Raw genomic sequence first — 51,233 nt, 5'->3', positions numbered from 1 at the left:
GTCCTTGGTGACCGTCATCGTCGCCAACACGCCGGCGGCCGTGGCTGTGAGCGCTCCGCCCCACATCTTCTTGCTGGTCAGGCGGCTCATTCGGCGTCCTCCGAGAGTGGTTTCTGGGCGACCAGGCGCGCGCCGCCGGCGGCGACCGTCACGAAGAGCGCAAGAGCCGCGAAGGCGCCGCGCGGGATGGGCGGGTCGCTGGCGAAGACGCCGATCGCGACCTCAGCGCCGGAGAGGACCGTCGCGAGAGCGGACAGCCGGAGGCTCCAGGCGTGGCGCACGAGCGCCCGCCAGTCGTGTCTGAGTTTCATGGTGCGGGGTGCTCCAGACATAAAAAAAGCCCGCGCGAGGCGGGCTATGGTGCAAAGCGTCAGATCGTCAGACGATCTCGGTGGTGACCCCCAAGTAGAGGTCGGCGCCGTTACGCGCGGGCGAAGTATTGTCGTAGACATAGATGAGGAGCTGAGTGTCGCCGCCTCCCCCAAATGCCTGGAGCATCTCGCCGCCGCCCGCGGCGTTGTCACGGCCCCAGCCGACGCAGAACCCCGCAATCACGACGCCAGGCGGGAGTGCGACGCGGAGTGGTCCGTCGGCGGTACCGACGCCGTTCGCTGGGATGCGGATATTCAGCGAAATGTGGAGCCGCTTGCCCTCGATGACGTACCGGGCGCTCGACGTGTAGGCGTCCAAGGCTCCGACCGCGGCCGTCACGACGGGCGTGTAGGCCGTCCACGGGGCGGTGGAGACCACGCCATTCGCGGGTCTGAACGTGATCCCCGACTGGCCGATGATGAACGGCGGGTCGAACCAGGCCTGGAACACGGCGCCGACCTGACTGCCGCCGGCCACGACGACCTGGGTGCCGTTGACCGCGTCGCGCGCGCCGTTGAAGTCGAGGCACCGCGTCCAGGGACCGGATGACGGATCGTACAACCCATTCTCGACCGGGTTCGTCTGGTCCTTGACCAGCGTCCGTCCCTTCGGACCCTCGACCTGTTGGAAGCCGTCGACCATCTGCAGGCCCGAGAGGACCAGCGGGCCCGTCGAGGCGCACATCGCGGGGGCTTTGTGGCCGAGCCCGTCGGAGACGCCGGCCAAACGATCGATGAGAGTGGACACAGGCGGCCTCCAAAACGGAAAAGGCCGCCCTTGCGGGGCGGCCTCGTAGCGAGTGATCGGGGTCGGGAGGGGTGCGAAAGTTTCGCTACCCAATGGGTGGCAAGGTCCGGAAAATTTCCGGCCCTTCTCGAATTGGTGCCGGGCACGGCAACCGTTCTCAGGGCAGCACTCTACGATCGGCCGGCCCGGCTTCTCCACGGCCTGCGCCGCAGAGATCTCGAATCTGAATGTCGGGGGCCGCCAGCCATTGCCGGCAGGCTACGGTTCTACGGTGGAACGCCCGTCGGCTCAACAGGGCGACGCGCGCCTCCAAGCCGACCAGAGGTCCCGAAGAAACCTCTTCTCCAGGTAGCGCTGTGCCCGGTTGTGGGCATGGGCCTTCGTCTCGACGCGGTCGGCCTCGTAGAGCTTCCGGGCATCGTAGACCGCCTTGAGAGGCCCGCCGGCCTTCACGATGCACGCGCCGAGGTTCCACATCACGCAGCGCCGCGCCGGGCTGTACCCATGATCCAGCGCCTCGACGCCGCCGACGCGTCGCTGCCGGCCGCCGTCGGGCATTACGGCCAGGCCCATTCGCTTCCACAGCTTTGCAGGGTTCGCGTAGGCGGACAGGTCGCCTGCCTCGCCGACGATCGCTGCCAGAGAGAGCAGGCCAACGCCGCGGGTCTCTTCGACCCACGGGGCCACCGGGAGCACCTTGGCGAGCTTCACCAAGCGCTTCTCCACGGTCGCCCGGTGCTTTGCGATGCCGTCGCGAGCCTCCGTGAGCGGGAAGATCGCGGCGAGTGCCACGTCCGCCATCTGGTGCGAGCCGGTGCCGAGCGCGGCTTTGTAGATGCGATCGGCCTCGGCTTTGTCGCCGCCCTCTGCGAGGCGGCGGCATAGGGCCTTAGCCTGCAGCGTCAGGGCCTTTTCTGCGCGGTGCCAAGCCTGCCGGCGACGCCATTGCTCGCGCAGCTCGGCGATCGGGGCGGCGAGAGCGGCACTCGTAGCATGGATACCAGGCTGTGCGTGGCCGCTCTCGCCATCGGCGCGGACGCCGATCTCTGAATTCTCAGCCAACACGGGCCGCCTCCTGCAGCTCGCGAAGGCGACCGTCGGTCAGCACGTCGCCGGCCGTCGCGGTCGTGGGCATGGACTGGGCGACGAGCCGCAGCCAGCGAGCCTTCGTGCCCATGTCCTCGGCTTGGCTTTCGTAGAAGCTCGCCGCGGCGCTGATCTCCTCGCGGGTCGCGTCGCCGAGCTTCTTGCCGCCGGGCAACGGGAACATCAGCAGCGTCCCAGCCGCGAGCTGCGTCACCCGGTAGGCTCCGGACACCTTCGAGGGCGTGAACTTCTCCGTGCGAGCCGGAGGGTTCCAGACTGCCTTGCGCGCGCCCTGGACCTGCCGACGGACCGCTTCGTAGCAGGCGTTCGAGATCAGCGGATCGGTCAGGGCTTCCCGCAAGCCGTACTCGGCGCGCACCCGCGCTTCGAGCTTCGCGGTCGCAGCGCGCACGTCACCGCCAGCCTCCTCGAAGGCTTGCTTCGCAGCGTCGGCGACGAGGTCGCGCGGGCTCGGCGCCTTGAAGTGGAGCGCCGCCATCAGGACCGAGCCCCCATCGCGATCAGGTCGGCGACGATGCTCTCGACGAGGTCTTCGTCTTCGTGGACGGTCAACCGTGCCTTGCAGATCAGTCCATCGAGCGTGGTGGCCTGCAGCTTCGCCAGGGAGCGGCAGGCTGTGAGGAGCCGGCGGTCTGATTCGAAGTAGGCGATAGCTGCAGCCTGGTTGGCCGCGAGAGTGTCAGGCGTCCGGTCCTGGAAGTAGGCGTTTTCTGCCTTGCAGTGTTCACGGACTAGCAGATCGGTCTCAGACCAGATCGCCTCGATGATCGGCTCCATCGCGAGGAGCGCGCCGTCAGGGTGTGCCCCTGACGCGGCCGTCGGGACGGTGAGTAGTGGAGCAACGGCGAGGCCAGAGAGTAGCGCTCGCCGAGACGTGCTAGTGGCACGGTCAGCCATTGTCGATCTCCCGCGGATCGGTGGTGGTTAGGCCGACCGGGGTGTTACCAGCACCTCGTTCGGCCGCTTGCGTTTGCAGCTACGATATGACTACAGTTGACTTCTAATGTCAACTACGTTTGTAGTCGCTTTGCAGCCATGGCAAAAACAACTCCACTCGGGATCAGGCTTGAGCCGGACATCCGCGCCGCACTCACAAAGGCGGCTGCGGATGATGCACGATCCATCTCGTCCCTTGTGGCGAAGATCCTGTCCGACTGGCTGAAAGCGAAGGGGTATCTCAAGTGAACCAGCGCCGCTCGCCCGAGGAAACGCTCGAAGCCATCGCGGCCCGCCTGGACGAGGTCGCCGGCCAGACCGCCGCGCTCATCGCCTACGTCGCCCATCTGCCGGGCGCCGACGTGGTGCAGCCCCGCGACCTCCGCTCAACGCTTGCCTCGATGGCCCCGCCGCGTCTCTCGCGCGAGGCACCCGAGAGCCCTTTCGACGTAGCCACTAGGACGGCGAACCAAATCGCCGAAATGGCACGCCAATTTGCAGCGCTCCGCTCTAGCAGCGGACGCTGATCACGGTTGCGGCTTCGGCCGCAGGACGGGCCGGCCTGTTGTAGGCTGTCACCCATACCAGCTCTGCTGGCCCGTCCATCCATCCCCGCGAGGGGACGCGGGAGCGGCTCGGCTACAGCGGGCCCGAAGCGATGGTTGCCTGATGAAGCTGGACGACTGGCGGTCCCCGATTTCAGGCCACCTGGATACCCGCCCGAGATAGCCACCCACGGGGAAGCCTACCCCTATCTGCCAGCATCTGTGCCGAGGATGTCGGCCGCCAACCGGCAGCTGCCTTTTCCGCCTGTCACAGACAGCTTCCAGAGCACACCAAGGATATAGATGCGTGCTCGCTCAAGCTGAGAGAAGCGCCCGAAGGCATCTTGCTCAAATAACTGTGGGGGCGTTAGGTGCTTGAAATTTCTGTCACCAACCGGTTGCTGACAATGCCAGTTCACGAACCAGGTAGCTGCACTTTGCAAGGCTACCTCTTTATCTGAACTGGATAGCGCTGTGTAAGTCGGGTCGTTTCTAACGCTAGAAAGAAACTCTTCCGCGCCAGGTCCCTCCAGTTCCACAGGTGACGCCCACACAAACGCCGGCATTAAAAACGGCAGAGCGATACCGAAAAGGGCTCTTTGCAACGCCATCACTCCCACGGCCTTTTCTGGTCGTTCGGCGGCAGGATGGCATAGTTCAGAAGCTGCTTCATCCCAGGGTACGTGCCGAACGGGATCAGGTTCTTGCCGGCGGTCTTCTGCGCGTCCGTCACCTTGCCGTCGCGAGCCCAGCTCTCCGGTATCGTCATTACCGTCGCGGCGTCCTCGATCATGCCGACGGTGGGGCCGGCCAGAGCGCCGGCCTTGCCCCGGGAGGAGTAGCGGTTCGCCCCCTCGGCACCCGAAACGCCGGGGAACAGCACCTCGCCGAGGTCGACGCCCGCCTTCTTGATTCCGTAGAGCCCAAGCTTCTCCGCCGTGTTCGAGATCTCGAAGGGCAAGCCGAGGATTCCGGAGCGGTCCAGGCCCTCTCCGATCCAGAAGCCGGGATTGTCCGAGAGCTTGTTCTGCCGGTTCCCCTCGTAGGCCTTCAGGAATGCGATGAAGGCGCCAATGCTGCTCATGGCCATGACGCCGCCCCAGAACCGCGTCTGGTCCTCCTGGAGACCGCGAAGGAGGATGCGCTGGTTAGCGGCCAGCGTGAAGCTCTTGAACTGCAACGCGGCCTTGCCGAGCGGGGTATGAACGAACAACGGCAGATCGCCGACCGACGGCTGGATGATGATGCTGTCGACGTCCTTGTTGATCGCGCCGTAGAAGGTCCGTCGGGCACCCTCGTCCCCCCAATCCCCCGACCCTGCGACCCGCACCCCCTCGACTTCCTCGCCGTGCTCGGCGGCCTGCTTCGCGATGCGCTCGGCCATGTCCCGGTCGATGCCGAGGAATGCGAGGTAGGCCCTCTCCCGCTCGGGCAGCGAGCCGTAGCTCTCGGCTCCGCGCAGGACGCGGTTCTGCGTCACCGTCGAGGCCCATCCCTTCATGGTGTCGGTCCACCACCGGATGCCGTTCCAGGTGGACGCCTTCTCCGTCATCCGGCGCAGGAAGAGGTCGAGGGCCGTTTCTGTCCGATAGGGGTCCGTCACGTCGACGAGCGAGGCGAGACGCGAGGCCTGCACCCGCTCCAGCACGTTGCCGGCGAGCTGCGCCTCCTTGATCGACAGGCCGATCGCCTCCTTTTTGAGGTTGGAGCCGAGCAGGCGGGCGAGTGGGCCGGTTCCGAAGGCTTCGAGCCCGTGGACCATCGCGGGGCGCGCGATGTCGTTCAGGCTCGCCGTGATGACCCCGCCCATGAGGCGGATGTAGTTCAGAGCGTTGGCCGAGCGCACGACCTTGTCGAAGGTCTGCGAGGCGTAGTCCGGCCGGTACTGCCCACGCAGCATGTCGCGGAGGGCTCCGATGTCCTTGAGGTCGGCCTGCTCGCGTTTGTCGAGCGCCCGACGGCCAGCCTCGTCGGCTGGGTCCAGGCGATCGCGCAGCCGCCGGTAGCCCTCCCGGATGCGCGTGAAGGCCTCCGCCATGTCCGGGGTGCCGAACTGGCGGGCGAGCTCCACGTCTGCGCCCATCAGTCGGGCGTAGCGCTTGCCGACGGTCGACACGTCGTGATCGAGGAAGTCCTCGATCAGCGCATCGGGCACGTTGAAGGTGCGCTCCTTCAGCGGACCGACGGCCTTCGCCGTGATCCTAAGCCCGTCGGGCGCCACGTCGAGGTTGCGGCCCGTGAGCTTGTCGAAGACCTCGTCGGCGATCGCGCGTGCGGCCTCCCGGAAGTCGGCGCGGCCGCCCCCGATCGACACGTTCTCGCCGGCACGCTCCACCTCCCAGGCATCGTAGAAGGCCCGCTCGATGCTGGCCCGACGCGTTGCGAGCTTGACGATCGTGTCGTCGGCCGGGCCCGCTGCTGCGCGAGCTGCGGCGATCTCCGCGTCGATCTCGGCGAGGTCCCCTGCCACCTTCGCCCGCGCCGCGGCGTACTCGCCACCGAGCGTTCGGGCGTAGTGCTCCGTCACGATCTCCTTGAACTGCGGCTCCTGCGCGATGAGCTTCTCGCGTTTCCAGGCTCGCGAGAAGTAGGAGACAGCCGTCTCGGGCTGCACGTCTTCGGGCAGGAGCCTCTGCCCGATGGCCTGATCCTTCAAGGGATCGAACAGCGTCGAGCGCCACGCCTTCGCCGCCGCCGAGACGGGGCCGGCCGCCGCCTGCCTCCGGGCGGCATAGGCCGCCTCATCCTCGCCGGACCGGCGTGGCATCGAGGCCCAGGCGCCGTCATCGGCTGGGTCGGCCACGTCGCCTCGGCGCATTGCACGCCCGACGGTTTCCCGGAACTCCTGTTCCGTCATCCCGATCGTCTTGCGGCTCTCCGCCCAGATCTCGCCCATGCTCTGGAGCGCGCGAGCGTTGCGCCCGGTGTGCTCGATCATGGCCGTCTCGGCGGCGACGCCGAGCGTCCGGCCCTCCTCGTGCATCGAGAGGTACGTCGAGTTCTTGAGCAATCGCTCACCAATTTCGCGTGTCTCCGCGATGGGGGACGAGGCGAGGCGGTTCGCGGGATTGAGCCATGCCGTCGCCTGCCCGACCTGCCGAGCTGCGGCTCCGCTGAGGTCCAGGTCCTCCAGGCTGCGCCGTGGCGCGGCGGCGGCGCCGACCGAGCCGGCCTCAGCGCGAATGCCCTCGGCAACCCCGGCCTCGAACTCGGAGAGGCGCGCGGCCGCGTCGGGCGCATCGGCCAAGCTGCGATCGATGGCTGCCGAGGCCTTGCCCCAATCCGCTCCCCGGAAGATGTACCCGCCGGCGCCGCCGACCAGGCCGCCGAGCAGGAACGACCCGCCGACAGCAAGGGCGGTCTCCTCCCCTGTTCTCAGCTGCTGCGTGGCTTGGAGCGCCCCCTCTTGAACGGCGGCCTGCGCTGCAGCGGACGCACCGACAGCAAGGGCCGAACGCGCGACGGTCGCCCCTGCCCGGGCCCCCTTCGCGACGGCGGCACCGGGAATCAGGATGGTCGGGTCGGCGATGCTCGCACCGATCTCCAGCAGCGTGCCGGCGATCGGCGATTGCGCGAGCCGACGACGATCCTCGTCCTCGCGATCGATGTCGCGCGCGATGGCCTGTGCCCGGGGCAGGTTGAACGCACCCGTGAAGTTCTGCCAACGCGCCTCGTAGGGCGTGCCCTTCACGAAGGCCCAGGCGTCGAACGACGGATCGATGTCGTCGCCGACGCTCAGGGCCTCGGCAGACAGAGCCGAGGCAATCATGTTGCTCTGCCGGAACGCGGCGCCGACGAGCGAAGGGCCGTTCGGATCGGGCTTGGGCGGCGCGGCCGCCGGCGCGTCCAGGGCGTCCTGCCCCAGCGGCCGGAAGGCGTCAGCCTGCAGCTCGACGGGAGTCTCGCTGCGCATGTCGAGGAAGGGCATGATCAGGGTCCGAACGGCTCGGGCACCGCGGTCGCCGCGGCTCGGTTTCGTGCCTGCTCCGCACTGAAGCGCTCGCCCAGCGCCCGACGGGCGCGATCCGGATCGGCCACGAAGCCGACGGACCCGTTCATCGGCAAGGCCTGGAGCACGCCCTTCTCATCCTTGAACCCCAGCACGTAGGGGACGGGACGCCCGGCGTTGAACGCCCGCGCCATCTGCTGCTCGGCCGCCGCGTTCGTCGGCACCACGACGATATCGGAGCGCTTGATCTCCCGGCCGGTCAGGGCCTTCACGTCCTCGATGTACTGGTCGGCGACATAGTCCTTCGAACCGCCGACGGGCGGATAGCCCGGGGCGGCCTCGGGCGCGTACTTCATGATGGTGGGCGTGCCGGTGATGTTCGTCGCGGCATAGATGCCCCGGCGGCCTGTGCTCGGGTCGCCGACGAGACGGTCCATGGCGAGCCTCGTCGCGGAATCCTTGTTGCCGGTGCGCTGGTACTCCAGCAGAGCCTCACGCTGAAAGTCGCTGTTGATCCGAGCCATCTGCCGGTCGTCGAACGCGAGGTCGGGCCGCCCAAAGCCAAGGATGCCGGTCGCGAGACGCTTCCTGGCCTCGTTGATCGTGTTCTCGTCCTTGAGCTCCTTCATGAACTCCGCCGCGGCCTCGTTCGAGCGCATGCCCGGCAGCTTGGCTTTCCAGGCTGGGTCATTGCGCTCCGCGATGATCGCCGCGGCCTCCTGCGCGGAGCGGCCGATGCCGAGGTGGTAATCGAACTCGGCCGCGGCCTGCTCGATCTGCTCCCGGCCCGGGACCGTCGCGAAAGCATGCTGGTTCGCCGCCATCAGGCGAGATGCGACCAGGAGGCCGCGCTCGACGCGCACCGGGTCTGTCGCCACCAGGGTTCCGCGCACCAGGTTGCTGACAGCCTCGGGGACCACGCCGGTACGCTTGGCGACCTCGACCGTGACGACGCGGGCGCGCTCGGCGGCTTCGTCGGACTGCAGGAGGACGGAGGGGCTCGGAACGACCTGAGCGTAGGCCAATCCAATCTGCTTGCGCTTGTCCGCGTTGAAGGGGTCGCCATCGAGCGCGCCCGAGTTGAAGGCCTCGACGGCCGCGGCCCGCTCGCGCAGCCCGGTCGTGGTGCTGTCGTACTGGCGCAGAAGCGTGTTCCGGCGGGGCTCGTCAAGCGTCGGGTCGGACTCGATGCTCGACCGGCTGATCATGGGCCGGAGGCCGGCATTAGCGTCCAGGATGCTGCGCTCGAACGTCTCGGCCTGAGCCGACGCTTCCTGGATGCGCGTCGCCTGGGCCTTGCGGTCCTGGTCGATCACCTGGTCCTGAGTGTTCTTCGCCAGCAGCTCCCGCTGCTCCCGGTTGAGGAAGCCCGCAAGAGGGTCCCCTGGCCCGGCGTTGGCGGCCATGCGAGCATAATCGAGAACGCCGCTCCCGTTCGCGTCCTTGGCATTCTCGCCACGCCGGAGCGCACCCTCGGCGCCGCCGACGCCGCCCAGATGCATCATCGAGTACAGACCCTCGCGCGTGATGGGCACGCCCTGGACCGTCTTACCGATGAACTGGCCAAGCCCCCGCTTCTCGATCTCGCCATCGTAGAACGTCTGCGAGGCCTGGAACGCCGCGCGTTGCGCCTCTGGGCTCTCGCGGAAGTCGGCAAGGGTACGGACACCGGGAAATCCCGGAATGGCGAAGGTGCCCGACCACTTGCCCGGTGCGTCCTTCGGGCTCTTCGACCAGCCTTTTAGATCCTCGTTTTGACCAGGCGTGTAGAGACCGAGGGTCTGCAGGAGCGGGGCGCCGAACTGGTACAGCCCGGCGTATCCAAGCGAGTTCACGACACGCGGGTTGCCCGAGGACTCCCTACGGATCAAGGCGCCTTCCCAACCTCCGCGCGATGCCGCAATGATCTCGACGGGCGGGAGCTTCTTAAGGGAGTCGAACGCGTAACCGGTCGCCCACTCCTGGCGCTGCCTGGCCGCCAAAGCCCTGTCGATATATCCGCCGTTCTCCAGGCCATCGATCACCCCATGGCCAGCCCGAATGATCTCGGTCTTCATGTTCGGATCGCCGTCATCCGGGGTGTCCCTGAGGTTCTGCAGCGTCTGCACAGCCGCCGCCTTCTCGGCATCAGTCCGGAGCGAGAAGGCCCTGCTCTGCGCTGCGATGCCGGTTTCGTTCACGGTTGGCCGGTATTGCTCCTGCAGCAGCGCCCGACGGCGCGGGTCGGTGACCCCAGCCAATCGCTGCTCAAGGGCGGCGGCCGCGCGCTCACGAACCGACTGCTCCAGACCCTCATCGGTGGTGGCCTGGGGCAGCTCTGCTCGCAGGGTCGCCATGTCCATGACGATCCCGGCTCGGGCCTGTGCTTCCTCCAGCGTCTCCGCTTGGCGCTCCTCTTTGCGCATGGCCTGGACGCCGGCGCCGATCGCGGCATTGCCGAGGTCTTGCGCGCCCCTGCCAACCGCCTCGGCTCCCTTGGCGACGGCGGAGACGTCGTAGGTCGCGATCGGGCGACCGGAGACGAGCGAGCCCGGGCCGCCGAGGTCTTCACCCGTGGGGAGACGAGCCATGGATCACCTGAAGCGAAGATTGGGAAGACCGGAGTCGTAGTCGCTGCCGCCGGTTGCTGTGCCGGAGGGCGCACCAAACCGCGAGAACATCGAGCCGGCGCCGGAGAGAATGGTCCCGAAGGCCTGCGACCGGGCGCCCTCGGCCGCGGCCCGGCCGGACATCTCCGTGCCCTCGGCCTGCAGCTCCAGCCCGCGCGCCCGGTTCTCGCCCCGGTACATCTCGGCCAGCGCGTTGTACTCGCCTTGCCCCGCGATGCTCTCGCCCAGCGCGATCACGCCGGGATCGGTGGCGGACCCGCCGTCGGCCGCCGAGCGTGCCTGCAGGGTCGACTGGGCGAGCGCCGTCTTGCGGCGGACGTCGAGCGAGGCGCGCTGCGAGGCCGCACGCGATTCCTGAGCGGCCTGGCGCTCCTGCCGCGCCCGGAACTCCGCCTGGTCCTGCGCGGCGTTGCCGGCCGCGATCGTGCTGGACGCGGAGGCCAGCGTGCCGAGGCCGCTGACCACCGCCCCGATGATTGCTAGCTCGGCCACCTATGCCTCCCAAACGTACACGTTGGCGCTGACTTCACGGAAGCCGAGGCGCTGAAGCCAGCGCGGCGCGGCCTCGACACCCTCGTCGGCGATCGTGACGATGCGGCGGACACCGCGGCGGGCAGCGTCGGCGAGGCCCTGGCGCACGGCCTTGTGGACCGCGACCGGGTAGCGCTTCACGGCGGCGTACCCTTCGAGGAAGGCGACGACGGTGCCGTCGGGCAGGTAGGACAGCCCGCCGATCGCGACCGGCGCACCATCGATCCGTGCCGTCATCGCCCGGATGCGCCAGGCCGGCGGCTCGGCGAGGAAGACCTCGACGTCCTCGGCCGTCGTCGGGCCGATGCTAACCATTGGTCTCGACTTCGATCACGGCCGCCATGACAGTCACCGGGCGCGGAGCCGAGGCTGTGAGGCAGAGCCGGCTGTCGGTGTCCCAGGTGCCGGGGACCGAGATCATCGGTTCGTCGTAGGCGTTGCGGACCGCGTCCGGCTCGACGTCGGCGCCATTCTCGACGAGGGGGAGGTCGTCCATGACCTCGAAATCCTGGCCGTACTGCAGGCCCTGGGCATGGACGTCCGCCATGATCAGGCCGACGCTGACCACGCGCTTGACCTGGTTCAGCGCGGTTCCGCCTTGCGCGGCATAGGCGAGCTTCGAGGATTTGAACCAGGCCTGGTACGGGAGGCCGATGCAGGCCGCCGAGACCGGATCGGGAAGGGTGACCTGGCCGCCGATGACGTCGAAGGTGCCGAGATCCCGCCCATCGCCCCAGGCGATAACGCTGCAGCCCTCCAGGTGGCCGAGCCCGTCGATCGTCCTCTTGGGCGAGCCCTGGTAGATGATGTGGCAGTCGGCCATGCGGTTGAGCGCACCGCCGCGACACTGATCGAGACGCGCGAACCGCTCGCGGTAGCGCACCTGCTCCCCGCCGATCGTCCGGCGCACGGTGTAGTAGACCATGTCCTCTACCGCGTCGGGCAGGACGCAGAGGTCCTCGACGACGCCATCGGTCTCGACCCGCCACCAGGCCTCGACCTGGTCCTGCGGCTCGAAGGTGAGGACCGCGACGGTGCCGTCGGCGCGCAGGCAGTGGATGCGCGTGTCGGGCTGGCGCTGCACGGCCAGGCGCACGATCGGGTTGTTCAGGAAGAGGTCGGGGTGGAGCCGGTTCAGGTTGCCGGCCTCGTAGTCCTGCGAGTTCACGTCATACGCCAACTGGTAGAGCCGCTGGCCGGAGCGCTGGACGAAGAGCCCGCGCTTGTCGCACTTCACGGCCGCGACCCGGGCTGATCCCTGCGTGGAGCAATCCTTGATCGTGATGCCGCCGGCGGGCGTGATCGGCGCATCGAGCGCCGAGGAGCGGATCGAGATTTCGGAGCCCTCGGCGCCGGCGATCAGCCGCGTCAAGGGCAAGAGCCAGTTGATGATGGCGACGGGCCCGTAGCCGATCGAGCGCGAGATCGCGGACGAGTCCCCGACGTTCGAGCCGTCGATGGTGTCGGCGAATGAGCCGTAGGCATCTGAGACCGATGCCCAGAACTTGTCCCGGCCAGCAAAGCAGAGGCGGCCGTCGTGAAGGGCTACGGTCGAGGGATACCCGACCACGTCGGACCAGTCGCCGAAACGCCAGTCCTCCGTGAGAAAGTCCGACGAGACGGCCTGGAGGACGCTCACCCTCACCTCGGTCGACGAGATGAACTCCTGGATCCGAGCAATGCCGGTGCGCCCGCCGCCGCCGTGGAAGAGCTGCGCGACGAGCATTCCCGAGGTGTAGCTCCTCAGGCCGATCCGGTACCAGACGATCGAGTTGTCGAAGCCGTCCGTGATCTTGCCGGTGAGAACGCCGCTGCCTTCCTGGACCTTGGTGTAGCCGCTGAACTCGCCGGTGAAGGATCGCTGGACCTCCCACTCTCCGACGAAGGTGCCGCCGAGGGTGTACGAAACCGCGCGGTCCTCGCCGACGCCTGCGACGCGGATCGGCGGCGTGAAGCTCTGCGCCGCGCCGATCCGGAAGGCGTGGTTGTACTGCGGGGTGAAGGCGCGGATCAGCGAGCCGACTTGCTGCGGACGGAACAGCGGGCGGGTCGCGGTCACCGTGCCGAAGCCCAGTCCGACCGAGAACTTGAGCTTGAGGTCCTTGGTCGGAAACCCCTGGAATGGGCCGTCGTCGACAACGAGGTCGATGAGGGACCATGACCGTCGGCTCCGGCGCTCGATACGGCGCTGCTTAAAGCCAAGGCAAGCCACAAAGACGACGTCGCCGCTTTGCTCGTAGCGCAGCAGCGGCAGCGCGGCTTCCGGCCAGGGGGTCGGCAGCTCGAGCGGGCCGGCGGGCTCGATTGCCACGGTGCCCACGGTGAAGGTCTGGTAGCTCGTATTCTCGAACTGGACGAAGACGGTGGGCTCCGTCGTCGTGAAGGTCAGGGAGTGCACGCCCGTTCCGAGCGAGGCCTCGCGGACCAGGTCGTCGCCGCCGCCCTGTGTGCCCACACGCAGGGTGACGGGGCCAGCCAGGATGTTGATCCGGAGCGCGTGCTCCACGCCCGGGGAGGCCATCGCGAACGACGCCGTCGCGGAGACACCGCCGCCGATCGACTGGCCGCGCAGCAGCATCGCGCCGTCACCGATCTCGGCGTTGCCGCCGCCGTTGGACGCGATCGACCAGGCGGCCGGGTTCGTCATCGCGCCGGCCGGGAAGGTCGAGGCGACCACCGGCCGGGTCACGACCTGATCGTTGATCACGACCCGCATCACACCGGCCGTCATCTCCAGGATGGCGCGCTCGGTGACCGAGAACACGAAGGGGATGTCGTAGGAGCGCAGGTTGCCGCGGATCGGCGTCGCGAAGGCAAGGCCCGGGCGCAGGCTCATCGGCCCGACGGTGTGCGGGACCCAGTTGCGCATCTCCTCGGCCGACAGGCGGAGGCGGTCGACGTCGACGCGGCCGAGAGCGAGCTTGCCGATCTCTCCACGGTTGAACGCCTGGAGCGGCGCGTTCTGGCGGCCCATCAGCTACTCCGGCGCAGACATGAAAAAGGCCGCCGAAGCGACCAGGTCGGGCAGCAGATCGAGGTCACGAGGGCGGTCAGAGGGACTCGTAGGTACCGCCGACGATGTACTGACCGTTCGCCGCCAATGGCGAGCCGCCGTTGATCGTGTTGGCCGCCGTCGTGAAGGCCATCTCGACGCCGCCCTCGAGGGCGACCGCGTGAAGGCCGTAGCCGGTCTGCGCGAACTCCTTGCCGGTCGCCTCGGCGTACCCCCGAACCGGGGCCGGAATGCTCGCGACGAACTCGCCCGTGCCGGTCCCTAACCCGGCAAGGTTGGCGCGGACGCGCCACTGGATCGTCTTGCCGACCCGGCGCCAGAAGCCGAGGACCAACGCCGGTGCGACAAGCGTACCGGCACCCGCCCGCACGGTGGCGGCATAGGGGCTCCAGCCGGACAGGAACTCGTCGATGGCGACGACATCGATGACCGTTGCGCCGCCGCTCGGTGTGACCAAGTTGCGCCAGCCCCGTCCCGACAGGCGCGTCAGGGCCTGCAGGTTCACGAAGCCGGGCGCCGAGCCGAAGGGCGAGAAGTCTCGGGTTTCGACCTCCTCGCAGTTCACGAACTGGGCGAAGTCGCCGGCGGGCAGACCGTCCCGGGCCACGGGGAAGCGGTTGATGTTCTCGGCGACGATCTTGCCGACCGTGGCCTTGAGCGAACCGCTGACGTAGAGCGCGCGGCAGTTCGCGTTGCGGATATGGGCACCCTTGATAGTGAGGTTGCCCGCGGCGCCCTTCCCCACGTGGTTGCCGTCGGGCTTTAGGGGATCGAAGCAAATCGCGGCGATGGCCGGCCGCACGGGATCGCGCGACATGCCGATGTTGAACCCGTCGACCTCGCCGAGCACGACGTCCTCATAGACGGCGTATTCCAGCCCGAAGAACGATCCGCCGACCACCGCCTCGTAGAGGGTGTTGGAGACGCAGATGTCGCCGATGTTGACTTGCGTCATGCTGCTGCGGATGCCCGCCGCGCGGGTGCGGCCGCACCGGAAGCCGCTCTTGATCTGACAACCGATGCTGCCCTCGCGCACCAGCAGGTACCAGGGCGTCGCCGTGAAGGCGGGAAGTGGCGCCTGGGTGGTGAAGGTGTAGGTGCCGGCACCCGGGTTCGCGACGGGGTTGAGCGCCTGGGTGAAGACGATCCGGCTGTAGTTCGCGTTGACGATCTCGATCAGCTCGCCGTGCCGGGGGAGTGCCTCGAATGGAGCGAGATACTGTACGGTGAGCTGGTTGGGGCCGTCGCGCGAGATGACCGGCGCGATGTAGCCGGCCAGGTTGACCGCGTCGTCGCCGGTGTCGAAGACCTGGCCTCCAATCACCGAGCCCGCACAGTTGATGAGGTGCGGTCCGTCCGACGAGATCCCCATCTGGCGCTTGATGCCGTTGTGAAACCCAGCCTCGATCGTCATGTCCGACAGGATGCGGGCACGGACGCCGTAGATGCCTGAGCCCAGGCAGGAATGGAGCGTCACGGTCGAGGGGATGACGATGGTCTCGCAGTCGCGCGCGATGATGCAGTCGCGGCCGTACTGCCGGTGCTGGATCGTGATGCGCTGCCCGACGAGCGAGGGGATGCCGGAGAAGGCCTCGTTGAGGACCGCGGTGCCCGCCAGGTTGGTCGGGATGCGATAGCGGCCCGGCGTGCCGGCGACCGGCTGCAGTGGGGTATTCTCCCGCACGAAGACGAGGCCCTGGACGCCTTCAAGGAGGTTCCAGAGCGAGACGACGTTGAGGGAGGTCCAGGTCGGCACCCAGTCGAGCTGCACCTCGAGGTACTGCCCCGGCACCACGGCGACGATGCCGCCCTGATTGACCGGCGGGTTGAGCTGCTCGATCGTGAGCTCGCCCTCGAAGCCGCAGCGACCCTTGCAGCGGTCGAACCAGATCAGGCCGCAGTAATCGACCAGGCCGCCCTGGTCGTTCGACGTCGACCCGGTCAGCCAGATCGTCGTGGAGTTGAACTGCAGGATCAGGTCTTTCCCTTGCGTCATCACAAGGGCCGCGCCGTTGCCGCCGAGCGTGCCGCCGAGAACGAGGTCGCCGGCTGGGAAGATGACCTTCTGCAGCTTGAAGAAGACGGCCACCGCGATGGCGCGCTGAACGGCGCGGGTGCTCTCGACGATCTGGGCGTCGGTCGCGTTCTTGCCGATGGTCACCGTGCCGTAGTTTCGGACGTCGACCTGTCGGCTCAGGACCTCCTTGACCGTAATGGTGCGGTCGGCGAGCTCCGGCGTGACCTTGTCGGCCGTAAGCGAATACTCGACGAAGGTGCCGTCATCCGTGCCGATGCAGCGGACCATGTCCGCATAGTTCACGAACGGCTCGCCGTCATCGAGGACGCGGGAGCCGTTCATCCCAGGCCGGTAGCCTGGCGTGCGCGACCGGCGTTCCTTGACGCGATCGACCTTGACCGAGACGTTTGCCATCGATCAGCCCTCCAGGCCGCCGTCTACGGTGACGGTGATGAAGTCGGTGGGGAGCTGGGGGTCCGACGTGGTCGTGAGGCCGGCGCTGCCGCTGCTCTCACCCTCGCTGCTCATGCGTCCGGTGCGGGCGCGGACCCACGATCCGGGCGGCGGGAACACGGGCGGGGTGTTGTTCGCGTCGTTCGACTTGGCGCGCTTGCGAGCCACGTCTTCGAGCTTCACCAGGTCGCCCATCAGGCTCGTCGAGCCTGTGATCCGCTGGCACGTCTTCTGCGCCAGGCGGAGCGCCAGGTACTCGCCGAAGGTCGGCGACCAGCGCGACAGGTCGAGGCCATAGGCCGGGTCCGTCGACACGTACCGCACGAAGAGCGGATCGGTGTCGGTCCACCAGAAGCCGCTCTCGTCAGTGTAGCGGACGAGCGGGTGCGTGAACCGCTCGTCGGTCGCGACCGCCGTCGTCTTCAGCCAGTCGTTGGGCTTCTGGTAGGCGAGGCCGTACCCGAACCCAGGGGCGATACTCGGTACGGGCGCGAGCTGCACGGAGCGGATCGCGAACGACCACTTCGCCTGCTCGAGCGTGTAGAGGACGGCCGCGGCCCAAGCCTGATCCAGGGCACGGCGCGGCTCGCGGTTCTCAGCGAGAGAGGCGAGCCTGCGCTCGCCCAGGTGCCCCAGCGCCTCGTTGTAGAGGGCGAGCTTGTCCGCGGCCATGACGCGCGATCAGCCGATGGTCTTGCGGTGGTTGGTCAGCCACTTCTTGGCGGCCGCCTCGCTCGGGAGATCCGCGGTCAGGACCTCGCCGTCGGAGATGCGCACCACGCGCCACTTGTCCTGGACGTTGAACTCGGTGCGGAAATCCTCCGCCGGCGCCTCGGGGCGCTCGAGCTCGTCGTCGAAGAAGGCGCCCGACACGATGCCGGTCTTGATCGCGGTCCGATCCGCCGCGCGGACCAGGAGGACGATCATGCCGGAGAGGTCTTCCCTGACGCACTCGATGATGTCGCCGGGCTTCACCCCTGAAATGTTCATGAAGAACATCGGGTGGAGCACCTCCTCGACGGACGTGCCGATCTCGAGGACGCAGCGGTAGTGGTTCCGCTTGTGCTCGGCGTGGCCCATGCGGGGGTTCGTCATCTGGCGGGCCATGCGGCACCTCTTGGAGGGAAGCGGAAACGAGAAAGGGCGGCCCCGAAGGACCGCCCCTGTTTGGCGTCAGGCCGTGAGGCCCGGGCTTAGGTCGCGTTGGCGGCCGGCTGCGCCGCGCCGTCGGTGAGGTCGGCCGCGCCGGCGGCGGTGATCGACGCCACGTAGAACAGGTGCAGGACCGGAGGCGTGCTGTTCTGGCGGTAGCGCACGACGTCGCCGGCCTTCATGCCGAGGTCGCGGGCGTTGGAGATGTAGCCGGTGACGGCCACGACGGACGGGGCGTCGGAGCCGTCGAGGGCCCACTCGGCCGGGCCGCGATTGCCGATGTCCTGGTGACGCTGGGTCGGCGGGTTTGCAAGGCTGTAGGGCATCGATGTGCCTCCTGGATGTCGGATGGTCAGGAGGACCGGAGCGTTGCCGCCCCGGTCCTGATTAGGTCCAGTGGCAGGCGGCCTTAGCCGACGGCGGAGCCGTCGTGCGGCACGACGAGGATGCCCTTATTCTGAAGCACCTGCGAGCCCATGAAGATGGACGAGCGGGCCCAGGAGTAGTCATCCTCGTCGTTGTAGCCGGCGGCGATGGACGCCTCCGTCATGTTGGCGGCGTGACCGATGGCGGCCTGATGGAACAGGAAGCCTTTCTCGTTGGCGGTACCGACGCCGGGCAGGCGGTTCGAGAAGGCCCAGTTCACGCCCGCCCAGCGCTTGTAGCGCTGCACGGGACCGTTCAGCGGCTTGGTCTCGACCCAGTCCGCGGAGTTGAACTCCTTGATCTGGTAGAGCTCGGCGCGGAACGAGAGCGAGGCGAGCCAGAAGATGTGCTCCTCGTCCTCGACCTCGACGTCCTGACGACCCAGCTTCGCCAGAGCGTTCTGGACGAGGGCCAGCGTCGCAGCGCCGCCGGTGATCGTGTTCGTCGCGGTGTTGAGGGCCGCGATGATGTCGTCGTCGATCTTCCGGTTCATCACCTTGCGGGTCGACATCTGCATCTTGGCGCGGCCGTCGCCCTGCGACGCGAAGATGTTGAACGAGGTCTTGCGCGGCTTGTCGTGCCACTCGCGCAGAGTCAGCGTGACCTGGGTATCGTTGTCTGCGCGGGCCGGGATGGTCCCGTTGACGCCACGGGTGACCGCCGCTGCACCGCCGCTGTCGACGATGTCGAAGACGGCCTGGTTGCCCTTGGTCTGCGCGTCCACGGTGACGGCGGAGCGGAGCACGGACCAGCCCTGCTCGAAGCCCTCGATGAACTCGTCCTTGTACTGAACCGAATATGCGGTGTCGGCCATGACTGGCTCCTGGTGATGTGAGGAGAGCCGTGGGCGTCGGGTGGCCGGACGTGAGCGCACAGGTCGGGGTGGCCGCGCCGGAGCGCGGGGCCGGGTGCGGTCGTCAGGGGCTTCGCCTGTGGCGGGGATTTCCCGGCGGTGGCCGGAAACGAAAACACCGCCCGGGTGAGGGGCGGCGAATGAGGGGAGCTCTCGCCTCTACGGAGGGGAACTCGGGGATGTCAGGTGTTGGTGCGGGCGGGGCCTGCCAGGGAACCCCGCAATGCGATCCGCTCCGGAGAGCGTCCTACGGCCGGCAGACTTCCACCGTGTCACCGCACCAACAAAGACGGGCGGGGTGAGCTCTCGCTCGAACCGCCGCCCGCCATAGCGATCTGACACAGAACGCCCGTCGGCTCAACCGCGCTTGGCGGCCTGCCGTTGAGCACCGATCAGCTCGCGGTACCGGGCCTGGTTCTTCACGCTGTCCGGACCCTTCCAGTAGGCGGAACGCTGATCGGCCATCATCTTCTTCAGCTCGCCGAGCTCGTCGGCGACGGCCTTGCCTTGGTCGGTGACGCCGGCCGGCACAACGGTCGCCAGCGGGTTGAGCTCGCGGGCGGTACGGGCGAGCCACTGCAGCATGGCGGGATCGTCGCCGGCGCGGCGCCCGTCGGCCAGGCGACCGCCGAGGAGCCGATCGGCGAGGCCGTCGGGCGCGGTCGCGAGGAAGTTCTGCACCGTGGACAGGTTGCGGCGATAGTCCGGGCCCCAGTCGGCCCGGAGCTGGTCGTCGGCCTCCTGCTTGAAACCGGCATCCTGCTCGGCCTGGGCAGCGACCATCCGCTCCTGCTCTTGGGCGTACCAGTCGGCCGCCACGTTGAACTGCTCGGGGGTCCAGTTGTGGGCGTGCGCGTGCGCCTTGAAGCTGTCGAGTGCGGGCTTGTCGGCCTCACCGAAGACGTAGCCGTTCGAGGGCTTGGGCTCGTAGCCTTCCGGCTTCTCCGGGATCCCATTCTCCTTGCGGAACGCCTCGAGCTGCTCGGGCGTCGCGTCCTTCGGCAGGGGCGCCTTGGCCTCGCCGGCGCGGATCCGGAGCTGCGCCTCGTGCCCGGCCTTCGCGAAGTTGGCGGGCGAGGTGTAGCGCTTGAGCTGCTTGAGCAGCGCCTCGTCGCCGTTAGCCAGCGTCTCGCGCCAGTCGTCGGGCCACTTGGCGTCGCCGGCCTTGGCCGGATCGTCAGCGGTACCGCCGTCGGCCGCGAGCGTCTTGCCCGGGTCCTTGGGCGCGGCCGGGGTCGAACCCGTCTCAGCGGCTCCAGGAGCGGCCGCCGGCGGGGTTCCGGCCGGAGGCGTGACCTCCGAAACGACAACGGGCGCCTCAGGGGCGCCCGCGGGGGGAGTGACGATCTCTTCGGCCGGCGCGCCGGCGGGGGCTTCCGTGGTCATGTGCTCTCACTCTGCGGGAGACGGTCGACGTCGAAATTCAGGAGCCGCACGATCTGCTGCCCGACGAACTGCTTGCCGGACGCGAAGGCGGTGGCGCGGTCGCCCTCGGACCCGCCCGGCCGGAACGGCAGGTCATAGGTCGCGGCGATTTGGGTGATGATCAGCGCGAGCGCGCGCTTCTGCTGGCCCTCGCTGGCCTTGCCCTCCTGGAGGGCCTTGAGCGCGAAGACGTCGAAGCGATCGGGCGTGATCGGCGTCCAGGGCTGGACCGCCGGCGCGGGGACGGGCTTGCGGCTCACGGGTTCCTCGCGGAGGCGGTGAAGAGGACGGTGTCGGCGTCCTGCATCGTGACGGTCAGGACGACGTCGCGCGCGGGGCTCGGGAGCTTGTCCAGCGTCGCCGCGCGGATCTCGGCCGGGAGCTTGTCGAACCAGTCGGCCGGCCCCCTGGCCTGAGCGACCTCAACCCACATCGGATCGATGTCGGCGACGGCGCGCGTGGTGCTGAAGGCGATGCTCACACCGGAGCTCCTGCGACCTGGGCGAGCTGCGCCGCCTGCGGGACGAGGCCGGCCTCCTGGAGGCGCAGCGCGGCATCACCGACCGTCGTTGCGACCTGCGCGGCTCCACCGACCTCCTGCGCGGCCTGCGCCGCCTGCTGCTGCTGCTGCAGGCTGGCCCGGACCTGCTGCGCCTGGTCGTCGGGCGTGATCCACTTCGCCGGGACCTGGGCGCCCTCCAGCGCGTCGCGGAAGGCGGTGCGGACGTCCATCTCCACGAAGGCCTGCGGATCGATCTGTGTCGCCGCGGCGAGGAGCTGGCCGGCCTCAAGGAAGGCGGTGGCCTTGTCCCGGGTCTTGGCCTGCTCGAGCGGGCTCTCGAAGGTGAACTTGATCTCCTGTCCGCGGAGGCCCTGCGGCATGTCCATCAGGTTGCCGAAGGCGCCGTTCTCCAGGGCGAGGTTGAAGGTCTCCTCGGCCAGCGCGCCGTTGTATTCGATCTCCATGGGCTCGAAGAGCGGGAGCGCGGCGCGGATGAACTCCTCGACCCGGGTGCGGACCTCGGTCGCCGTCATGGCGCCGCCGGCGGGCGGCAGGTTGATCCGGTCCAGGTAGAAGGCCCGCTTGATCAGGCTCTCGTAGCGGTCGGCCATGTCGGCGCCGAAGGCGAGCTGGCCCTTGCCCTCACCGAGGACCCGGAGCGCCTCGCCTTTGCGCTCGTCGTAGTCAGCATCGACCCAGGTCACGCCGCCGGCGTAGGTATTCACGCCGCCCTGGACCATGTCCGCGACCGCGACCATGGCCGGGTTCACGGCCTTCTCGCCCGCCTCGAGGAGGGTGAGCGTGATCTTCTGCAGGAGCCGGGCATCGGCCAAGCCGACGACGGTGGCGGGGCTGTGCGCGTACTGCGACCCGGACACCGTCGCCCAGCGCGGGACGGAGAAGACGTTGCGCCGGATCGGGGTCTCCTCGAGCACCGTCTCGTGCTCGCAGTCGATGTAGATCCGCATGAACGGGAACTTGGCGGCGCGGCGGAGCGCGGCCTTGTCCGTGTAATCGTACTCGTCGAAGGGGATCACGATGTCCCGCAGCGGGATGAGGCGGTGCGGGTCCGTCTTGCAGATCTCGTCGATCTTCCGATCGTAAGTCTTCGGGAACATCTTGCGCACCGAGCGCGCCGGGATCTTCCAGACCCGGTGCATGGTGTCGACCTGGCGCATGGCGTTCTCGGCCCAGGCGCAGTCCTTGATGTGCCAGGTCCGGTACAGGATGCCGTTGCCGTTGGCGTTGAGCTCCTGGCTCATCACCGTCTGCCCGAACGCGGCGAAGTCCTGGTCGGCCTCCTTGGTCGCCCAGGTGAAGCCGGACTGCCGGTCGTACATGATCCGGCGCATGGTGTTGGCCTTGGCCTCGAGCCAGGCCTTCGACTGGACGTCGTTGGCGATCCGGTCGTCCTCGACCGTCATGCCGAACCAGTTCTTGCCGCGCGGCCGGAGCATCGCGGCGAACTGGTCGGCGAGCTCGCGGTGCGCGAGCACCGGCGCGCCCGTCATCAGGCCGCGGGCGAACTCCTCGCCGACGGCGCGATCGCGCGTGAAGTCGGCGCGCTGCGGGAAGAAGTTCTCCGCGATCTCCTGCCACAAGGACATGAGGGGAGCCCTCTGCGCGAACAGGGAGTCGCCCTGTCCACGCAGCTCTTTCACGCGCTGCTTCATGGTGCGTCAGGTCCTCGCCGGCGTCCGGATGGGTTCAGCGGCCGCCGAGCGAGCTGGCCTGATAGTCCGACGAGCCCGCGATCGTCGTCGACGCGCCGAGCGGAGTGCCGCTCTCCGGTGCCGTCAGGATCGTCGAGGCGCGACCGCCGCGGGACGCGGCCTCGGCCATGCTGCGGCGCCGGGCGGCGAGCACGGCCGGGTTCTGCTCGTCGGGCATGGTCGCGACCGGGGTCACAGCAGGAGCGCGGTTGCGGGAGCCGCCGCCGAATAGGGAAGCCATGAGGGTGTGCTCCGTCAGAAGATGAGGGCGAGCCCGGCAACAGCGCCGAGCAGGATCGAGCCGACCGTCAGGACGACGGATGAGATGAGGGCGACGTCGCGCCGGGTGAGCGCAGTGCTGTAGGTTTCGGGGAGCTGCGCCTCGATCTCCTGCGCCATGTACGAGAGCGCAGCGACGCCGAGCGAGGCCACGGCGAGGCGAGGCGCGGCCGTGGAGCCTTGCACCAGGCCGATCGCCACGATGGCGACCAGGTAGAGGGCGCTGTTGAGCAGCAGCCCGGTTCGGATCGCGGTGCGATTATCCATTGTCATCGTCTCCGCATGTGGGCGTAGCCCATGTTCGCCGTGGCCTGCAGGCCGTTGGACCGCCGCGCCTTCGAGCGCTTGGCGGCCCGGTCGCCCTCGCTGAAGAGCATGACCACCACGTCGCCCTTGCCGGGCGAGCGGCCGATCCGCTTCTTGATGTCTTCCTTGCTCTCGATCTTGATGCCCTGCCGGGTGAGCTCCCAGCGCACCGCGCAGAGGTCGGCCTTGACCTCGTTGCCGGGCGGGATGGCGACGATGGAGCCGCCCTCCTGGTCGGGGTCCAGGGCCTCGCGAAGACGCCAGTGCGCCTCGGCACGGCGGTTCACGAAGCCGAGCTTCGCGGCATCGTTGGTGATGCCCGTCGATCCCTCGGACCCGACAAACGCCGTCGCCTCGATGCTGTTGTCCTTGAGGCGCATCGTGGTCGCGCCACCATAGCCACCACCGCCGTCGACGATCACGGGGCAACCGTCGCGGCGCAGCGCCACTACGCGGCCGGCCATCATCGAGTGGTCGGCCGTCTCCTTGCCCTGGACGGTCGTGAATGGAGAAACCCATCCCCCGTACCGCGCGGCGATCTCGGCAGCGTCCGCGCCGCCGCCGGCAGGGTCCAGCGCGATCGCTGTCATCGCGAACCCGTTGCGACCCGTCTCGTGCCACCGCGCCTGTGCGGCGGTTACCCAGTCGGTAGGGATGAGCTGGAAGGCGTCATCCTTGATCTCGGCCTGGAAGTTGCCGTCGCGGTAGGCGGCCCGCAGCTCGGGCGGGAGCGAGTCCAGCGAGGCCTGGTAATTCGTGCCGGCGAGGTACGGGTTGTCCGAGAGCTTCGCGGGGATGAAGGTGCGGGACCGCGCGAAGACCTCGCGCCCGTCGATCATGTGGGGGCCGCGGCCCTCGACCTCGATGTCCTCGCCGTTCGATCCCGTCGTGTACCAGCGCAGCACGCCCGGCGCCGTCGGGTATTTCGGGTGGTTCTTGTCGAGCCAAGGGCCCCAGTATTCGAGGACCCAGAGGCCTTCCGGACGGGTCGGCGGGTTGCCGGCGCAGACCACGCGGCACCGCTGCCCGGGCTTGCTCGAGCGGTTCCAGGTGGTGATGAACTTGAACTGCGTGCGCGTGAAATCCGAGATCTCGTCGAACCCGTAGAGATCCTTCGCGCGGCCCTTGTAGCGCTCCTTGTTCTCCTCGAACTGGCAACCGCCGAACTGGACCTGGCGAATGCCGCCGTCGACCTTCAAGACGTGCTTCTGGCCGTTGTACGAACCGCGGTCACCGGCGAACCCGCAGGCCTCCTCGGCGAGCTCCGCAGCGTCTGCGTTCACTCGCCGAAGGATGAGGCTGCTCGTGTGCTCGTTGAGCGCCAGCCCAATCAGCAGGCCGGACTTACCCCCGCCCGCCTGGCCGCCGTAGTAGAGCTCGTCGGCCTCGGAAAAGTAAGCGTCGGTCTGCGGGCCCGGGTTGGGGATCAGCAGGAGGTCCTGCGTCGCCTCGACGGCGTCGCGGGTCACGGCTTCCCGTTCCGCCTCCGGGAGAACCCCGAGGGAGGTGATGAGCTCGTCGAGGAGCGACATGCTGGCGGGGTGTCTCCAAACGCAAACGGGCGACGCCTGGAGGAGCGCCGCCCGTTAGGTCCCGGATCTACAGGGCGTTCGAAGCCATGCGCACCGGGAGAGCCTGACTATTCGTCGAGAAAGGGCCGTCGGGTCAAGCCGGGTGCTGCTAAGGCAGCACGCAGCCCGGACTGAGGTCCCACGTCACGCCGGAGCCATCCTGCCGCTTGAGCGTGGAGCCCGGTGCGACGCCGGACAGGTCCGCGGACTTCACGGTCAGGTGGCCGCCGCTCTCGGACCGGAACAGGATGCACGGCCGGTCGCTGGTCACGATCAGCCGCTCGACCGTCAGTTTTGCGTTCTTCGCCAGCCACAGCGCGGCCCCGGCCGGGTTGTGGATGCGCAGCGTGCCGACCGTCACCTCGTCCCAGGCGCGCAGAGCCCGGTTGCACTCCGCGATGTAGCAATCGTCGACGTACCAGATCCCTTTGAGATCCATGCCGCCATCGGACGCGCCGATGCAGCGGCCGCGTCGGACGATGCCGCCCGTGCCGCCCTCCGTCGCGATACAGTCACCGTTCGTGTACTGCCCCGGGACGTCGGCCATGTAGAAGCCGGAGATCTCGAAGTCCTCGAACAGGTGGCCGGTGCCGTCATGGACCTCGATGCCCTCCGGCAGGTCCCTCCCGGTGTTGCGGTGCGCGCCGTGCTTGAGGATGACATCGTGGATGTGCCAGCGATCGCCGCGGACGCGGACGCCGCAGCGGAAGATGTCCTCCGCTTTCAGCCGGCCGATGGTGATGTCGTGGGCGAGCACGCCGGCATCGACCTCGACGATGCGGTAGCCGCCGCGCGTCGAGCGATCCAGGATGACGTGGCCGTTCTTCTGCGCCGTGCTGGAGCGGATGCGCAGGAGCGCCCCGTTCAGCGTGTCGGGATAGCCCACCGCAGCCGGCAGGGTCTCGGACCAGTGCGGGGCGGGAGGCGCGGCCTTGGCGGGCGGTAGGGTCGCCGCGGCATCGTCGGCCGCCGCGTAGAAGTGCTGCCCATCCTGCTGCCCGAGGTAGCGCAGGCGCGTGATGGGCCGGCCGGACGGGTAGAGGTAGCGAGCCCCATTCTCAAACTGATCGCTGCTGTTGGCGCGAAGGCGTTGTAGCGGTGTGGCGAACGCGATCATGGCAGCGTGATCCCCTTGGCGGTGGCGATTGCGCGGAGCTTGTTCTCCTGCGCGAGTGCTTGCGCGACAGTCAGGTTCGTGCCCGCCAAGAAATCGAAAGCCGCCATCTTGCCGTTGTAGAAGTTGGCGATGGACCCCAGCCGCTGCGCGCCGATCTGCACGCCGCAGACGTTCGTCGCGGTGTTCAGCGTGGCGGCGATGCTCGGCTTGGCTTCGACGCCATTGAGACGGATGCGCAGCGTCGTCCCGTCCTGGTGCATCTGGACCAGGGCCCATGTTCCGACCGGCAACGCGGTATCGGCAGTCAGCTCGAACGGCGACGTGCCGTTGACGTTGCCCCACACGGTCGCACGTATCCGGCCCTCGAACAGCGCCAGTTCCCAATAGCGAACTGGCGTCCCAGAACCCGTCGTCCGCGCGGCCAGGACGTACTTGAGCCCCGTGCCGGCGATGGCGTCGGGATTGATGACGGCCCCGACGGCGAGGCTGTTGCCGGTGAATAAGAGCGGGTCGCGGCTCTCAAGGTACTGGGCGCCGGAGAACTGGAAAACGCTGCTCGTGCCGTTGGGGGCGGTGGCGCGGGTCGGATCGTTCGTGGTCGTCGCGGCGTTGGCGCCCGTGATCGCCATTGCGCCCTTGTAGGAAGGGTCGCGCACGAACTGGACAGGCGTGCCCTCGTTAAGGTCGAGACCGAGGCCGCGCACGCTCGCCGGGATCGGCGCCGTGACCGTGGCGACGATCGCGTTCAGCTCGGCGCCGAGCAGCGCGTCCGTCTGCGCCGTCGTGCCCCTGGCCGCCTTGACCAGGTAGGTGTGGTTGCCGTCGGCCTGGGCGGCGAACGAGGTGTTGCCGGACGCATCCACGTTGACGATGCCCGGCGCGCTGCGCGTGTAGCGGTCGCCCAACCCGCGCACGAGCGCATCGAGCGAAAGCGGGTCGTAGGACTGGCGCAAGCCGCCGACGAGGTTGGTGCCGCTGCCCTCCTGCTCGAACTGGTCGAAGATCGCCTGCAGCGGGTCGGCGGTCGGGTCGGTGTAGAGCGGCGGGCCGGAGCGGACCGTCGCACCGATCTCGACGCCCGACCATTCGATGGGGATGTCGCGGATCGCGGCGAGCGCGGCCGTCGCGGCGACGCTGATCTTGGCGTTGGTCTCGGGCGTCGAGGTCGAGGGGAAGCCGCCGCCCATCTGGCCGATCTTGCGGATCTTGGCCTTGGCGAGCGCGGCGTTGGCGGGCGAAGCGCCGTACCAGGCCATGAAGTCGACCGGCGATCCGACGATGCTCAGGAGCACGGACTGATCCGGCACTGCCGAGAGACGGGCCGTCCACCCCGTCATGGTGTCGGGGTAATTGACGTTGGTGTTGTTCTGGATGCCGTAGGGCGTCCCGAATGCATCGCGCGCAATCTTCGGGAACAGGCTCGCCGTCGAACCGGACGGGACCGAGCTGACCGCGCCCTTGTAGACGTAGACCGGAACCGGAGCCCCGTACTTGCGCATCAGCGCGTCGATGCCGGCCGGGACGAAGGTCTCGTTGGCCGAGGCCATGACGCTGTCGATGACCACCAAACCCGCGTTCTTGTGCGCGATGGCCGTGACCAGCATCACCGCGTCATCGGGATCGGTGATGAAGTCGGTGCTGATGAAGAGGTACGTGACCCCGCCCGGCTGGACCGGAACCACCGGGGCGGCCTGGACCGTCCCGGCGCTGACCCGCTGCTGACCATCGATGACGATCGCGTTCCCGACCGGCGGCTTGGTCGCGAGCACGAACGTGACCTTGCCCGTGCCGTCGGCGTTCTGCGTCGCGAGCGCGGGACCCCCGGCCGTGACGTCGAAGAGGCTGGCCGCCGTGTTCGGCTTGAAGCCCGTGTAGACGTAGGTCAGCCCGTCGGCCGAGACGTTGGGGCTGGGCGAGCCTGAGCCGCCGCCGAAGGGTTTGCGGTAGCCCGCCATGTCGCTGTTCCTTACTGCCCGGGGAAGGTCGCTGCGCCTACGAGAGGACGGAGACGATGGCGCCGACGGCCGTGGTCTCGGCCGCGATGACGTCGACGACGGCGAGGCCGTCGATCTGCGCGTGCGAGGTGTCGGCTTTCACGGCATACTTCCCGCCGTTCGCCATCTTGAGCATGACGATCCCGGCCGCGGAGCCGCCGGCGATGCCGATGCCGGTGCCTGGGACGACGGGGGTGCCAGGCGTGATGATCTTGGATTGCGAATAGACGACGTCGGCCATTGCTGGTCTCCGGTTGGTTCGAGCTGTGGGAGGGGGAGGCTTCGAGCGTGAAGGCGCCTAGAGCGGCTCTTCGATCACGTAGAAGGTCAGGCCGGCGTTGACCGAAGCGCCGAGGCCGGCGGGGGCCTGGATGAACTGGCCGAAGGTCGTGCCAGGCATGAGGATGAAGGACTCCTCGAGCTTGGTCGGCATGCCTCCGGTCGCGAGCCTACCGGCACCAGTCGGGTTCGCGTTGCCGGCCGCGTTGTTGAGACGGGTCGCGGAGACGAGAGCCTGCAGGGTCAGGAGGGAAGCTGGCCGAGGGTTCACGCCGTCGCGGGTGAGGTTCGAGCCGTTCGACGTGACGAGGCCGGTCGTGCCTGTCGCGTACAGAACCGGGAGCGCGATGCCGCCGTAGGAGAGCGGTGCGTTACCGCTCACGACGCTGTTGTCGAAGCGTCGCTTGGTGATGATGTGCCGCTTACCCGAATTGGCCGGGTTGGACATCACCACGTTCAGGAACTGCGAGGACCCGAGGGTCTGCTCTCCCGTCGTGAAGACGAAGTAGCGGCCCTCGAAGAGCGCTTGCTCGCGCCGCTCGGAAGAAGGGACGAAAAACCCGGCCATGACTACAGACCGACGCCAGGCGTGACCTCGAGGGCCGCGTTGCCCGTCTCGCCGAGCGTCGCGATGTGGGTGGTGTTGGGCGGCACGCTGAAGATCTCGACTGTGCCGGCCTTCAGGAGCACCGATCCCAAGGCGCCGCCAACGACCGGCTTCGTCGCGGCCACGGTGTCAGCCTTGCCGAACTCGACCCGGCAGTCGCTGGGGCCGTTGTTCACAATGCGCACCTGGTCGTTGGTGGCGAGAGCCGTGGCGGCCGTGGCTACGGTCGCGGCGATCGCGATGGTGCCCTTCGGCTTGGGCGCGAAGCTGTCGGTGGTGTCCATAGTCAGTCCTTGGGCTTGGCGGCTTCACGCTGCGCGCGGGCCAGGGTGAAGGCGATGCGGCGGGCCGCTGCCATCGGGCTCATGTCCCGGGTTTCGATCGGGGCGCCGTCCTTGCCCGTGAGCTCGTGGCGGTCCGGCGCGCTCAGTCCGAGGTGCTTGAACAGCAGGTCGACGGCGCGCTCCTTGGAGTGGAGCTTCATCTCCATTCCGTCCTTGGTGATCTTCACGCCGGCGTAGAGGCGGCGCGCGGCCGGGGAGGCCTTCGCGGTGTCCTTGAAGACGGCGCGGCCGATGCCCTCGCCGAAGCATTCCGGGCAGTCGGCATGCGGCTCGCGGTTGCCGACGTAGCCGATGCCGCCCTCCGGATCGAAGAGCGTCGTGGGCTCGCCCTTCTTGATCCGGGCCTCGTTGTCGAGGGCGTGGGTCGCCTCGGCGCGGACCATCTCGTTGCGCGTGCGCTGGTACCGGTGGTCCAGCCCCCAGCAGAACCGGCAGCAGCCAACCCGGTGCTCGATCAGCTCGTTGGCGTCGGTCCGCGCGATGTCGACGAGCTCGCGGAGGACCTGGTCGGCGGTGATCTCGACGCGCTGCGAGCGCTCGGCCTGGGCCGCGGCGATCGCGTCGGCGATCTCAGGTTTCCTCAGGTTCTCGTAGCCGGCCTGCGCGGCCGTCGCTTCGCTGTAGCCGGCTCGACGCGCGGCGGCCGAGGCGTTCAAGTCGATCAGGTATTCCTGGACGAACGCGGCCTGCTTGTCGGTGAGGGACATGGCTTACTGCGGGGGCCTGCCGCCGAGCGCCGCTGCCCAACGCGCATCGTTCCGCGCTTCGACGTCGGCCAGGGACTCGAGCTGCGGCGCGCCGATCTCCTTGAGCAGCTGGTGCCGGGTGCGAATGGGATTGAGCTCGCGGTGCGCGCGAAGCTCGCCGACGGCCGCCTCGTATTTCTCAGGCGCGATGGCCTGCAGCACGCCCTTTGACACCGGCTCAAGCGTGATGGTGGCGTTCTCGCGGTCCTCGACCACCACGCGATAGGTCGGGACAGTGTCGAGCTGGCCGGTGAGCTCGCTGCGCACTTCAACGGCGCCAACGATGACGACGACGTCGCCGTGTTTCAGGACGGGCATGTCAGCGGCCTCCGGAGTGTGAGCCGTGGAGGAACTCGCGCTCGGCCGGGCTGAGCGTCGCCCAGGCCTGGTCCCGGGCGGTCCAGATCCGTTCCGCATGGCGCATGTGGAAGGCCACGATTGCTTGGCGGCGAGCTTCGGCCTCGAGCTCGAGATCCCGCCACGGGCGGCGCGCGCCGAAGAACAGGTCGCAGGCGGCTAGAACCCAGTCGCGGAACATCAGCTCGCCCTCTTCTCGCAGCGGACCATGAGGTAGCGCTCGTCCTCGCGCCGCACGTCGAGGGCGCTGGCGCCGAGGGCCTGGCCCTGGCTCATGCACTCCATCGGCATGGCCACAGGGCGGACCACGACGTCGAGCGCGGACTCGCGCGTGCAGTCGGCCGGCGCCGTAGTGATGGCGCAGACCAGGATGACGGCGACGAGCTGCATCAGGGCATCGCCACCAGGACGTGGACGCCCCAAACGATCGCGGCGATGGCCACGAACAGGAGCGCGAGGCGCCAGGCCTCGATGATCGGGGGCTGCGGCTCGTCCGTGCGGACGAACTCGTCGACGAAGGTGTGCAGCATCACAGGCCCCAGATCAGGAGAGCGACACAGGCGAGGGAGGCCGCGGTCCCGATCGGGCCGATGGAGAACGCCACGCGATGATCGGCGCGGCGCGTCTCGAGCTCGAACGCCAGGCGGAAGGTCCAGTCCATCAGCGGCAGGCCCAACCGGCGAAGTAGCCCCAGACGAAGGCGACGAGCAGGGTCATCAATGCACCGTCCGCGAGATCGGGAGGCCCCACGCGACAGCGGTGCGAGGGCGGTGAGACAGCGACGCGAGGGCGACGCCGGCGAGGAGGAGGAGCGCGCAGAGCCGAGGCATCAGGCGTCCGCCTCGAGGACCTGCCAATCGCTGGCGAGCAGATCGGTTTGCGAGCAGAGCCACGGCACGCGATTTCCGCAGGCCGTGAACATGAAGACGTAGGGAAGCGACATCTTCGAGTGTGCATCCGGGACCTGGAGCTCCAGGTGCATCCGCTTCCCGTTCCATCCCTCGCGGGCCACACGCTTGCCCGCCTCGAGGGCGTCGATCGCAGCGCCGATCTTCATGTCAGCGCCTCCGGAACGGGACGACGTTGCCGGCGGGCTTCATCGCCGGCGCGGGGAGTCGGGCGAGCTCGAGCTCCTCGTCGGAGTACTCGGCGCCGTCCTCGGTAGCCGACGGCCGCTCATCGAGCTTGAGGATCATCTCCAGGATCCCGGACCACTCGGCGACCTTCGGGAGGCGGCCCTCGTCGAAGACGGCGCGATCGACCTCGAGGGCCTGGCGCTTGAGCGCGGCGATCGGCGTGACGGCCGAGACCAGCGCCAGGTTCACGGCGCGCACGCGCGTCGGGCAGTTGGGCTGCTCACACGACAGGCGCGTGAGCCTCGAGCAGACGGAGCAGACCGGCTCGTCGGTCATGTCAGCGGTGGCCCTTGAGGCCGAGCACGCGGCGGGTCGCGCTCTCGAGCGTCAGGCGGCGCAGCTTGCGCAGGACCTTGGGCGGCCTGCCCGCGATGTGGTCCAGGATCCGGAGCTGCTGCCGGCGAGCGAGCAGCACATTGCGATCCTCCTGCAGGCGCAGGGCGGCGGCGAAAGCGTTCATGCTGTGAGGGTTCCGTTCAGCCGATGATCGCGGCGTGGGCGCCTGGCTGGAGGACGTGCTGCTCGGTGCCTGTCCAGGTGAACAGGTACTCGATCGCGCCGCGATATTTCGGGTTGTCGAGCAGGTAGCTCACGCCGTCGTGGCGCCACTTCCTGCCCGTGGGGGACGGGATGCCGTCGGCGTTGAGGCCGTCGGCGATCGCCTGGAGCGTCCGCTTCGGCCGACGGGCCGGGCCGCGCTCCTTGAAGATCCGGCGGACGATCGCGGCTTGCTCGTCGACGACGACGAGGTTGCCGACCTGGTCCGTACGGTAGCCGTAGGGAGCTCGGCCGCCGGCGAACCCGCCGCGGCCGGCCTTGGAGAGCTTGCCGCCGGCGGTGCGGTCTCGGATCGTGAAGCGCTCGGACTCGGCCATGCCGGCGAGGATCGCGAAAACCGTCCGCCCCATAGGGGTTGCGGTGTCGATGGGCTCAGTGACGCTGCGGATGCCAACGTCGTGTCGCTCGGCGAGCTCGGCGACCGTGGTGACGGCGTAGCGGATCTCGCGGGCGAGCCGGTCGAAGCGGTACACCAGGAGGACAGAGACCCGCCCGCTTTCAGAAAGCTCCAGTACGCGAGCGAAGCCGGCTCGCTCTGCAGGTCGCGTAGCGCCTGAAACGCCCGCGTCTGTGACCACGTCGACGAGCTCATATCCCTGGCTTTCGGCGAAGGCGCGGACGGCGCGTTCCTGGGTCTCGAGGCCGAAACCCGTGGCGGCCTGCTCATCGGTGGAGACCCGGAGGTATCCGACGGCCCGGGTGGCAACGACCGCCTTGGCGGCCTCTTGGGTTTTTATTCTGGCCCGGTTGCGGCTGGTGCGCCGCGACCCTGAAAGCGCCTGTAAACCGCTGTCACTCATAGCGTTTTAGGCGTGGCCCTCGAGGGTTTGGGGAATTACCAGGACAATTCCCCAATCACGACATTTCGGATGGGTTTGATCGGCCCTACGATGGCTGCGTCACCGCTCACCCGGAGCTGAACCTTGACCGATTACAGACCCAGCCAGTCCGCCGATTATGCCCAGTACGCAGAGGCCAAGCTGATCGCGCTGCGGCGCCACGCCGTCTACGAGATTGCCAGCGATACGACTGGCAACATCGACCCGAGACCCATGATCGCCCTGCAGGAGGCTATTGAGGTGATCAGGCGCATCCGGAGCGACGAAGAGGCGATGGCGAACGAGGGCCAGTACCAAGTCTAACGCGGCTGCGGGTGCGGAGCTGGACGTCGAAGCGGACCTCGCCGAACTGGCGCCGGCCGGTGCCGAGGCTCAGACGCGGCGGTGTGCCGAGCTCGCGCGCGATCGACATGGAGAGGTTGATCATGCGCCGGCAGTGCGCGTCCTTGGCTTCCAGGTAGGAGGCCTGATCGGTGAAGCGGGCGCGGCTGAACGCCCGCGCCTCGTCCTCGATCGCGTGGGCGATCTCGTGAGCGGTCATGTGCAGCCGGCGATATAAGGGGGATAAAAACGAAAACGCCCGCGGGCCTTGCGGCTGCGGGCGGTCGTCTCGGACGGTGGTGTTGTGACGCGGAACGGCCGTCGGGTCAACGGCTCACGAGTGCATTGCCCCTGTTGAGCAGTCGTTCGATTTGAGCGGTGCTCTCCGTTACCTGCACTTGGTGGATACCTTGCCCAGAGGCCGTCGCGAATTTCAGGATCGTGAAATCCTCATACGGTTCGATGTTTGCAACCGTTGTCATGTTGACCAGGATTTTCTTGTCGTAGGATGTCAGTTCTAACCAGAGCATGCGCTTCCTCCTTGCAGAGGGAGCATCCTGGCATGCCTACTCCGCGGTGTCCTCGGCAGGGTGCCTTCCCCACAGATGCCCATGGCCGGCTGGGACCACACGGCCGCGCTCGTCGGTCTCCTCGCCGGTGGCGGTGCCGACCTCTGCGCGGATGACGCGATCGCCGTTCTCGTCCTTCACCACCAGCCCGCGGGCGGCGAAGGCCTCGTCCAGGACCTCGAGGAGGTACCGGAACCGGACGGCGATCTCGGTGACCTTGCGGTCGCTGGCGAGCATGTCCTTGGAGCGGACATAGTCCTTGATGGTGCCGCCGCGGCAGAGCAGCTCGCGGAGGAAGTGCGCCGGCGTCTCGCCGATCGCCGCGTGAACCCGGCGCATCAGGGCCTGAACCTCGCGGGCGTTGCTGATCGCGCGGATGAAGTCGAGGTCCAGCGTCTCGGGCCGGCGAGACGGGTCAGAGATCCGCACATCGCCATAGTCGACGTCGCCGGTGTTTCGGGCGCCGCTGGCCTTCTCGAAGATCGCTTGGACCTGGCGGGCGGTCTCATACTGCGAGACTGTGATGCGCCCGTTGGCGCGCTCGTGCTCGAGCACGTCGACCCGACGATTCACGGTCGCCTGGATGCGCTTGCCGGGCTCGTAGGGATCGGCAACGGCAGCGGTCACGCTGTCGTCCTTGAGGGTCACGACGATGCGCTTCTTCGGCTGGTCGATGGGAGTGCCGATGCCGAAGGCCTGCGGACCGCGGGCGAGGCCTACGCCTGGCGTGTAGGCGCCAACGGGATTGTACCGATCGCCGCGCGGGTCGCGCCGGCGTTCGGCCGACGGCTTCCGCTTCCGGACGGCCGAGATGCTGAGAAGTAGAGGGGACTCGGCTGCCTTCACTGCCACGGCGGGCCTCACTGCTTAAGAACAAGGCAGTCGTCGGGCTCCCGCTTTACGGGTGTCAAGCAAATGTTACTCGCCATCACTTGCCTGCGGCGTCGGCGCGGTTCTTGGCTTCGGCGATCCGTTCGCTTGCCCGCCGGCGCCGGTCCTCGAACGTTGAGCGAGGCCAGCGTTTTTCCGCACAGAACTGTGCGATCGATCCGCCGATATCGCCCCGGGTGGCCTTGGTCCGAGCCCAAATTAGGAGGGCGCGGAGCTCGTCCGATTTCGGGCCGAGCACGGTGACGGCAAAGGCGACAATGTCGAAGGTCGCGCTGGGGACGTTGCTGCCGGCGATCGTCGCCAAGGTGTTGCCCCGCGGCGCGTAGATCGCGGTCATAGGCATGGCTCGAAAGGCTGCGACGAGCCAATGATCGACGTCTGGCCCCTTCCAGTTTCCGGCAGGTGCAGATGGCGGGTCCGGCCCGGATGGGTTCAGCGACGCCCCCCGTTCACGAACGACCAGAGCGGGATGCTCTCGGCCGGGTTCGTCAGGCCGCGGTCCACCAGGCCGTTGACGAAGTGGATCTCGCCGGAAGCGAGCGCCTCGACTTGGTAGGGCGTGAAGGTGACCAGGGCGCCAGTGGAGTCCGCGCGGACCGCACCCATCCGGCGATGCACGCCGAAGAGACCGATATCGGTCCAGCCCGCCTCGATCGCGGCGACGCCCCAGTCGTCTAGGAACAGGAGCATGCCGGCCTGGACCCGCGGCCAGTGTCGCCAGGACTGACCCGGGCACGGGATCTTGTACGAGTCGATCAGCTCGATTTCTCGACGCCAGATCGCGACGGTTTCAGCCTCAAGGCCGAGCGCATATGCGAGCGCGGCGCTCATCGCGCGGCCTGCCGGCGGTCGAGGTTGGACATCAGCCGGCCGAGGCCGGGATCCGTGCCGGCTTCCCGCAGGCCGGCGAGCTGCTGGGCGAGCGCCTGGCGCTCGCGCTCCTCGGCTCGGCCGGGGACCGGCTCGTGCTCGATCGTGCGACCGTCGTTGAAGGCGTCGCCCCGATCGTCCAGCGGCACGCGCCGGGTTTTCAGGAACTCGGCCGCGGCCGCGGCCACCTTCGCCTTCTGCGCCTCGGTCGGTGGATCGTAGACCTCGGCCTCGAGGACCTGGCGCACATGGACGAGGCGGGCCCGGACCGCGATCGTGCCCGCCCGAACCTCCTCCGCCATCTCGGCCGGGTTCGGCCGGAACGTAGGCTTGCGCGGAATGAGCGGCCGGGCGCTGTCGAGGCGATCGACAGCCGCTTGAATCGCGGCCAGGGGGAAGCCGCTCAAGGCCTTCACGTAGCGCCCGTTGAGGGCGGCCGTGTTCAGGTCGCTCCCGCCGCGGCCCTGCTCGTATCCCAGGAGGTACTGGCCGACCACGGCCTCGATCGCCAGCTCGTCGTGGCAGGGCTCAAGCTGCGCCTCGAGGCGGGCGCGCACGTCGCAGAGCTGCTGCCTCTCCTGCGTCGTAGGCGCCGCGCCGCGCGGCACGCAGAAGCGGTGCGGAAGGACCGGATGGGGCTCCAGCCGCCCATGGAACGCCGAGATCGTCGCCTCGAGCTCCAGGCGCTTGACCGTTGCCACTGCCCCCGCCGTTTGCATCGTTCCTCTCCTTCAGCCTGCGTTGGACTTCGAGCATTCGGGCGGCTTGCCCGGTCGGGGCCTGCTGGCTCCCGGGTGGCGGGTCCTGGCCCTGGAAGCGGCGGCGCTTGATCTGCCGCTCGATCCACATCGAGGGATCGACCACCTCGCGCCGGTCGGCCTCCGCGATCAGGGCGGAGACGGTCGTCAGCTCGTCGAAGGTGAGGCTCAGCCAGTAGGCGATGGCGGCCCGGGCCGAGACCTGGCTCTTGCCCGTGATGGCGCACAGCGATCGAACCGCCGCGTCGACCTGCTTTCGACGATCCTGCCGGGCCTGGTCGTCGCGTTGCTCTAGCGGCAGTCCAGATTCGCGCTCGGCCGGAGTGCCACTCGTCTTCTGGTTCGAGTGCTGGTTCTGTGACGGTTCAAACGAAGTGAGTCCGGAACGTGCTTCCGGGGGTGCGGAACGTCCTTCCGGGGGTGAGGCACCAGATTCCGACCCCCCCGGAACGTCCTTCCGGGGGGTAGCCGTCATCGCGAGGAGCAATCGGTCGCTGGTGCGAGCGCCATCCTTCCGGAATCGCGCCTCGCACTGCAGGAAGCCGAGCTCCTCGAGCTTCGCGATCGCGGCCCGCACGGACCTGTCCGTGAACTCGGTCAGGTCGGCGATGGCCTTTTGGCTCGGCCACGCCTCGCCCTGGTCGTTGGCGAAGTCGGCGATCGCGAGCAGCACCGCCTTCGCCGTGGAGTTTCCGACGGTGACGGTCTTCGCCCATGTGCGTGCCTCGACGGACATGGCGGCTACTCCGCCGCCATGAGCAGCGGGGCCGACTCGTAGAGGTTCGTGAAATCAGGCCGCGGCTTGCGCTGGTTCGCCTCGCCGTAGGGCGGGAAGCTGCAGGCGCGCACCAGGTCGTAGAAGCCCTCCGGCTTCTCGCTGTTCTCGCCGACGGGCCAGTCGTGATCGGTGCGGGTGGAGCGCGCCGGCGCCCGGGTGCGCAGCTCCCCGCGCGTGGCGAAGAGGACGTGCTCGGTGCTGTTCCGGAAGTAGCGGCCGAGGCCGATGTCCGGCTTGGTCCAGGTATGCACCGTCTTGTAGGCGAAGCCCCAACCCGCGATCAGATCGCAGGCCACCGGCAGGACGTTGTTCGTGACCCAGAGGTAGAGGTGGCAATCGTCCTCCGCCCAGTCGGGCACGGGCATCGCCGCGATCTCGTCGACGGACTGCAGGGCGTAGGTATGCCCGGCAGCGGCCGAGATGTTGTCCTCGCCCCATGCGGGATCCAGGACGAGGGTGCGGAAGCGCCCCTCGATCGGGCGCAGGTTGAGCACTCGCAGCTCGTCCTGGGCGCGCAGGAGCTTGGTGTGAGGGCCGTTGACCTTGCCGGTGCGGTCCATCTCCTCGAGGAGGTGGCCGTAACGCACTGGGTCGGCCTCGGCCGCGCGGCAGACGTCGGCGATCTTCTCGACTTGGCGGCCGGAGATCCCGAAGTGGCGGCCGACGCGATCGCGGACGTCGGAGGGTCCGGAAATTTTCCGGCCCTTCGCGCCGAGCGACATGCGCTTGCGGCCCTCCGCTCGCTCCCGCTCCAAGAGGGCGAGGGCCATGGCGTGAATCTGACTGGGGAGGAACGTGGGGGCGGCCATTGCTAGGCCATCCCGAGCGCCTGGAGGTAGAGCTCCAGGATGGCTTCTTCCTCTTGCCGCTCGGCGTGGTCCTTCTTCCGGAGGCTCACGATTTTGCGAAGAGCCTTGAGGTCGAAGCCAACTCCCTTTGCTTCCGCGTAGACGTCTTTAATATCCGAAGTTAATCCGGCCTTCTCCTCCTCGAGCCGTTCTATTCGCTCGATGAAAGATTTCAGTTGATCGGCAGCAACTGACGACGGGTCTACTTGCCCGGATGGGCGATCTGTGCTGTTCATTGGGGCCTACGCAAGAGACGAGATCGACACCGCCCGGCCCGCGCTGACGACGTGGGCCGGGCCTTTTCGTTGGGGCTATGCGGCTGCAGTCGCGGGCTTCTTCGCGAGGGCCTTGAGCTTGGTCTCGGCGGCGCCGAGACGCTTCTCCAGGTCGGGGAGCTCGCGGACGGCGGCCTCGATGGCTTCGACCTGCTCCGTGAGCGGGGCCAGATCGACCGTTGCGCCGGCGGTGCTCGCCTGGAGCGCGGCGTCGGCCGCCTTGCGCAGCTCGCCCATGTCGTTGCGGATGGTGTCGAGCTGCTCGCCGAAGGCCCTGTGCAGCTCGGCCGCCTGCTCTGTCAGGAGCTCGGAGAAGTTCTCGCGAACCTCCTCGAGGTCCTTCACCTGGCCCTTGCCGCCGGCAATGTCGCTGAGCTGCTCGCGCATGTGCTCGGCGAGGAGCTGCAGAAAGTGCTTGGCCTGGTGCTCGGCGAGGTCGGTCGCCTGCACGAGCATTTTCACGAGATCGGACACGGTGCTCTCCGGGGTGAAGCGCGGGACGCGCGGAAGCGGCGGGAGGGTCAGCGCGCGGAGGCCTGGACGGCGTCGTCCTGGCCGCGGGCGGCATCGGCCGCGGCGGCGAGGCGCTGGCGGAGCAGGTAGCCTTCCAGCGCCCAGATCTTGTTGCGGGCGTTCTCCCGGGCGATCCGCTCGCCGATCTGAGGATCGAAGTTCTCAGGGCTGGCGGCGGCGCTCTCGCCGGTGACCGTGAACCCGTTGCGCAGGGTCAAGGCGCACACGATCAGCGTTGTGCCCGGAAAGCGGTGGTAGGCCTCGCCGACGATCGTCGCGTCGATATCGCCCGGGGTGAGCCTCGGTGCGGTGAGCCCTCTGGCCTGGATCTCGCGCTCGATGGCCTGCTCGTTCGTCGACATGGTCGGGTCTCCTCCGGATGAAGGGCGACGCGACCGCGCCGCCCGATGGACGTGGGTCTAGCGGCCGAGGCGCGGGATCTTCCCGGCCCAGAGCCGGGCCGTGTCCAGGTTCGTCATCGTGACGGAGGCCTCCCGCGAGGGGCCGAGCTTGGTGAGGGTCTCGCGGAGGATGCCGAAGAGGGAGTCGACCAGATCCGCGCCGGTTGGCCGATAGCCACCCTCGAAGGGCCCACGCGGCGAGAACGCGATGTAACCCTCCGGGTGCGCCTCGTCGGGCTCGTACCGGACCAGCATCGAACCGGGCTCGGGCTCGCCGCGCGCTGTGATGTTGGCCGGCACCTCGATCGGCGACCGGTATCCACCGACGTCGACGATCGCGATGTGGCGCCCGTCGTCCCGTTTCTGCAGCTCGACGAGGGGATAGGCCTCCACCAGCTTGTGGGAGACGTGGGTCGGTTTGAACGGCGGCATGGGCGCTCCTCAGACCCGGCCCAGCGCCGGGCAATCCAGGTGGGCGGCGGCCTCTCTTGCGCCGCGGCGGAATAGGACCCGCTCAGTCACGGGCTTCGTTCGCCGTCCGGCCGCCGGTGCGATCCCAGAGGCGGGGGTCCCACTCTCGGGGTGGAGATGCAGGCGGCGAACGGCCGTTGGGGCCGACCGGCCACGACAGCCGCGGATCGATCCGATCAGCCAGCCGCTCGATTCCGCGAACGGGGATGAGGAGGGCCCGTGCGAACAGGCGCAGCAGCGCGCCCGAGGCCGCGCGCAGGAACCGACCGATGCCGCCGGCCTTCATGGCCCCGCTCCATCGAGACGCGCCTGTAGGTCGGCGATCTCACATCGAAGGCGACGAGCCTGTTCCTCGCGCGCGGCACGATCGAGCCAAGCCGGCGGGTCCGTCATCACCGCACAGGCGAGCTCGGGTCCGTAAGCGGTGAGCAGGCGCAGGAAAGCCCAGGAGGTCGGCGCCGAGCCTCGGTCGAGCCACTTCGCGATGGTGTTGGCGGAGATACCCGTATCGGCCGCGACGTTCTCGGCCGTCTTGGTCGGGTAGACCTGGCGCAGGAACGCAGTGGTGCGCTCCTGGACAGTTGTACGTTCGGCATCACCCAGTTGGGCGACGACAAGGTGCGACTTTCCCATGGCTCTCCTCGATGCTGCCGGCATCGAGGGTGAGGCAGGGGAGAGCATGCCGCGCATGGTCGGGGCGAACGACATCTCAGCGCCTCGCATCGCGATGAACGAGAGACGCAGACGCGCGATCGGACGGGCTGGGGAGCGCAGGCCGAGCGCGGAGGTACGAAGCGAACGCGGGCCGCGTGGACAAGTCGACACGCGGCCCGCGCCGCTTACCATCGGAGGTGCGAACCAACCCGATGGAGCTTTGAATGACGGAAGAACCGAACGATCCGATCGTGTCGTTCAGCGGAGACGAGGGCGAGGACAGCACCATCACGGTGACCCTCGACGAGCCGGACGCGCAAACTCGTCTAATAATTCACTGCCCAGGCATTTTAGGCCCGCAAGCAGATCCGTCAGCGAGCCCGCACCTCCTCGTGGAGCGCGTCCTTCGCAGCCTTCTGGAAGGGATTGCTCGACCGTCAGTTCGAGCCTCATTCCAACGGGAGTAGACCACACCGACCACCGCAGGACGGCGGGGTCCTTACCTCCTGTCGTCCTGCCTTGGTGCAGTCGTCGGCCAAGGGGAGACGGCTCGCCCCGACTGGCCACCGCCACACCGGGCAGGATCGACCTGGTTTCGGACGTCTCCAGGTCGCCCGCAGCTGGTGCAGCGCTCGCCGCGATGTCTCCGCGAAGCTTCACGGCCCTCGTATGATCGGCGCGGTCGCCAGCCTGCAGGGTCCTGATCCGCGCATCGATGCGGTCGTTCAGCCAGGCCGAGATGATCGAGAGGGGCCAGCGCATCACGCAGCCCGCTCGGGCTGCGGAGTCTCTGGGGCATCCCAAAGATCAGGCCTGAGCTTCCAAAGCGGGATGCCGGTCACGTCTCTGATAGCCCGCGCTAGTTCAGGCGAAGGCTGCTGGTCGCCGGTCTCGATGCGCGAGATCGACGCCTTCGACCGCCCTACCAAAGCGGCGATGGCGTCGAGACTCAGGCTCTCGGCTTCCCGGTATTCTCGGAGAGGATGCGTCGTCATGGCCGACATGGTTACGTTGCACGTAACCGAGTCGTCAAGCGGTTGTTGCGTGGGATGTGGACGACGCTTGTTTACACCTCGTGTAACTTCCCGAAATGCCGAGGAGAGTTAAAGGTGACCGCGCGCGGGGACGACACTTCATCGCGGAGTGGCGGGCCTATCGTGGCCTTACACAAGAGCAGCTTGCTGAGCGTATGGCGACGACCAAGGCGAGTATATCTCGAGTTGAAAACTACATTTCTAGCTACACGCAGGATTTCCTAGAAGCTTGTGCTTACGCGCTGATGTGTGAGCCCGCTGACTTAATCATGCGCAATCCGCAAGATACGAGCGCACCCTGGTCATTATGGGAGCGCGCCAAAGAAGCTGAACGTGAGCAGATAGTGACCATCATGCGGGTTATAGTGGGTGATAAGACAGGAACGGACGGCTAAAAACAACCAAAGGCGCGAGGCTAAACCAATGATCGACGGTTACACGAAGATTGTCTTGACCATAATCGCCTTGTCACTATCAGCCCTTGCATTGAAGCCCGCGATCCTACCTGCCCAGGCGCAGTTGAACGGATGCGGTTCAAGCAGCCGCAATCCTTGTTACATCGAGATGTCGAGCAAGGGCTGCGGAGCCTTCAACGATCCTTGCTACATCAGAATGGATCGGTAGCGCGCCTTCATCAGGGACAGTCGCGTAAAGCGGCTGTGGCGTCAGCAACTTTGCAGCCCCGGAGCCCCGCCTACGCGGGGCTTTTGCGTTTCTGCCTACACCCTAGAACCGGGTGCAAACGACAGCCTCCGGAAAGTTTCGTCTGACGCAACATTGCGCTTGACGTTCAGGTTACGTCGAACGTAACGTAGCTCCATCGCCTCCCCGCGATGGAGCCCCGCCCGTGCCCTTCTCCCGCCACAGCCGCCGCGGCGCCTGGAAGCTCCCGCTTCCGGAAGGCCCGCCGACCACCGCACGAATCCTCCCCACCCAAAGCCCCGCGATCATGCGGGCGATCGCGGCGGTTCAGGCTAATGCCGAGCGCTACGCCGCGGAGCGCCTGGCCGTCCGCGAGGCCTTCGGCATCACGGAGCCGGTGCCCTTCGAGGGCCGCTACGGACGGGTGGCGTGATGGCCGGCCCCCGTCGCCTTTCCCCGAAGAAGATGCAGATCGCTTGCGATCGCTTCAACGCGAAGCACAGCGTCGGCGACACCATCGGCGTCTGGCCCGGCGCGATCGGCATGGGCACGCTTCACGTCGTCAGGATCGTCGAGCCTGGCGCCCACGTGTTGAGCGGCCACACCGCGGTTGTTCAGGTCAGTGGCGGCCACGGCTGCATCGCGCTGACCCACGTCGTCGACATGCGGGGAGCCGAGAAATGGTGACCGTCTCCTTCACCGCCGCCGATCCTCGCGATCCAGACGGCGAGCGCACGCTCGACATCGAGTTCACGATCGACAGCTACGGCTGCCCCGGCAACACCTTCGGCCTGCCCGAGGACTGCTACCCGGCCGAGCCGGCCGAAATCTCGGTCGCCTCGGCGCGCGACATCACGGGCGCCAACGTCCTCTCGCTCCTGACGACGGACCAGCGCGAGGCGATCGAGACCGAGATCCTGGAGCGGCACGACTTCGATCGGAGCCACGACTACGACCCGCGCGAGGACTGGTTCTGATGCGCCAGCACCTCGCCCTCGCACCCTATCCCAATCGCGACATGCTCGACCTCGTCATCGACGGGATGCGGGCCGGCCTCGTCTACCGCGAGCCTGAGACTGGGGAGTGGTGCGTCGCCCTCTCCCACGGCTCGCCCGGAAGCCTCTGGTTCCGCTGGGCCGACGTGCCCACGCCGCTCCGCGAGGCCGCCTCCGAATGGCACGCTAGCCTCGCCGACCTCATCGCCGCGCTGTCGATCAACGCGCGTGAGGTCACCACCCCCCGCCTGCAGAGCGCCGCGTGATGGCCCCCTCCCTGATCTTCGTCGCTGGGCCGCTGCTGCTCGCCGCGATCTGGACCGTCCACGAGGTGGCGACCCGCCTCGTCGGCGGCGCGGAGACGCCGGCCGACACCGTGGAGACCGCCCAGGCGATCGGCGGACACATCGTCCGAATCCTCGCCTTGGTGCCGGGCTTCATCACCGGCGCCGTCGCCTTCCTCTTCGGCCTGTGGGTGCGCCGGTGAGCGCCGCCCTCGACCAGATCCCGCCGGCTGTCGCCGCGCAGTGGCTGCACGACCGCTTCGTGTCGGTCGACTCCGTCGCCCAGGACACCCGCATGGCGGAGCACCTCTTCGAGGTCTTCCGCGCCAACCACGCCCGCCGCAACCGCGCGCCGACCGACTTCGACGCGGTGCGGGCCGAACTCGCCAAGCTCCAGGAGGAAAGATGAGCACGCCCGCCCTCAAGCAGGACGTCGCCACGCGTGACGAGCCCACGCCGCCCGCGCCCACGGGGGAGCCGGCCACCATCCTCTCACTGATCGAGCGGGCGGCCCGCGACCCGAGCGTCGACCTCGACCGCATGGAGCGGCTGTTCGAGATGCGGGAGAAGATGCTCGCCCGCGAGGCCGAGACGGCGTTCAACGCCGCAATGAGTGCGGCGCAGGCCGAACTGCCCCAGGTCCTCCGCCGAGCGGAGAACAGCCACACCAATTCGCGTTACGCGAAGCTCGAGCACATCGCCCAGGCGATCACCCCGATCTACACCAAGCACGGGTTCAGCCTGTCTTTCGACACGGTCGATTGCCCTCTCGCGGGCCATTACCGGTTGGTCTGCAAGGTGGCCCACGCCGGCGGCTTCTCACGCAGCCACCAAGCCGATTTGCCGGCCGACGGAGCCGGCGCGCAGGGACGGGCCAACAAGACGGGGATCCAGGCCTTCGGCTCCACCATGAGCTACGGCCGACGGTACCTCACGCTCCTCGTTTTCAACGTGGCCCTCACCAACGAGGACAACGACGGCAACCGGGTCGCTCCGGCTGACGAGGGCGGGGACGAGTTCGTCTCCGACGAACAGGCCGAGACGATCCGGCGGCTGATCGGAGAAACACGGTCTGACGTGAACCGCTTCCTCGGGTTCATCGGAGCCGAGAGCATCTCGGACATTCCGGCCAGCAAGTTCCAGTTCGCCGTCAATCAGCTCAAGCGCAAGGCGGGGCGCTGATGTTCGGTCCGGGCGGAATTCCAGGCGCAGTAACCCACGGGTCCAACCGGCGCGGACGGCGCGCGCCGGAATATACCTGCTGGTCGGGGATGCACTCCCGATGCACCAACCAGAAGCTTGAGGCGTACAAGTACTATGGCGGTCGCGGCATTAGCGTCTGCGCCGCCTGGAAAGATTTCTCGCAGTTTTTGGCCGACATGGGGCCACGGCCATCGCCGGCGCACTCCATCGAGCGCTTGGACAACGACGGCAATTACGAGCCCGGCAACTGCGTGTGGGCCACTCGTGAGGTCCAGAGCAAGAATAAGCGACCCCGTGCGGTGAAGACTACCTGCGCGGCCGGTCACGAGCTCTCCGGCGAAAATCTCTATTCGCGGCCAGACGGCAAGCGCGGGTGCCGAGCCTGTCGGCGCCGGAACATGCGCGATTTCTACGCAAGACAGTCTCAGGAGGTCGCCAGTGAGCGCCGTTGAAATGATCCAGGGGAGCGCTGCGTGGCACCAGGCGCGGCTAGGCCGCGTGACGGCCTCCCGTGTCGCCGACGTCATCGAACGGACGAAGGCCGGCAAGTTCACTGCGGCCCGCGAAAAGTACATGGTTCAGCTTCTCGCCGAGCGGCTGACCGGTCAGGCGACGCCGCACTTCACCTCCGTCGAAATGCTCTGGGGAACCGAGCAGGAGCCGGCCGCGCGCCGAGCCTACGAGTTCCTCCACGACGTCGACGTCGTGCAGGTCGGCTTTGTTCAACACCCACGATACTCGCAGGCCGGCGCCTCTCCCGATGGGTTCGTTGATGCCGACGGCCTCATCGAGATCAAGGCGCCCATGAGCGTCACCCATGTGAGCACCCTGCTCCGTGGCACGGCGCCTGAAGACTACCTCCCGCAGATGCAGTTCCAGATGGCCTGCACGGGGCGGCAGTTCTGCGACTTCGTCTCCTACGATCCTCGCATGCCCGACGAGATGCGGATCTTCGTTGTGCGCGTCCCACGCGACGAGACGGCGATCGCCGCCATCGAGGCCGACGTCGCCGCCTTCCTGGAGGAGCTCGCCCGCCGCGAGGCCGCGCTCCGGGATCGCCTCGCGATCAGGGAGGCCGCATGACCACGGTTCTCCTCCACCCTCGCAGCGGCGTCCCCTACTCCGAGCTGAAAGCCAAGGCCCGCGCAATGCGGGCCGAGCACCATTCCTTGGAGGCCATCGCCGCGGCTCTCGATATCAGCCGCGACACCGTCCGGAAGTGGACGGCCGATATATCCTGCAATCCCGCGCGGCACCCGCGCAGCGGGATCCTCTACGCCGAACTGAAAGCTAAGGCCCGCGCAATGCGGACCGACGGCGCTTCCATCCGCAAGATCGCCGAGGCCCTCGACGTTACGGACCCGGGCGTCCTGAACTGGGTCCGGGACATGCCCTGTCATCGGGAGCTTACGAAGGCGAACGCCCGGAAGTTCTACGAGTCCCGGCGCATCTACCCGCGGGGGTACAGCGCCGACGGCGCCAGGCTGCGGCAGGCCGGCTACTCGCGCGAGGAGCGCGTCCGCATGGTCGCGGAGATGGCGAGGGCCGGGCTATGAACGGCGCGGCTTGCCAGGTCTGCGGGCGCCGGATCGCCCTCAAGATGGACGGCAAGGTCCGCCTCCACCACCAGCGCGGCTTGGTCTGCGCTGGCTCGGACCACGTCCAGTTGAAAGATGGGACGGACGCGATCGTGGCGGCGATTGCCGCTGCGAACCTAACGGCTCGCTCGCTTCGGGCTACGGTCGCCGACCATGCCGCGCGTCGACTCAACTGGCCGCTCCCGCCGTCAATCGACCAAGGCATCCGCGACGCGGAGCGTGAAGCCTTCCGGCTGGAGCGCCGTCTCAAGAGCTGGAGGACGCGCGACGAGCGCCGGGCGCGGCATTTCGAGCGCTACGGGTGGACCTGGTGATGACGGGTCCGTTCTGCGCCGATTGCGGGACCGAAGCCCAGAGCGTCCTGGGCATGGACGCCGGCCTGCGGGATCCCTCGCACTCGTTCGCGCAAGTCTGGTCCTGCGGGGTCTGTCAGGACGCCTGGTGCCTCGCGGATCCCGACACCGGGGCGCCGATCGGCACGCCGGCCGGGCCCGAGACCCGCAACGCACGCGAGCTGCTCCAGGAGCGCCGCCTCGACCCGATCATCCGGCAGGCCGGGAACGGTGCTGGCGCCCAGAAGCTCGCCGCGTCCCGGCTCGTTGGCTTCCTCGCCGACAAGCTGGAGCTGCCGCGCGAGGCGGCCGAGATCGCGTGCCTCGACCTGGAGCAGTGCCGCGCCGCGTGGAAGGCCCTGTCGGGCGTCGATTACGACCAGGTCGCGAAGTGGGCGCGCACCGAGCGCAAGCGCCCGGCGAAGCCCAAGCCGCTGCCGGCGCCGACGATGCAGGAGCGCGCTACCGCGGCGGAAGCGGCTCGCGCGCTGCGCGCTGCCCTCGCCGAGCCGGCCGAGTGGGGCGAGCCCGGCACCATGCACGCCGACCTCGCCCGGCCGCGGCGCGGCATGTGGTTCACAACCTGGTCCAAGCTGCCCGGTCTCCTGCGAGAGAACGACCGCTACTCCCACGAGTGCCTTCCCGGCTGGACGTACAGCCGCGACGAGCTCGCGGCCGAGATGATCCCCGACCTTGAAGCCCTCGCCGAGCGCGGCGTGCGGCCGACCCAAGCCACCACTCCAGCCACGACAGGAGCCGCGGCCTGATGCCTACCCGCAAGCTGACAGACGCCGAATTAGACCGCCTCGTCGAGATGCGCGAACGGGGCAAGACGCACGCCGTCATTGCCCGAGCTTTGGGCTGCTCTGTGAGTGCGGTCTCGTACCAGTGCCTCCGGCTCGGCGTGGAGACACCCAAGCCGCCGAGCGTCTCGATAGAGATCCGCGGTCCGCTCGTAACGACCCGCAACGGGTACATGGTGCGTCGGTTCACGCCCGAGGACGATGCGCAGATCCTCGCGATGGAAGCCGAGCAGCGAAGCGTCAGCGAGATCGCCCGGCACCTTGGTCGACAGCCCCATTCCGTGCGGCAGCGCCTGATGACCCTGGCCCGCCGCGAAGCCCGGTTGGAGGCCTGCGCCTGATGCCGAACCTTCCCTGCATCACGATCTGGCAACCGTGGGCGACGCTCATCGTGCTCGGCGCGAAGCCCTATGAGTTCCGGGGCTGGGCCGCACCGCGCGCCCTCCGCGGCAAGCGCATCGGCATCCATGCCGGCGCGCGCAAGGTGAAGCGCGACGAGATCGCGGACCTCCTGGTGCGCCTCCGCTCGGACGAGGCCTGGACGACGTGCCTCCGGCCGGACATCGCCATCCCGATCCTGGAGAAGGCGCACACCTCGCCCGGGATCCTGCCGCTCTCCCACGTCCTGGGGACGGCGGTGCTCGGCGAGCCGGTCCGGGCCGACCAGATCGTCGGCGAGTTTGGCGGCGTCCTCAACGACAGCGACCGCGCCGAGCACTGCAACTTCGCCTGGCCGCTGACCGGGATCCTGCCGTTCGAGCCGCCGATCGCGGCCAAGGGCGCGCAGGGCTTCTGGCCCTGGACAGCGCCGGCCGACGCGCTCGACATCGGAGCGGCGGCATGAGGGACCTTCGACTCCTCGACGCCTACGCCATCCGGCTCCCGGGTTGTCCTGCGAACACGTCCTACGGCGGGTGCTTCGACGTGCCGTGCCCGGCGACAGGCTCGACGCTGCGGGTGATCGCCACCGCCCTCATGGACTGGGATCACGTCAGCGTCTCGCACCGAAAGCGCTGCCCGAACTGGCCTGAGATGTCCCGGATCAAGGAGCTTTTCTTCCGGGACGACGAGTGCGCGATGCAGCTCCACGTTCCGGCCGCCGACCACATCAACAACCATCCCTACTGCCTGCATCTCTGGCGGCCGCACCATGTCGAGATACCGCGCCCACCGGGCGAGATGGTTGGGATCGCCGGCGTGAGCGTCGAGGAGGCGCGGCGCATGCCGCTCGGCGTGCGGATGGCGATGCGGGAGCGCGCCTTGGCGGCCGTCGATGCGCGTGGGGGTGCAACATGAGCCGCCGCTACGCTGCCGACACGTCCGTATCGACGGACAAGAGCATCGCCGAGGTGCGCACGACGGTCCGCCGGTACGGCGCCACTGAGTTCGCGCACATGGAGAGCGACACTCAGGCCGCGATCACCTTCACGATGCGCGGCCGTCGCATCCTGTTCCGGCTCACGATGCCCGACCCGAAGAGCCGGGCCTTCACCCACACTGAGGCACGGCGACAGGCACGGACGCCGGCGGCGGCTCGCGAGGCTTGGGAGCAGGCCTGCCGCTCCAGGTGGCGGGCGCTCGCCCTGGTCATCAAGGCGAAGCTGGAGGCCGTCGAGGTCGGCATCGTCGTGTTCGAGGACGAGTTCCTCGCCAACACCATGCCGCCGGGCGCGAGCGTCACCTTTGGCGAGGCCGTTCGCGAGAGCATGGCCCTGGCTCACGAAAGGGGCGAGCTCGCGCCCCTCGTCCCCTTCCTGCAGATCGAAGGTCCGAAGTGATGAAGCTCACTCTTGAACCAACCGGCCAACTCGAACTGGTGCAGGGCACACCCTGCCGCGTGTGGTCGGGCACGACCGACACTGGTCTCCAGGTCCTCGCCTGGGTTGCGACCGTTCAGCCCCAAACGCACGACTTGGGGAAGCTCATGGCCTTCGAGGAGGAGCTTATCGAAATGCCCTACCGGCGCGAGGCGGCCGGCATCGTGGGGCCAAGCGAGAACACCTTGCTATGACGGCGCCGTCCCTCATCCTGGCCGCCCGCCACGCGCCCGATCGGCGCCAGCGCATCCTGCTCATGGCCGAGACCATGCGCGACCACGCCTGGGGACCGGAGGGGGCTTGCACCGACGCGCACCTCCGCGCCGCCGGCTTCACCGAGGGCGAAATCGCGACCTATCCGGACGACGCCCGGGCTGTGCTCGTCGGGAAGCCGTCGCCGCTGCGCACGGTCCCGGCCGGCCGGCTCAACGCCCTGGCCCTCGCGAAGAAGGCCCGGTCCATCCGCAGTCGCATCGAGGAGGCCCGGCGTGGCTAACCACAGAGTGAGGTTCGACGGGCATCGCTACATAAACTGCCGGTGGTGTTACGGCCGAGGGTGCCTCGCCTGCGAAGGGGAAGCCGAGAAGGCTTACCGCGCGGCGTTCCCCGACGGTCCGAAACCGCTGGCGACCTTCCGCCTGGACGATCCTGCGGACCTGGAGCGCGCCCGCCGGCTGATCGGCCCCGAGGCCATCGAGAAGCACTTTGGTCCTGGCGGCGGCGGTATGCCGGCGTTCGAGGCGAGCCTGCGCGAGGGGCAAGCCGCAACCCATGCTCCAGCAGACCAAGACGCGGAAGGGGCCCGCCGTGGCTGAGACCAGCACCATCGAATGGACCGATGCGACCTGGAACCCCATCACAGGCTGTGCCGTGATCTCGCCCGGCTGCACGAACTGCTACGCGATGGGCCTCGCCGGTACCCGGCTCAAGAACCATCCGTCTCGCGCAGGCCTGACCCTCGATACTGCGGCGGGGCCGGTCTGGAACGGGCAAGTCCGGCTGAATGAGGAATGGCTCCTGCAGCCGCTCCAGTGGCGCCGGCCGCGCCTGATCTTCGTCTGCGCCCATGGAGATCTCTTCGCGCCGGGTGTGCCGGACGCCTGGATCGACCGCGTCTTCGCAGTGATGGCGCTGGCCGACTGGCACACCTTCCAGGTCCTCACCAAGCGCTCGGCGCGGATGCGAGAATACCTCACGCACCCCCTGGTCAAGGCGCGCATCGCCATGGCTATGGCGAAGATCACTGCCAAGAGCTCGCTCGCCGAGATGGAGCGCGGCCGGCAGATCGTGGTGCAGATGGAGAGCCCGGAGGGCTGGCCGCTCCCGAATGTCTGGAAAGGCGTCTCGGCCGAGGATCAGCGCAGAGCGGACCAGCGCATCCCGGACCTGCTCGCGACGCCGGCGGCGGTGCGGTACGTTTCAGCCGAGCCGCTGCTCGGGCCGATCGACTTCCGCGCTGTGCTAAAGATGCTTGGCGGCGGTACGCTGGAAGTGGATGCCTTGACCGGCATCGAGACGATGACGCCGGTCAAGCCGGACCCATGCCGTGGCTCCCGTCTCGACTGGATCATCGTCGGCGGGGAGAGCGGACCCGGTGCGCGGCCGATGCACCCGGCTTGGGCCCGCGCGATCCGTGATCAATGCGAGGCGGCCAGGGTCGCCTTCCACTTCAAGCAGTACGGCGCCTGGGCGCCCGAGATGCGAGGTCCGGACTGGATGATCTTGGACCGCGAAGGCGGACTCGACGTCCCTGACGATCGCTATCCCGACGAGGCCGAAGGTGAAATCGCCGTGACCCGCGTCGGCAAGAAGGCCGCGGGCCGGCTCCTCGACGGCGTCGAGCACAACGGCATGCCGGAGGTGCGCCATGTCTGACCAGGATCGTCGGACCAGCGCCATCCCCGCCGATCTCGGCGACTGCCGCAACGTCTACCGCCGGGCCGACGGCTCGCTCCGTTACGGCTGCATGTGGCGCACCCGTGAGGCGGCCGAAGCCATGCGCGAGGTCCTGCCCGGCGAAACATTCGTCGAGTTGCAAGACTGCCGGACCAGCGTGCCGGAGGACGCGGGTGGCTAAGCCCATCATCCCGGATCTGGCGACGTTAACGGACGATCAACCACTCCGGCTCGACGTTGCCGCCATCGTGTTCTTCGGCGAGTCTGCCGGCGTGACGGCGGCGAGCCTGCGCGCCGAGGGCGAGCGCGGCCGCCTCGACATCTTCAAGGTCGGCAACAAGCTGTTCACGACCCTCGGCGACCTCAAGCGGATGCGCAAAGCATGTCTCGTCCAGCCAAAGGCGCCCGCCTCTACTACCGTCGCCGTGAAGACCGCTGGTACATCCGCGACACCGGCCACCCCGAACGCAGCACGGGCTGCTCTCATGGAGAGTACCCGCAGGCTGAAAGACAGCTCCAAGAGTACCTCGCGGCCAAGCACCGGCCGGACTTCGGCACAGGTGATCCGGCTCGCGTCGCCATCCTCGACGTCCTGACGCTCTACACCACGGAGCGGGCGCCGCAGACCAAGCGGCCCGACGTCGTCACCAGCGCCAACCCGCACCTCTGCGAGTTCTTCGACGGCAAGATGGTGGCCCACGCCACGCCGAACGTCTGCCGCGCCTACGTCCGCTGGCGCACCTCTCAGCCCCAGGCCCGCTACAAGGTCGGTGCCGGCTACCGGTACAAGACGCTCGA

77 protein-coding genes and 1 pseudogene (2 of these 78 cut by a window edge) are annotated in these 51,233 nt (G+C 68.1%); 24 read left to right on the top strand and 54 right to left on the bottom strand.

Annotated elements, in window-relative coordinates; genetic code table 11:
- The 6 genes from MFF55_RS00645 to MFF55_RS00620 form a co-directional block, all read right to left on the bottom strand.
- A protein-coding gene (locus tag MFF55_RS00645) for a lysozyme (RefSeq protein WP_238242088.1) crosses the window boundary here: on the bottom strand, positions 1-90 show its 5' end (the start). The gene continues 396 nt to the left of window position 1, outside the view; the window shows 90 of its 486 coding nt (coding positions 1-90); it begins with the start codon at positions 88-90; its stop codon lies off the left edge, out of view.
- On the bottom strand, positions 87-311 hold the full coding sequence (locus MFF55_RS00640) for a DUF7940 domain-containing protein (RefSeq protein ID WP_238242087.1): 225 nt from the start codon (positions 309-311) through the stop codon (positions 87-89). The genes MFF55_RS00645 and MFF55_RS00640 overlap by 4 nt, the downstream gene beginning before the upstream one ends.
- 67 nt (positions 312-378) lie before the next feature.
- Positions 379-1,119, bottom strand: a complete 741-nt coding sequence (locus MFF55_RS00635; RefSeq protein ID WP_238242086.1) for a hypothetical protein — start codon at positions 1,117-1,119, stop codon at positions 379-381.
- A gap of 288 nt (positions 1,120-1,407) precedes the next feature.
- Entirely contained in the window at positions 1,408-2,181 is a 774-nt protein-coding gene (locus MFF55_RS00630; protein WP_238242085.1) for a hypothetical protein, read from the bottom strand.
- Positions 2,174-2,704, bottom strand: a complete 531-nt coding sequence (locus MFF55_RS00625; RefSeq protein ID WP_238242080.1) for a hypothetical protein — start codon at positions 2,702-2,704, stop codon at positions 2,174-2,176. The genes MFF55_RS00630 and MFF55_RS00625 overlap by 8 nt, the downstream gene beginning before the upstream one ends.
- On the bottom strand, positions 2,704-3,003 hold the full coding sequence (locus tag MFF55_RS00620; RefSeq protein ID WP_238242076.1) for a hypothetical protein: 300 nt from the start codon (positions 3,001-3,003) through the stop codon (positions 2,704-2,706). The genes MFF55_RS00625 and MFF55_RS00620 overlap by 1 nt, the downstream gene beginning before the upstream one ends.
- A gap of 404 nt (positions 3,004-3,407) precedes the next feature.
- On the opposite strand from MFF55_RS00620, the gene MFF55_RS00615 reads away from it, so the two are divergent.
- Positions 3,408-3,689: a hypothetical protein gene (locus MFF55_RS00615; RefSeq protein WP_238242074.1), complete on the top strand. Its 282-nt coding sequence runs from the start codon at positions 3,408-3,410 to the stop codon at positions 3,687-3,689.
- 224 nt (positions 3,690-3,913) lie between these two features.
- On the opposite strand, the gene MFF55_RS00610 is transcribed toward MFF55_RS00615, so the two are convergent.
- The 39 genes from MFF55_RS00610 to MFF55_RS00420 form a co-directional block, all read right to left on the bottom strand.
- Positions 3,914-4,327, bottom strand: coding sequence for a hypothetical protein (locus MFF55_RS00610; RefSeq protein ID WP_238242073.1), 414 nt, complete (start codon positions 4,325-4,327; stop codon positions 3,914-3,916).
- Positions 4,318-7,635, bottom strand: a complete 3,318-nt coding sequence (locus MFF55_RS00605) for a hypothetical protein (protein ID WP_238242070.1) — start codon at positions 7,633-7,635, stop codon at positions 4,318-4,320. Before MFF55_RS00605 ends, MFF55_RS00610 begins: the two co-directional genes overlap by 10 nt.
- A 2-nt stretch (positions 7,636-7,637) precedes the next feature.
- A complete protein-coding gene (locus MFF55_RS00600) occupies positions 7,638-10,226 on the bottom strand; it encodes an NYN domain-containing protein (RefSeq protein ID WP_238242065.1) in 2,589 nt (862 codons plus the stop codon).
- Positions 10,227-10,229: 3 nt separating this feature from the next.
- Positions 10,230-10,757: a hypothetical protein gene (locus MFF55_RS00595; RefSeq protein ID WP_238242064.1), complete on the bottom strand. Its 528-nt coding sequence runs from the start codon at positions 10,755-10,757 to the stop codon at positions 10,230-10,232.
- Positions 10,758-11,111 carry a GNAT family N-acetyltransferase gene (locus MFF55_RS00590; protein WP_238242060.1) on the bottom strand — a complete coding sequence of 118 codons (354 nt, stop codon included), beginning with the start codon at positions 11,109-11,111 and terminating at the stop codon, positions 10,758-10,760.
- A complete protein-coding gene (locus MFF55_RS00585; protein WP_238242059.1) occupies positions 11,104-13,770 on the bottom strand; it encodes a phage tail protein in 2,667 nt (888 codons plus the stop codon). The genes MFF55_RS00590 and MFF55_RS00585 overlap by 8 nt, the downstream gene beginning before the upstream one ends.
- 76 nt (positions 13,771-13,846) lie before the next feature.
- Positions 13,847-16,240, bottom strand: a complete 2,394-nt coding sequence (locus MFF55_RS00580; protein ID WP_238242056.1) for a hypothetical protein — start codon at positions 16,238-16,240, stop codon at positions 13,847-13,849.
- Between the two features lie 3 nt (positions 16,241-16,243).
- Positions 16,244-16,951, bottom strand: coding sequence for a phage connector family protein (locus MFF55_RS00575; protein WP_238242055.1), 708 nt, complete (start codon positions 16,949-16,951; stop codon positions 16,244-16,246).
- A gap of 9 nt (positions 16,952-16,960) precedes the next feature.
- Complete coding sequence (locus MFF55_RS00570; RefSeq protein ID WP_238242054.1) at positions 16,961-17,386, bottom strand: hypothetical protein; 426 nt, start codon at positions 17,384-17,386, stop codon at positions 16,961-16,963.
- Between the two features lie 86 nt (positions 17,387-17,472).
- On the bottom strand, positions 17,473-17,757 hold the full coding sequence (locus tag MFF55_RS00565; RefSeq protein WP_238242053.1) for a hypothetical protein: 285 nt from the start codon (positions 17,755-17,757) through the stop codon (positions 17,473-17,475).
- Between the two features lie 83 nt (positions 17,758-17,840).
- A complete protein-coding gene (locus MFF55_RS00560) occupies positions 17,841-18,671 on the bottom strand; it encodes a phage capsid protein (RefSeq protein ID WP_238242052.1) in 831 nt (276 codons plus the stop codon).
- A gap of 396 nt (positions 18,672-19,067) precedes the next feature.
- On the bottom strand, positions 19,068-20,096 hold the full coding sequence (locus MFF55_RS00555; RefSeq protein ID WP_238242050.1) for a hypothetical protein: 1,029 nt from the start codon (positions 20,094-20,096) through the stop codon (positions 19,068-19,070).
- Positions 20,093-20,395: a hypothetical protein gene (locus tag MFF55_RS00550; protein ID WP_238242048.1), complete on the bottom strand. Its 303-nt coding sequence runs from the start codon at positions 20,393-20,395 to the stop codon at positions 20,093-20,095. Before MFF55_RS00550 ends, MFF55_RS00555 begins: the two co-directional genes overlap by 4 nt.
- Positions 20,392-20,616, bottom strand: a complete 225-nt coding sequence (locus MFF55_RS00545; protein WP_238242047.1) for a hypothetical protein — start codon at positions 20,614-20,616, stop codon at positions 20,392-20,394. The genes MFF55_RS00550 and MFF55_RS00545 overlap by 4 nt, the downstream gene beginning before the upstream one ends.
- Positions 20,613-22,310 (bottom strand): portal protein, encoded by a 1,698-nt coding sequence (locus tag MFF55_RS00540; protein ID WP_283206681.1) that lies wholly within the window; start codon positions 22,308-22,310, stop codon positions 20,613-20,615. Before MFF55_RS00540 ends, MFF55_RS00545 begins: the two co-directional genes overlap by 4 nt.
- 34 nt (positions 22,311-22,344) lie before the next feature.
- The gene (locus tag MFF55_RS00535; protein ID WP_238242038.1) at positions 22,345-22,590 is read right to left on the bottom strand and encodes a hypothetical protein; all 246 of its coding nucleotides are present in this window, start codon (positions 22,588-22,590) and stop codon (positions 22,345-22,347) included.
- A 14-nt stretch (positions 22,591-22,604) separates the two neighbouring features.
- A complete protein-coding gene (locus MFF55_RS00530; protein WP_238242036.1) occupies positions 22,605-22,895 on the bottom strand; it encodes a hypothetical protein in 291 nt (96 codons plus the stop codon).
- A gap of 2 nt (positions 22,896-22,897) precedes the next feature.
- Complete coding sequence (locus tag MFF55_RS00525) at positions 22,898-24,466, bottom strand: terminase (protein WP_238242034.1); 1,569 nt, start codon at positions 24,464-24,466, stop codon at positions 22,898-22,900.
- A gap of 148 nt (positions 24,467-24,614) precedes the next feature.
- Positions 24,615-25,622 (bottom strand): hypothetical protein, encoded by a 1,008-nt coding sequence (locus tag MFF55_RS00520; protein ID WP_238242031.1) that lies wholly within the window; start codon positions 25,620-25,622, stop codon positions 24,615-24,617.
- Positions 25,619-27,577 (bottom strand): LamG-like jellyroll fold domain-containing protein, encoded by a 1,959-nt coding sequence (locus MFF55_RS00515; protein ID WP_238242030.1) that lies wholly within the window; start codon positions 27,575-27,577, stop codon positions 25,619-25,621. Before MFF55_RS00515 ends, MFF55_RS00520 begins: the two co-directional genes overlap by 4 nt.
- 37 nt (positions 27,578-27,614) lie before the next feature.
- Positions 27,615-27,857, bottom strand: coding sequence for a hypothetical protein (locus MFF55_RS00510; protein ID WP_238242028.1), 243 nt, complete (start codon positions 27,855-27,857; stop codon positions 27,615-27,617).
- 57 nt (positions 27,858-27,914) lie between these two features.
- Entirely contained in the window at positions 27,915-28,463 is a 549-nt protein-coding gene (locus tag MFF55_RS00505) for a hypothetical protein (RefSeq protein ID WP_238242021.1), read from the bottom strand.
- 2 nt (positions 28,464-28,465) lie between these two features.
- Positions 28,466-28,786, bottom strand: a complete 321-nt coding sequence (locus tag MFF55_RS00500; RefSeq protein ID WP_238242019.1) for a hypothetical protein — start codon at positions 28,784-28,786, stop codon at positions 28,466-28,468.
- Positions 28,787-28,788: 2 nt separating this feature from the next.
- Positions 28,789-29,553, bottom strand: a complete 765-nt coding sequence (locus MFF55_RS00495) for a terminase small subunit (RefSeq protein WP_238242017.1) — start codon at positions 29,551-29,553, stop codon at positions 28,789-28,791.
- A 3-nt stretch (positions 29,554-29,556) separates the two neighbouring features.
- Positions 29,557-29,910 carry a hypothetical protein gene (locus MFF55_RS00490; protein ID WP_238242013.1) on the bottom strand — a complete coding sequence of 118 codons (354 nt, stop codon included), beginning with the start codon at positions 29,908-29,910 and terminating at the stop codon, positions 29,557-29,559.
- A 1-nt stretch (position 29,911) separates the two neighbouring features.
- A complete protein-coding gene (locus MFF55_RS00485; protein ID WP_238242011.1) occupies positions 29,912-30,130 on the bottom strand; it encodes a hypothetical protein in 219 nt (72 codons plus the stop codon).
- Positions 30,130-30,339 (bottom strand): hypothetical protein, encoded by a 210-nt coding sequence (locus tag MFF55_RS00480; RefSeq protein ID WP_238242009.1) that lies wholly within the window; start codon positions 30,337-30,339, stop codon positions 30,130-30,132. Before MFF55_RS00480 ends, MFF55_RS00485 begins: the two co-directional genes overlap by 1 nt.
- Complete coding sequence (locus MFF55_RS00475; protein ID WP_238242003.1) at positions 30,339-30,479, bottom strand: hypothetical protein; 141 nt, start codon at positions 30,477-30,479, stop codon at positions 30,339-30,341. The genes MFF55_RS00480 and MFF55_RS00475 overlap by 1 nt, the downstream gene beginning before the upstream one ends.
- Positions 30,479-30,625 carry a hypothetical protein gene (locus MFF55_RS00470; protein ID WP_238242001.1) on the bottom strand — a complete coding sequence of 49 codons (147 nt, stop codon included), beginning with the start codon at positions 30,623-30,625 and terminating at the stop codon, positions 30,479-30,481. The genes MFF55_RS00475 and MFF55_RS00470 overlap by 1 nt, the downstream gene beginning before the upstream one ends.
- A gap of 153 nt (positions 30,626-30,778) precedes the next feature.
- Complete coding sequence (locus MFF55_RS00465; protein ID WP_238241999.1) at positions 30,779-31,006, bottom strand: DUF2829 domain-containing protein; 228 nt, start codon at positions 31,004-31,006, stop codon at positions 30,779-30,781.
- A gap of 1 nt (position 31,007) precedes the next feature.
- A complete protein-coding gene (locus MFF55_RS00460) occupies positions 31,008-31,361 on the bottom strand; it encodes a hypothetical protein (protein WP_238241996.1) in 354 nt (117 codons plus the stop codon).
- A gap of 1 nt (position 31,362) precedes the next feature.
- The gene (locus MFF55_RS00455; RefSeq protein WP_238241994.1) at positions 31,363-31,545 is read right to left on the bottom strand and encodes a hypothetical protein; all 183 of its coding nucleotides are present in this window, start codon (positions 31,543-31,545) and stop codon (positions 31,363-31,365) included.
- Between the two features lie 16 nt (positions 31,546-31,561).
- Positions 31,562-32,443, bottom strand: a complete 882-nt coding sequence (locus tag MFF55_RS00450) for a recombinase family protein (protein WP_238241993.1) — start codon at positions 32,441-32,443, stop codon at positions 31,562-31,564.
- A 283-nt stretch (positions 32,444-32,726) separates the two neighbouring features.
- Entirely contained in the window at positions 32,727-33,023 is a 297-nt protein-coding gene (locus tag MFF55_RS00445) for a hypothetical protein (protein ID WP_238241990.1), read from the bottom strand.
- 106 nt (positions 33,024-33,129) lie between these two features.
- Positions 33,130-33,333 carry a hypothetical protein gene (locus MFF55_RS00440; protein WP_238241989.1) on the bottom strand — a complete coding sequence of 68 codons (204 nt, stop codon included), beginning with the start codon at positions 33,331-33,333 and terminating at the stop codon, positions 33,130-33,132.
- A 36-nt stretch (positions 33,334-33,369) separates the two neighbouring features.
- Positions 33,370-34,224, bottom strand: coding sequence for a hypothetical protein (locus MFF55_RS00435; protein WP_238241987.1), 855 nt, complete (start codon positions 34,222-34,224; stop codon positions 33,370-33,372).
- A 76-nt stretch (positions 34,225-34,300) separates the two neighbouring features.
- Positions 34,301-34,600 carry a hypothetical protein gene (locus MFF55_RS00430; RefSeq protein WP_238241986.1) on the bottom strand — a complete coding sequence of 100 codons (300 nt, stop codon included), beginning with the start codon at positions 34,598-34,600 and terminating at the stop codon, positions 34,301-34,303.
- A 95-nt stretch (positions 34,601-34,695) separates the two neighbouring features.
- On the bottom strand, positions 34,696-35,094 hold the full coding sequence (locus MFF55_RS00425; RefSeq protein WP_238241983.1) for a hypothetical protein: 399 nt from the start codon (positions 35,092-35,094) through the stop codon (positions 34,696-34,698).
- Positions 35,091-35,852, bottom strand: coding sequence for a hypothetical protein (locus tag MFF55_RS00420; protein WP_238241979.1), 762 nt, complete (start codon positions 35,850-35,852; stop codon positions 35,091-35,093). The genes MFF55_RS00425 and MFF55_RS00420 overlap by 4 nt, the downstream gene beginning before the upstream one ends.
- 22 nt (positions 35,853-35,874) lie before the next feature.
- Between MFF55_RS00420 and MFF55_RS00415 the strand changes: the two genes are divergently transcribed.
- Positions 35,875-36,186 (top strand): hypothetical protein, encoded by a 312-nt coding sequence (locus MFF55_RS00415; RefSeq protein ID WP_238241974.1) that lies wholly within the window; start codon positions 35,875-35,877, stop codon positions 36,184-36,186.
- Positions 36,187-36,486: 300 nt separating this feature from the next.
- On the opposite strand, the pseudogene MFF55_RS27030 reads toward MFF55_RS00415, so the two are convergent.
- The 9 genes and pseudogenes from MFF55_RS27030 to MFF55_RS27025 all read right to left on the bottom strand — a co-directional run.
- Positions 36,487-36,627 (bottom strand): annotated as a pseudogene (locus tag MFF55_RS27030) (helix-turn-helix domain-containing protein); the annotation flags it as partial.
- Between the two features lie 5 nt (positions 36,628-36,632).
- The gene (locus tag MFF55_RS00405; protein WP_238241972.1) at positions 36,633-37,439 is read right to left on the bottom strand and encodes an MT-A70 family methyltransferase; all 807 of its coding nucleotides are present in this window, start codon (positions 37,437-37,439) and stop codon (positions 36,633-36,635) included.
- Positions 37,440-37,480: 41 nt separating this feature from the next.
- The gene (locus MFF55_RS00400; protein WP_238241971.1) at positions 37,481-37,753 is read right to left on the bottom strand and encodes a DUF2312 domain-containing protein; all 273 of its coding nucleotides are present in this window, start codon (positions 37,751-37,753) and stop codon (positions 37,481-37,483) included.
- Between the two features lie 75 nt (positions 37,754-37,828).
- Entirely contained in the window at positions 37,829-38,266 is a 438-nt protein-coding gene (locus MFF55_RS00395) for a hypothetical protein (RefSeq protein WP_238241967.1), read from the bottom strand.
- 47 nt (positions 38,267-38,313) lie between these two features.
- Positions 38,314-38,667, bottom strand: a complete 354-nt coding sequence (locus MFF55_RS00390; protein WP_238241966.1) for a Gp49 family protein — start codon at positions 38,665-38,667, stop codon at positions 38,314-38,316.
- A gap of 57 nt (positions 38,668-38,724) precedes the next feature.
- Positions 38,725-39,138, bottom strand: a complete 414-nt coding sequence (locus MFF55_RS00385) for a hypothetical protein (protein WP_238241964.1) — start codon at positions 39,136-39,138, stop codon at positions 38,725-38,727.
- Between the two features lie 82 nt (positions 39,139-39,220).
- Complete coding sequence (locus MFF55_RS00380) at positions 39,221-39,463, bottom strand: hypothetical protein (protein ID WP_238241962.1); 243 nt, start codon at positions 39,461-39,463, stop codon at positions 39,221-39,223.
- The gene (locus MFF55_RS00375) at positions 39,460-39,810 is read right to left on the bottom strand and encodes a hypothetical protein (protein WP_238241961.1); all 351 of its coding nucleotides are present in this window, start codon (positions 39,808-39,810) and stop codon (positions 39,460-39,462) included. The genes MFF55_RS00380 and MFF55_RS00375 overlap by 4 nt, the downstream gene beginning before the upstream one ends.
- A 782-nt stretch (positions 39,811-40,592) precedes the next feature.
- A complete protein-coding gene (locus tag MFF55_RS27025; RefSeq protein WP_373874683.1) occupies positions 40,593-40,826 on the bottom strand; it encodes a helix-turn-helix transcriptional regulator in 234 nt (77 codons plus the stop codon).
- A 95-nt stretch (positions 40,827-40,921) separates the two neighbouring features.
- Between MFF55_RS27025 and MFF55_RS00370 the strand changes: the two genes are divergently transcribed.
- From MFF55_RS00370 to MFF55_RS00265, 22 genes are all read left to right on the top strand, one after another.
- The gene (locus tag MFF55_RS00370; RefSeq protein ID WP_283206680.1) at positions 40,922-41,260 is read left to right on the top strand and encodes a helix-turn-helix domain-containing protein; all 339 of its coding nucleotides are present in this window, start codon (positions 40,922-40,924) and stop codon (positions 41,258-41,260) included.
- A 452-nt stretch (positions 41,261-41,712) separates the two neighbouring features.
- A complete protein-coding gene (locus tag MFF55_RS00365) occupies positions 41,713-41,940 on the top strand; it encodes a hypothetical protein (RefSeq protein WP_238241958.1) in 228 nt (75 codons plus the stop codon).
- Positions 41,937-42,194 carry a hypothetical protein gene (locus tag MFF55_RS00360; RefSeq protein WP_238241956.1) on the top strand — a complete coding sequence of 86 codons (258 nt, stop codon included), beginning with the start codon at positions 41,937-41,939 and terminating at the stop codon, positions 42,192-42,194. The genes MFF55_RS00365 and MFF55_RS00360 overlap by 4 nt, the downstream gene beginning before the upstream one ends.
- Entirely contained in the window at positions 42,188-42,484 is a 297-nt protein-coding gene (locus MFF55_RS00355) for a hypothetical protein (protein ID WP_238241954.1), read from the top strand. The genes MFF55_RS00360 and MFF55_RS00355 overlap by 7 nt, the downstream gene beginning before the upstream one ends.
- Positions 42,484-42,768, top strand: coding sequence for a hypothetical protein (locus MFF55_RS00350; protein WP_238241953.1), 285 nt, complete (start codon positions 42,484-42,486; stop codon positions 42,766-42,768). The genes MFF55_RS00355 and MFF55_RS00350 overlap by 1 nt, the downstream gene beginning before the upstream one ends.
- A complete protein-coding gene (locus tag MFF55_RS00345; RefSeq protein WP_238241952.1) occupies positions 42,768-42,989 on the top strand; it encodes a hypothetical protein in 222 nt (73 codons plus the stop codon). Before MFF55_RS00350 ends, MFF55_RS00345 begins: the two co-directional genes overlap by 1 nt.
- On the top strand, positions 42,986-43,195 hold the full coding sequence (locus tag MFF55_RS00340) for a hypothetical protein (RefSeq protein WP_238241951.1): 210 nt from the start codon (positions 42,986-42,988) through the stop codon (positions 43,193-43,195). Before MFF55_RS00345 ends, MFF55_RS00340 begins: the two co-directional genes overlap by 4 nt.
- Positions 43,192-43,968 (top strand): ERF family protein, encoded by a 777-nt coding sequence (locus MFF55_RS00335; protein ID WP_238241949.1) that lies wholly within the window; start codon positions 43,192-43,194, stop codon positions 43,966-43,968. Before MFF55_RS00340 ends, MFF55_RS00335 begins: the two co-directional genes overlap by 4 nt.
- Before the next feature lie 459 nt (positions 43,969-44,427).
- Positions 44,428-45,072, top strand: a complete 645-nt coding sequence (locus MFF55_RS00330; protein ID WP_238241947.1) for a lambda exonuclease family protein — start codon at positions 44,428-44,430, stop codon at positions 45,070-45,072.
- Entirely contained in the window at positions 45,069-45,545 is a 477-nt protein-coding gene (locus MFF55_RS00325; protein WP_238241937.1) for a hypothetical protein, read from the top strand. Before MFF55_RS00330 ends, MFF55_RS00325 begins: the two co-directional genes overlap by 4 nt.
- The gene (locus MFF55_RS00320) at positions 45,542-45,901 is read left to right on the top strand and encodes a hypothetical protein (RefSeq protein ID WP_238241930.1); all 360 of its coding nucleotides are present in this window, start codon (positions 45,542-45,544) and stop codon (positions 45,899-45,901) included. The genes MFF55_RS00325 and MFF55_RS00320 overlap by 4 nt, the downstream gene beginning before the upstream one ends.
- On the top strand, positions 45,901-46,686 hold the full coding sequence (locus tag MFF55_RS00315; RefSeq protein WP_238241929.1) for a zinc-finger-containing protein: 786 nt from the start codon (positions 45,901-45,903) through the stop codon (positions 46,684-46,686). The genes MFF55_RS00320 and MFF55_RS00315 overlap by 1 nt, the downstream gene beginning before the upstream one ends.
- Positions 46,686-47,063 carry a hypothetical protein gene (locus tag MFF55_RS00310; RefSeq protein ID WP_238241927.1) on the top strand — a complete coding sequence of 126 codons (378 nt, stop codon included), beginning with the start codon at positions 46,686-46,688 and terminating at the stop codon, positions 47,061-47,063. The genes MFF55_RS00315 and MFF55_RS00310 overlap by 1 nt, the downstream gene beginning before the upstream one ends.
- Complete coding sequence (locus MFF55_RS00305) at positions 47,063-47,566, top strand: ASCH domain-containing protein (protein ID WP_238241926.1); 504 nt, start codon at positions 47,063-47,065, stop codon at positions 47,564-47,566. Before MFF55_RS00310 ends, MFF55_RS00305 begins: the two co-directional genes overlap by 1 nt.
- A complete protein-coding gene (locus tag MFF55_RS00300; RefSeq protein ID WP_238241925.1) occupies positions 47,563-48,018 on the top strand; it encodes a DUF7694 domain-containing protein in 456 nt (151 codons plus the stop codon). Before MFF55_RS00305 ends, MFF55_RS00300 begins: the two co-directional genes overlap by 4 nt.
- Positions 48,015-48,500, top strand: coding sequence for a hypothetical protein (locus MFF55_RS00295; protein ID WP_238241924.1), 486 nt, complete (start codon positions 48,015-48,017; stop codon positions 48,498-48,500). Before MFF55_RS00300 ends, MFF55_RS00295 begins: the two co-directional genes overlap by 4 nt.
- On the top strand, positions 48,500-48,733 hold the full coding sequence (locus MFF55_RS00290; protein WP_238241923.1) for a hypothetical protein: 234 nt from the start codon (positions 48,500-48,502) through the stop codon (positions 48,731-48,733). Before MFF55_RS00295 ends, MFF55_RS00290 begins: the two co-directional genes overlap by 1 nt.
- Complete coding sequence (locus MFF55_RS00285) at positions 48,730-49,035, top strand: hypothetical protein (protein ID WP_238241921.1); 306 nt, start codon at positions 48,730-48,732, stop codon at positions 49,033-49,035. Before MFF55_RS00290 ends, MFF55_RS00285 begins: the two co-directional genes overlap by 4 nt.
- On the top strand, positions 49,028-49,354 hold the full coding sequence (locus MFF55_RS00280) for a hypothetical protein (RefSeq protein WP_238241919.1): 327 nt from the start codon (positions 49,028-49,030) through the stop codon (positions 49,352-49,354). The genes MFF55_RS00285 and MFF55_RS00280 overlap by 8 nt, the downstream gene beginning before the upstream one ends.
- The gene (locus MFF55_RS00275; protein ID WP_238241918.1) at positions 49,347-50,414 is read left to right on the top strand and encodes a phage Gp37/Gp68 family protein; all 1,068 of its coding nucleotides are present in this window, start codon (positions 49,347-49,349) and stop codon (positions 50,412-50,414) included. The genes MFF55_RS00280 and MFF55_RS00275 overlap by 8 nt, the downstream gene beginning before the upstream one ends.
- On the top strand, positions 50,407-50,616 hold the full coding sequence (locus MFF55_RS00270; protein WP_238241917.1) for a hypothetical protein: 210 nt from the start codon (positions 50,407-50,409) through the stop codon (positions 50,614-50,616). The genes MFF55_RS00275 and MFF55_RS00270 overlap by 8 nt, the downstream gene beginning before the upstream one ends.
- Positions 50,617-50,817: 201 nt before the next feature.
- On the top strand, positions 50,818-51,233 hold the 5' end (the start) of the coding sequence (locus tag MFF55_RS00265; RefSeq protein ID WP_238241916.1) for a site-specific integrase. The gene runs 775 nt beyond the window's last position; the window shows 416 of its 1,191 coding nt (coding positions 1-416); it begins with the start codon at positions 50,818-50,820; its stop codon lies beyond the right edge, outside the window.

It is taken from the genome of Methylobacterium iners (genome assembly GCF_022179305.1).
In the GTDB taxonomy this organism is placed as follows: Bacteria; Pseudomonadota; Alphaproteobacteria; order Rhizobiales; family Beijerinckiaceae; genus Methylobacterium; species Methylobacterium iners.
This window is presented reverse-complemented; position numbering and strand designations above follow the sequence as displayed.

Coding starts and splice junctions, on each gene's coding strand:
- MFF55_RS00640 (WP_238242087.1), bottom strand. CDS start 311: ATGAAACTCAGACACGACTGGCGGGCGCTCGTGCGCCACGCCTGGAGC.
- MFF55_RS00625 (WP_238242080.1), bottom strand. CDS start 2,704: ATGGCGGCGCTCCACTTCAAGGCGCCGAGCCCGCGCGACCTCGTCGCC.
- MFF55_RS00620 (WP_238242076.1), bottom strand. CDS start 3,003: ATGGAGCCGATCATCGAGGCGATCTGGTCTGAGACCGATCTGCTAGTC.
- MFF55_RS00605 (WP_238242070.1), bottom strand. CDS start 7,635: ATGCCCTTCCTCGACATGCGCAGCGAGACTCCCGTCGAGCTGCAGGCT.
- MFF55_RS00600 (WP_238242065.1), bottom strand. CDS start 10,226: ATGGCTCGTCTCCCCACGGGTGAAGACCTCGGCGGCCCGGGCTCGCTC.
- MFF55_RS00590 (WP_238242060.1), bottom strand. CDS start 11,111: ATGGTTAGCATCGGCCCGACGACGGCCGAGGACGTCGAGGTCTTCCTC.
- MFF55_RS00585 (WP_238242059.1), bottom strand. CDS start 13,770: ATGGGCCGCCAGAACGCGCCGCTCCAGGCGTTCAACCGTGGAGAGATC.
- MFF55_RS00580 (WP_238242056.1), bottom strand. CDS start 16,240: ATGGCAAACGTCTCGGTCAAGGTCGATCGCGTCAAGGAACGCCGGTCG.
- MFF55_RS00575 (WP_238242055.1), bottom strand. CDS start 16,951: ATGGCCGCGGACAAGCTCGCCCTCTACAACGAGGCGCTGGGGCACCTG.
- MFF55_RS00570 (WP_238242054.1), bottom strand. CDS start 17,386: ATGGCCCGCCAGATGACGAACCCCCGCATGGGCCACGCCGAGCACAAG.
- MFF55_RS00565 (WP_238242053.1), bottom strand. CDS start 17,757: ATGCCCTACAGCCTTGCAAACCCGCCGACCCAGCGTCACCAGGACATC.
- MFF55_RS00560 (WP_238242052.1), bottom strand. CDS start 18,671: ATGGCCGACACCGCATATTCGGTTCAGTACAAGGACGAGTTCATCGAG.
- MFF55_RS00555 (WP_238242050.1), bottom strand. CDS start 20,096: ATGACCACGGAAGCCCCCGCCGGCGCGCCGGCCGAAGAGATCGTCACT.
- MFF55_RS00540 (WP_283206681.1), bottom strand. CDS start 22,310: ATGAAGCAGCGCGTGAAAGAGCTGCGTGGACAGGGCGACTCCCTGTTC.
- MFF55_RS00535 (WP_238242038.1), bottom strand. CDS start 22,590: ATGGCTTCCCTATTCGGCGGCGGCTCCCGCAACCGCGCTCCTGCTGTG.
- MFF55_RS00530 (WP_238242036.1), bottom strand. CDS start 22,895: ATGGATAATCGCACCGCGATCCGAACCGGGCTGCTGCTCAACAGCGCC.
- MFF55_RS00525 (WP_238242034.1), bottom strand. CDS start 24,466: ATGTCGCTCCTCGACGAGCTCATCACCTCCCTCGGGGTTCTCCCGGAG.
- MFF55_RS00520 (WP_238242031.1), bottom strand. CDS start 25,622: ATGATCGCGTTCGCCACACCGCTACAACGCCTTCGCGCCAACAGCAGC.
- MFF55_RS00515 (WP_238242030.1), bottom strand. CDS start 27,577: ATGGCGGGCTACCGCAAACCCTTCGGCGGCGGCTCAGGCTCGCCCAGC.
- MFF55_RS00510 (WP_238242028.1), bottom strand. CDS start 27,857: ATGGCCGACGTCGTCTATTCGCAATCCAAGATCATCACGCCTGGCACC.
- MFF55_RS00505 (WP_238242021.1), bottom strand. CDS start 28,463: ATGGCCGGGTTTTTCGTCCCTTCTTCCGAGCGGCGCGAGCAAGCGCTC.
- MFF55_RS00500 (WP_238242019.1), bottom strand. CDS start 28,786: ATGGACACCACCGACAGCTTCGCGCCCAAGCCGAAGGGCACCATCGCG.
- MFF55_RS00495 (WP_238242017.1), bottom strand. CDS start 29,553: ATGTCCCTCACCGACAAGCAGGCCGCGTTCGTCCAGGAATACCTGATC.
- MFF55_RS00490 (WP_238242013.1), bottom strand. CDS start 29,910: ATGCCCGTCCTGAAACACGGCGACGTCGTCGTCATCGTTGGCGCCGTT.
- MFF55_RS00485 (WP_238242011.1), bottom strand. CDS start 30,130: ATGTTCCGCGACTGGGTTCTAGCCGCCTGCGACCTGTTCTTCGGCGCG.
- MFF55_RS00480 (WP_238242009.1), bottom strand. CDS start 30,339: ATGCAGCTCGTCGCCGTCATCCTGGTCTGCGCCATCACTACGGCGCCG.
- MFF55_RS00475 (WP_238242003.1), bottom strand. CDS start 30,479: ATGCTGCACACCTTCGTCGACGAGTTCGTCCGCACGGACGAGCCGCAG.
- MFF55_RS00465 (WP_238241999.1), bottom strand. CDS start 31,006: ATGAAGATCGGCGCTGCGATCGACGCCCTCGAGGCGGGCAAGCGTGTG.
- MFF55_RS00460 (WP_238241996.1), bottom strand. CDS start 31,361: ATGACCGACGAGCCGGTCTGCTCCGTCTGCTCGAGGCTCACGCGCCTG.
- MFF55_RS00455 (WP_238241994.1), bottom strand. CDS start 31,545: ATGAACGCTTTCGCCGCCGCCCTGCGCCTGCAGGAGGATCGCAATGTG.
- MFF55_RS00450 (WP_238241993.1), bottom strand. CDS start 32,443: ATGAGTGACAGCGGTTTACAGGCGCTTTCAGGGTCGCGGCGCACCAGC.
- MFF55_RS00445 (WP_238241990.1), bottom strand. CDS start 33,023: ATGACCGCTCACGAGATCGCCCACGCGATCGAGGACGAGGCGCGGGCG.
- MFF55_RS00440 (WP_238241989.1), bottom strand. CDS start 33,333: ATGCTCTGGTTAGAACTGACATCCTACGACAAGAAAATCCTGGTCAAC.
- MFF55_RS00430 (WP_238241986.1), bottom strand. CDS start 34,600: ATGACCGCGATCTACGCGCCGCGGGGCAACACCTTGGCGACGATCGCC.
- MFF55_RS00425 (WP_238241983.1), bottom strand. CDS start 35,094: ATGAGCGCCGCGCTCGCATATGCGCTCGGCCTTGAGGCTGAAACCGTC.
- MFF55_RS00420 (WP_238241979.1), bottom strand. CDS start 35,852: ATGCAAACGGCGGGGGCAGTGGCAACGGTCAAGCGCCTGGAGCTCGAG.
- MFF55_RS00405 (WP_238241972.1), bottom strand. CDS start 37,439: ATGGCCCTCGCCCTCTTGGAGCGGGAGCGAGCGGAGGGCCGCAAGCGC.
- MFF55_RS00400 (WP_238241971.1), bottom strand. CDS start 37,753: ATGAACAGCACAGATCGCCCATCCGGGCAAGTAGACCCGTCGTCAGTT.
- MFF55_RS00390 (WP_238241966.1), bottom strand. CDS start 38,667: ATGTCGACGAACGAGCAGGCCATCGAGCGCGAGATCCAGGCCAGAGGG.
- MFF55_RS00385 (WP_238241964.1), bottom strand. CDS start 39,138: ATGCCGCCGTTCAAACCGACCCACGTCTCCCACAAGCTGGTGGAGGCC.
- MFF55_RS00380 (WP_238241962.1), bottom strand. CDS start 39,463: ATGAAGGCCGGCGGCATCGGTCGGTTCCTGCGCGCGGCCTCGGGCGCG.
- MFF55_RS00375 (WP_238241961.1), bottom strand. CDS start 39,810: ATGGGAAAGTCGCACCTTGTCGTCGCCCAACTGGGTGATGCCGAACGT.
- MFF55_RS27025 (WP_373874683.1), bottom strand. CDS start 40,826: ATGACGACGCATCCTCTCCGAGAATACCGGGAAGCCGAGAGCCTGAGT.
- MFF55_RS00370 (WP_283206680.1), top strand. CDS start 40,922: ATGCCGAGGAGAGTTAAAGGTGACCGCGCGCGGGGACGACACTTCATC.
- MFF55_RS00355 (WP_238241954.1), top strand. CDS start 42,188: ATGGTGACCGTCTCCTTCACCGCCGCCGATCCTCGCGATCCAGACGGC.
- MFF55_RS00350 (WP_238241953.1), top strand. CDS start 42,484: ATGCGCCAGCACCTCGCCCTCGCACCCTATCCCAATCGCGACATGCTC.
- MFF55_RS00345 (WP_238241952.1), top strand. CDS start 42,768: ATGGCCCCCTCCCTGATCTTCGTCGCTGGGCCGCTGCTGCTCGCCGCG.
- MFF55_RS00335 (WP_238241949.1), top strand. CDS start 43,192: ATGAGCACGCCCGCCCTCAAGCAGGACGTCGCCACGCGTGACGAGCCC.
- MFF55_RS00325 (WP_238241937.1), top strand. CDS start 45,069: ATGACCACGGTTCTCCTCCACCCTCGCAGCGGCGTCCCCTACTCCGAG.
- MFF55_RS00320 (WP_238241930.1), top strand. CDS start 45,542: ATGAACGGCGCGGCTTGCCAGGTCTGCGGGCGCCGGATCGCCCTCAAG.
- MFF55_RS00315 (WP_238241929.1), top strand. CDS start 45,901: ATGACGGGTCCGTTCTGCGCCGATTGCGGGACCGAAGCCCAGAGCGTC.
- MFF55_RS00310 (WP_238241927.1), top strand. CDS start 46,686: ATGCCTACCCGCAAGCTGACAGACGCCGAATTAGACCGCCTCGTCGAG.
- MFF55_RS00305 (WP_238241926.1), top strand. CDS start 47,063: ATGCCGAACCTTCCCTGCATCACGATCTGGCAACCGTGGGCGACGCTC.
- MFF55_RS00300 (WP_238241925.1), top strand. CDS start 47,563: ATGAGGGACCTTCGACTCCTCGACGCCTACGCCATCCGGCTCCCGGGT.
- MFF55_RS00295 (WP_238241924.1), top strand. CDS start 48,015: ATGAGCCGCCGCTACGCTGCCGACACGTCCGTATCGACGGACAAGAGC.
- MFF55_RS00290 (WP_238241923.1), top strand. CDS start 48,500: ATGAAGCTCACTCTTGAACCAACCGGCCAACTCGAACTGGTGCAGGGC.
- MFF55_RS00285 (WP_238241921.1), top strand. CDS start 48,730: ATGACGGCGCCGTCCCTCATCCTGGCCGCCCGCCACGCGCCCGATCGG.
- MFF55_RS00270 (WP_238241917.1), top strand. CDS start 50,407: ATGTCTGACCAGGATCGTCGGACCAGCGCCATCCCCGCCGATCTCGGC.